Source organism: Rhodococcus sp. NPDC127527, from assembly GCF_042672245.1.
In the GTDB taxonomy this organism is placed as follows: Bacteria; Actinomycetota; Actinomycetes; order Mycobacteriales; family Mycobacteriaceae; genus Rhodococcus_G.
Window position 1 is genome coordinate 251,459 of record NZ_JBHXVP010000005.1, and the last position, 55,800, is coordinate 307,258.

Below are 55,800 nucleotides of genomic sequence, written 5' to 3' on the forward strand. Positions count from 1 at the left end.
TGGTCGCTCCGCAGGCTCCACTCCTGGTTCTGGATCCGAGGGCCGCAGGTCCGTGCGGCAAGATGGTCGCGTGGTTCACGTTATCGACATAGACGATCCGGCCGATCCGAGACTCGACGACTTCCGCGATCTCAACTCCTCGGATCGCCGTCCCGACCTGCCCGACGGCAAGGGGCTGGTGATCGCCGAGGGAGTACTCGTCGCCCAGCGACTGCTCGCCTCACGCTTCGACCCGATCAGCCTGCTCGGGGTGGACCGCAGGCTCGGTGAACTCGCGACAGACCTGGACGGGGTCGACGTGCCGTTCTACCGGACCACCGCCGACGTGATGGCCGAGGTCGTGGGGTTCCACCTCAACCGGGGCGTGCTGGCCGCCGCGCACCGCCCGGCCGAACTCGACCTGGACGCGGTGCTGAAAGGTGCGCGGACGGTCGCGGTGCTCGAGGGCGTCAACGACCACGAGAACATCGGTTCGATGTTCCGCAACGCCGCCGGACTCGGGGTGGACGCAGTGCTCTTCGGCGGCGCCTGCGCCGACCCCCTCTACCGGCGTGCGGTCCGGGTGTCGATGGGGCACGTGCTGCGGGTCCCGTTCGCCCGGGTTCCGGAGTGGCCGCACGGGCTGCAGTCGCTCAGGGACAAGGGTTTTCAGTTGATCTCGTTGACACCGAATCCGTCCGCCGTGACCCTCGCCGAGGCGATGACGGGCGAAAAGGTGGCACTGCTCCTCGGTGCCGAGGGGCCGGGACTGTCCGAATACACGATGCGCAAGACCGATGTGCGGGCGCGGATTCCGATGGCGCCCGGCACCGATTCGCTGAACGTGGCGACGGCAGCGGCGATGGCGTTCTACGAACGGGTCAGGACCGGCGGGTGAACGGTCCCGGCTGGGTCGTGGCGGGATTCTCGGCAGCGGTTGTCGCCGTCGCCGTAATCGCTTGTGGCGCTGCGATGGTGGCCGTGCATCCGCTGCTGTCGATCGTGGTCAACCTGGTGGTCGCGGCCGGCGTCGCCCCGACGCTGTGGCAGTGGCGAGCGGTACCGGTGTGGAGATGGGTCGTGCTGGGCAGCGTGATCGGGATCGCCACGGGCTGGGTGGCACTGCTGTTCGGCGCCGGCTGACGGTCAGTCTGGTCGCGACTCGAGCTCCGCTCCGGTGTCATGGTCGCTACGCAAGCTCCGCTCCGGTGTCATGGTCGCTACGCAAGCTCCGCTCCGGCGAGCCGGCGCAGCCAGCGGCGTAGATTCCCGCCGGGTCTCGGTTGCCGAGCAGGAACCGGAGGTATCTCGCCCTCGGCGTAGACGCTGAATCCGCGGACGTCGATCGTCGACGCGTCGATCTCCCCGTCGCGGACCGGACCCGTGTAGCGGAAGCCCAGCCATTCGGCGTTCGCGGCCTCCGCGAACTCGCAGGGGTTGAACGGCAACGACTGTGGGTCGGGCAGCACCTCGATCGGGTGGTTCATCGGGTGCTCGCCCGCCCAGAACGGGAGCTCCCACACCAGCGGGATGCCGATGTTCTCGTAGATGTGCGCCGGCGTCGCGCTGAACGACCGGCGCAGGACGCCGCGCTCCCAGCAGGCGAAGGCGGCCCACGACGTGTTCGGGTCCGTGCAGACCAGGTACGTCGATTCGGAAGCCAGTGGCCGCGTCCACGATTCGTCGAGCGTGGACGGCTGGTGGACGGCGAGGTTCGCGCCGCACACCACGGTGAGTCCGGGGTAGCTGCCGATGTACACCTCGTGCCTGCCGACCCCGGCGGAGGTGGCGAGGGGGCCGGAAGTCAGTGGTGCGACGATTGTTTCGGGATAGAGCGCACCGACGAGTGCGCGGGCCGCATCGGCGTCGCACTCGGCGTCGTCGCGCAGCACTGCAAGGGGGTCCGGGGCGTCGACGTACCAGATCGTTGATGCTTTGGCCGCCACGGCCCGCACCTCGCTTTCGTTCCCTTTGCAAGCAGGGTACGACGTTCGGGGCGGATTGGGCGTCGGCGCACCGCGGCGTCGTCAGATGGCGGGTACCGGTTCACCGAGGAACTCGTCCAGGAACCGCCAGGTGGTGTTCCTCGCGCCGGGGCCGGCCACCAGCCCGAGGTGGCTGCCCGGCACGGCCTCGTAGCGCACCGACGGCGACGCGGTGAGCAGCGGGACGAGGGCCTCGACCGCGGCGGCGGGTGCGATGACGTCGGTGGTCCCGCCGACCGCGAGCACCGGTACGGCGATCTCGGACAGTTCGACGGTGCGATCGCCGAGTCGGAATCGGCCTGCCCCGAGGGCGTTTCCGAGGATCAGCTGGGTGCACAGCTGGTGGAAGAACCGGGCCGGGTAGCCGGGCATGGCGGCCATGAACCGGTCGATGGACTCCATCCGTGCAAGCGACTCCGTGTCGTGCAGGTTGCGGGCGATGAACCACGGCCGCATCAGCTCGCGCTGAAGTGCCGTCGCGCGGTAGCTGACCTGTACGACAGACGCGGGCAGGCCACCGAGCGCCCAGGTGGCGGCGGTGAGCGGGCGCTCGCTGGTGACGTGGCCGACCACCCGCAGTGGGGCGATCACGGGGATGCGGGCGTAGTCGATCGGCGTTCCGACCGCGGTCACCGAGCGGATCGGGAGGTCGGCGTGCGCCGCCGCGGTGAGCAGCGAGAGAGTCCCGCCGAGGCTCCAGCCCACCAGGTCGACCGGTGCGCCGTCGTGCAGTGCGCTGATTCGGCGGATCGTCTCGGGGAGGATGTCGTCGACCCAGGCCTCGAAGCCCATCCGGCGGTCCGCCGCGGTCATGGTGCCGTAGTCGACGAGGTAGGGCGCGTGGCCCCCGTCCAGTAGATGAGCCGCCAAGCTCTGGCCGGGCCGCAGGTCGAAGCAGGTCGCGGCGACGGCCAGCGGCGGCACCAGCAGAACCGGTCGCGCGTCCTGCCTGCGCTCGACGCCGAAACGGTAGAGATCGCGATGGGGTCCGCTGTGCAGATGCTCGGCGGGGGTGGGGTCGACCGACTCGACGCCGTCGCCGAAGGTCAGCCCCCAGGCGTTGCGGGCCATGGTGTTCAGGCGCGGACGCCAGTCGAAGTCGAGCACGCGTTTTCCCCTTGCGCTTGCGGATACCCCGTTATGTGTTACCGAAGGTTACCGTAAGCCTGGCGTGCTCAGACTCGGCCGCTGCTCCGGACGCCGAGGAGCACGTCGTCCCAGGACGGAAGCGACGGCTTTCCACGCTTGTCCTTACCGCCCTGGTGCTGCGGCGCGACCTTGTGGGGATGCTCGTCGTCCTCGGCGGCGTCCACGTCGGGCTCGAGCAGTGGCAGCTGATCGGGGTCCGGCTCCTCGATCGGCTCCTCGATCGGTTCCTCGGCCGTGACGCCGCCGACCTCGAGGGCGAGCGGGGCGAGGCCGCGCAGTGGGCGGCCGAAGTCGGGGTCGAGCAGGTCCGTCGCCGCCGAGTCGAGGGCCGCGATAGTTCCGCCGTGGGCGTCCGGCTGGTACCGCCAGTGGGCGGCGTTGCCGGTGCGGCCGGCCTGCCACTGAAGCTGGGCGATCCAGTGCCCGTCGTCGTCGCGCCAGGCGTCCCACGTCGCGTCGTCGATGTTGTGTCCGCGGGTGCGGAAGGCGAGCGCGACGATCTCGGCCAGTGTCTCGACGGTCGGGCCGTTCTCCCTGACGGGGTGTCCGCCCTGCGCCATCTCCGCGGCACGTGCGCGTTCCAGCAGCACCGGATGGGCGAAGCGTTCGACCCGCTTGACGGAGACGCCCGCCTCGTCGGCGACCTGCTCGATGGTCGCGCCGGCGCGGATGCGCGCCTGGATGTCGCGTGGACGAAGCTGGCTCTCCGACTCGATCTCGATCTGGCCGAAATGTGCAATGTCGCCGCGGGACGCCGCGCGCAGCTTGTCGTCGGCGGGGATGCGGAACCGCTCGCCGGTCTCGCGGTCGGCGCACACCACGTGCGATCCGCCGGGCTCCAGTCCGATCACGGAAAGTTCTCGCACTCTGACCTCCTCATCGGGTCGATTCGCGATCTTGCCCGTGCCGACTGTAATCGACCCGTGATTGGCGCGCGCTCTGGACACGCCACGTCGGGTGAGCCCGTTCGCTTCGTGGCGCGCTATCCTCTCAGGTTCCGATCCGCCGACCGGGCCTCCGTTCGGCCTCGAACCGCGTTGGCGGGGTTTAACATCGGGCGTGATGGTCGAGAACGTGCCCGAGACAGCGCGGGCCTCCTCGCCCGCACGGCGGGCCTTCGAGGCGTTCGGTGCGCTGCTCGACGGTCCCCTCACCGGACTCGCGCCCTGGATCGTGCTCGGGGTGTTCGAGGGGCCGGGGCGGCTCGTCGTGGTCGCGGGAGTCGCGCTCGCGCTCTCGGTGCTGTTCCTGGTGGTGGACCTGCTGCGCGGCCGTTCCCTCAAGGTCTTGGGCGTTGTCGACGTGGTGTTCTTCGCGGGACTTGTGCTGCTGCACTTCGCACTGGACGAGGCCGGGCAGGACTGGCTCGAGACCTGGCTCGGAGAAATCGCGAACATCACCCTGGTGCTCATCGCGGTGGGATCGATGCTCGCCCGCGTCCCCTTCACGATCCAGTACGCGCGCGAGGAGGTGGAGGAGCAGTACTGGCATACGCCGACCTTCCTGCGGACGAACTACGTGTTGACCGGGGCGTGGGCGCTGGCCTTCCTGGTCGCCGCGGTCGCGGGTTTCTACGGTGACGCGATCCTGGGCGATCCGGACAACCTGTGGACCAGCTGGGTGATTCAGACCGCGGCGCTGTTGTGCGCACTGCAGTTCACCAACTGGTATCCCGATGTGGCGCGTGCGCAGGTGGCCGCGGCGGAAGGTCGTCCCGGCGAACCGGTTCCGTCCCTGAGGGACCTGTTCGCGCCGCTGGCGGTGTGGCTGATCCCGATCGGGATCGTTACCCTGGCTACGGACGGCGGGCCTACCTGGCTCGGGATCGCATTCATCGCGCTGGGCGTGGGAACGAACGCCCTGCTGCATCGGATTCAGGGGGAGGTCGTGACGTGAGCGAGATCGGTGAGGTCGACCGGGTCCATCTGCGCCGTGCGCTCGCACTCGCGGTCGAGACCGGGGACGCGGGGAACCGGCCTTTCGGCGCGGTGGCGGTCGCGTCGGACGGCAGTGTGGTCAGCGAGGGCGCGAACTCGGTGGCGACCTCGGGGGACGTGACCGAGCATGCGGAACTCGACGCGATCACGACGGCCTGTTCGGAGGGCAACGCGTCCCGGCTGATCGGCGGCACCGTCTACGCCAGCGGCGAACCGTGCCCGATGTGCAGCGCGGCAATGGTGTGGGCGGGGGTACGCCGGATCGTGTTCGCCGCCAGGGCTTCGGATTTCGGCGAGATCCTCGGTGGCGGGCCGACGTTCCGGCTCAGCTGCGCTGACGTGGCCCAGTCCACCGAGGAGGAGATCGAGGTGACCGGCCCGGTACTCGGCGACGAGGCGCTCGAGCCGTTCCGGAGGTTCGTTGCGGAGCAGCGCGAGCGGCCCTGACAGAATCGGCGCCATGTCGAATCGAAACAACATCTCGTCCGGCTCCGACTGGGAGTCGAAGATCGGTTACTCGCGGGCCGTGCGCATCGGGCAGCAGGTGTCGGTGTCCGGCACCACTGCCTCCGGATCCGATGGGCCGGTCGGCGGCGACAGCCTGGCCGAGCAGACCCGCGAGGCGCTGCGCCGGATCGTCGCCGCGCTCGGCGAGGCGGGCGCGAAGCCCGAGGACGTCATCCGCACCCGGATGTACCTCACGGACATGAGCCGCTGGGAAGAGGCCGGTCTGGCACACGGCGAGGTCTTCGGCGAGATCCGCCCGGCCACCACCATCCTCGAGGTCAGCAAGCTCATCGACGCCGACCTGCTCATCGAGATCGAGGCCGACGCGATCGTCTCGGAGTAGTCCGCCCACGGTCGTGGAGGATTCCGCCAGTCTCCCGGGTGGATTCCTTCACGACCGGCCGAGCGCGGAGCCAGGCCGAAGGCGCTGAGCCCGTACGCCAGTGGCGCGTCGGCTGCGTTTCACGATGCGGGCACGGTGGTCGGCGGGGATACTCGAGTGGCGGGTGGGGGCAACCACGACGAGAGCGACTGACACCATGGCGACGAGGAACGGCTCGACGGACGGGGACGCGGGGGATTCTCCCGCTCGGTTGATCGACGCGAGAATCAGGGAGCTCGGTGACTGGCGCGGCGAGATGCTGGCGCGGATCCGAAGTCTGGTCAAGCAGGCCGATCCCGAGGCGGTCGAGGAGTGGAAGTGGCGAGGGGTGCCGGTGTGGTACCACGCCGGCATGATCTGCACCGGTGAGACGTACAAGGAGATCGTGAAGGTGACCTTCGCGAAGGGGGCGTCGCTGCCCGACCCTGCGGGCCTGTTCAATTCGAGCCTCGAAGGAAAAACCAGGCGTGCCATCGATTTCCACGAGGACGACACGATCGACGACGAGGCGTTCACGGCGCTCGTTCGCGCTGCCGTCGATCTGAACACGTCCTCGGCGGGTCGGCGGCCACGTTAGGGCATGCCCTAACCGAACCGCATCGCACCGTCCTCGATCTTGCCGTGTCGCAGCGTCACGACGTCGTGCGCGTAGCTCATGCCGAGCTGCCAGGGCGACCTCGAGCCGGCCCGCGGGAACTCGTCGATCGAGCGCGTGACGTAGCCGGCGGCGAAGTCGAGCAGCGGTCGGGTGGTGAGCGTCGGATCGTCGTTGGTCGGCACGCACACGGCGTGCCCCTTGTCGTCCATGTGCGCGAGCAGTCGGCACACGTAGTCCGACACCAGGTCGGCCTTGAGCGTCCACGACGCGTTGGTGTAGCCGATGGTGAACACGAAGTTCGGCACGTCGCTGAGCATCATGCCCTTGTACGCCAACGTGTCCGGCAGCGACACCGTCCTGCCGTCGACGACGAGGTCGATCCCGCCGAAGGCCAGCAGGTTCAACCCGGTCGCGGTGACGATCACGTCCGCCTCGAGTTCCCGGCCGGATTCGAGCGCGAGACCCTTCTCGGTGAAGGTGACGATGCGATCGGTGACGATCGACGCCTCGCCGTGCCGGATCGCCCGGAACAGGTCGCCGTCCGGCACCAGGCACATGCGCTGGTCCCACGGGTTGTACCGCGGCGTGAAGTGGGTGTCGATGTCGTAGCCCGCGGGTAGCGCGCGCTCCTGCGCCCGCCGGAGCACGGCCTTGATCAGCCGCGGCCGCCGCTGGCTGAGCTGGAACGTGACGGTCATGAACGCGACGTTCTTCCAACGGGCGATCGGGTACGACAACCGGTCGCCGAGCAGCCGGCGCAGGCCGTTGGTGATCGGGTCCCTCGACGGCAGCGCCGCGATGTAGGTGGGGGAGCGCTGCAGCATCGTCACGTGCTCGGCCCGCTCGGACATCGCCGGGACGAGCGTCACGGCGGTGGCGCCGCTGCCGACGATGACGACCTTCTTGCCGGTGTAGTCGAGTTCCTCGGGCCAGTGCTGCGGGTGCACGATCGACCCCTCGAAGCGGTCGGTGCCCTCGAAGTTCGGCGTGAACCCCTCGTCGTAGCGGTAGTAGCCGCTGCAGAGGTACAGGAACGTGCACGTCACGGTGACCACCTCGTCGCCGTGGCTCGCCTGCACCGTCCAGCGCGCGTCCGGAGTGGACCATTGGGCACGAATCACCTTGTGGCCGAACCGGATGCGCTGGTCGAGGCCGGCCTCGCGGGCGGTGTCGCGGACGTAGTCCAGGATTGCCGGACCGTCCGCTATGGACTTCTCGTCGGTCCACGGCCGGAACCGGTAGCCGAGGGTCTGCATGTCCGAGTCCGAACGCACACCCGGGTAGCGGAACAGGTCCCAGGTGCCGCCGATGGCGTCGCGGGCCTCGAAGATCGCGAACGAGCGCGCCGGAAAGTTGGCCTGGATCTGGTGCGCGGCGCCGATCCCGGACAGTCCCGCGCCGACGATCAGCACGTCGAGGTGTTCGGGTGCGGTGGTCATCGAATCGTCCTCCCTTCGAGGTCGGCTACGGCGGCGTCGAACTCGACCTCGTCGTGCGCGCAGAAGATCGTGACCTCGTCACCGTTCCCGGCGTGGAGCTCACGCAACCTGTCCTGATTGGCGAGGCGCGCGCCGCGGTCCATCTCCATGACGGTCTGGAAGACGCGGATGCCGGGCGGACTGCTCGGCGGCGTGTGCTTCTCACCGCGGAAGAAGTAGCCGTCGCCCGCGTGCAGGAACCACCCGCCGGACGGGCGGCGGACCGCCACGCCGCAGTGCCCCGCGGTGTGCCCACGCAGCGGGACGAGCAGGACGTCCTCGCCGACCGCCTGCACCGACTCGAATCCGAACCAGTCGTCACCACCGGCCGCATGCTCGACCCACTGCGGGTCGTGCTGCCACTGCCGGACGCTGTAGCGGGTGCGGCCGAGCCGACCATGTCGCCCCCGCGCGGTCGCCAGCTCGTCGCGGTGGACGTGCACGCGAGCCCACGGGAAGTCGGAGATGCCCCCGGCGTGGTCGGCGTCGAGGTGGGTCAGCACGATGTCGCGGACGTCTCGCGGGTCGAGTCCGAGGGCGCGCACCTGCGCGATCGCGGTGTCCGCGGCGCTCATCCGGGCGCCGGTCGCCAGCGCGAAGGTGCGACCGAGCCGACCGGCCGGGTCGGCCACGTCTGCGGTGCCGAACCCGGTGTCGACGAGGACCAGCCCGTCGGGACCCTCCACCAGCAGGCAGTGCGCGACCAGCCGGGACGGCATTAGCCCGGGCACCCGGCCAGCCACCGGACACAGCGTCGCGCAGCTGAGGTGGTGGATTCGGGAGCTCATATCGGCACGCCCCTGTTCCTTCCGACAGAACTGTCTGTGATCGACAGTAGCGCACACAAACCGCTTCGGAGCAGGCGAAACGTCGCAGAAAGTTTTCACTTGACTAGGACTTGGTAAATCTATTAACTAAGCCTGCCCTTAACAAGGGCAGGCTTACCGACTTCGACGAACAGGACTCACCAGTGGCAACCTCCTTCACCGCGCGTCGCCTTGCCGGCGTCGCCACCGTCGCGGGACTCTCGGCGCTCGGACTGCTCGTGAACCCGGCTGTCGGCTCCGCTGCGGTCACCGGCGGCGCGACCGTGGCCGCCGACGCGGGCAAGGGCACCATCACCACCACGATCACCGGCCTGAACACGACCAAGCCGTTCGTCAAGTGCGAGGGCACCGTCTACCGCGGCGACGCCACGGTCCTCGACTCGACCACCAAGGTGGGCCAGAGCTACCTGGTCGTCGGCGAGTCCATGAAGGCCGGCGAGGTGCTGACCGGGGCCTCGGGCACCGGCACCTCGGCCACCTTCGCGGACGGCGAGTACCAGGTCCGGACCAAGTGCAAGGAGGAGGGCGACACCGACTACCAGGATCCGATCGCGTCGGTCCGCGTGACGGTCACCGGCGGCGCGGAGACGGCCGGCGGATCGGCCGACCTCGGCTCCGTCCAGGGCCTGCTCAACGGCGTGCTGGGCATGTTCAGCAGCTGACGGTCGGGTGATCGTCACCCCACGAGAACGACACAGCCCCCGATCTCTCGATCGGGGGCTGTGTCGTTCGAAGGATCCGGCGCCGTCCGGGTCAGAGCTGGCCGACGACCCAGTCGATGCTCTTGGTCAGCGCGGTCACGTCGTCGGGGTCGATCGCCGGGAACATGCCGACGCGCAACTGGTTGCGGCCCAGCTTGCGGTACGGCTCGGTGTCCACGATCCCGTTGGCGCGCAGGATCTTCGCGACCGCGGCCGCGTCGACCTCGTCGTCGAAGTCGATGGTGCCGACGACCTGCGAGCGATGCGCCGGGTCCGCGACGAACGGCGTCGCGTACTCGCTGGCCTCGGCCCACGAGTACAGGCGGTCCGAGGAGTCCTTGGTCCGCGAGGTGGCCCAGTCCAGGCCGCCGTTGCCGTTCATCCACTCGATCTGGTTCGCGAACAGCAGCAGGGTGGCCAGCGCCGGGGTGTTGTAGGTCTGGTCCTTCGAGCTGTTGTCCACCGCGATCGGCAGCGACAGGAAGTCCGGGGTCCAGCGGCCCGAGGTCTTGATCTCCTCGACGCGTGCCAGTGCAGCCGGGCTCATGATCGCGATCCAGAGCCCGCCGTCGGAGGCGAAGCACTTCTGCGGTGCGAAGTAGTACACGTCCGAATCGGCGATGTTGACGGGCAGACCGCCGGCGCCGGAGGTCGCGTCGATCGCGATCAGCGCGTTCTCCGAGCCCGCCGGACGCGAGACGGGGATCGCGACACCGGTGGAGGTCTCGTTGTGCGCCCAGCCGATCAGGTCCACCGACGGGTCGGAGACCGGCGCGGGCGCGCTGCCCGGCTCGGCCGAGACGACGATCGGGTTACCGATGAACGGGTTCGCCTTGGCGACCGAGGCGAACTTCGAGCTGAACTCGCCGTTGGTCAGGTGCAGCGACTTCTCGCGGATCAGTCCGAAGGCGGCGGCATCCCAGAACGCGGTGGTGCCGCCGTTGCCGAGGACCACCTCGTAGCCCTCGGGCAGCGAGAACAGGTCGGCGAGGCCCGAGCGCACGCGGGCGACGACGTCCTTGACCGGCTTCTGGCGGTGGCTGGTGCCGAACACCGAGGCGCCCACCTCCACCAGCGACTGCAGCTGCTCGGGGCGGACCTTCGAGGGTCCGCAACCGAAGCGGCCGTCGACGGGCTTGAGTTCGGCGGGGATGATCGGGGTGCTCATCGCGTCTGTGCGTCCTTCTGTGTTGATGGTGACGAGGCCGGTACGGCCTGCTTGCAGGCCGTACTAGCCGGCGATCTTGTCCCAGCCCGCGACCGAATCGGGGGTGCGGGGGGCGGGGCCGGTGTAGATGGCCGCCGGGCGGACCAGCTTGCCGAGCCGCTTCTGCTCCATGATGTGGGCACACCAGCCGGCGGTGCGGCCACAGGTGAACATCGCGGGCATCATGTGCGCGGGCACCTCGGCGAAGTCGAGGATGACCGCGGCCCAGAACTCGACGTTGGTCTCGATGGCGCGGTCCGGGCGACGCTCGCGCAGCTCGGCGAGGGCGGCCTGCTCGAGCGCGGCGGCCGCCTCGTAGCGCGGCGCGTCCAGACGCTTGGCGGTGGCGCGGAGCACGCGGGCGCGCGGGTCCTCCGCGCGGTACACGCGGTGCCCGAAGCCCATCAGCTTCTCCTTGCGGTCCAGAATGCCCTTGACCAGCGCGCGGGCGTCGCCGGACTTCTCGGTCTCCTCGATCATCGGGAGCACGCGGGCCGGGGCGCCGCCGTGCAGCGGGCCGGACATCGCGCCGATGGCACCGGACAGCGAGGCCGCGACGTCGGCGCCGGTGGAGGCGATGACGCGGGCGGTGAAGGTGGACGCGTTCATGCCGTGCTCGGCGGCGGACACCCAGTAGGCGTCGATGGCCTCGGTGTGTCGCGGGTCCGGGTCACCCTTCCAGCGGGTCATGAAACGTGCTGTGACGGTGTCGCATTCGTCGATGACCTTCTGTGGGACCGCGGGCTGGTAGATGCCGCGGGCCGACTGCGCCACGTAGGACAGCGCCATCACCGAGGCACGGGCCAGCTGGTCGCGGGCGGTCTCGTCGTCGATGTCGAGCAGCGGCTGGTAGCCCCAGATCGGCGCCAGCATGGCCAGGCCGGCCTGCACGTCGACGCGGACGTCTCCGGTGTGGATGGGCAGGGGGAACGGCTCGGCGGGCGGCAGGCCCTGGCCGAACTGGCCGTCGACGAGCAGTGCCCACACGTCACCGAAGGTGACGCCGCGTCCGACCAGGTCTTCGATGTCGACGCCGCGGTAGCGCAGCGCGCCGCCGTCCTTGTCGGGTTCGGCAATGTCGGTGGTGAAGGCAACGACGCCCTCGAGTCCACTGACGAAATCCTCGGGTACTGCCGCGCTCGATGCCATTGCTCGTGGACTCTCCTCATCTTCAGTGCCACCGGTCCGGGCTGCACTGATAAAAGCCAACACACCGTCCTGCGCGGCGAGTGCGAGTTGTGCAGGCACGTGACGCCGCGGTCACCGCAGAACTCTATCCCGTTCCACGCCGCAGGTGAGCAGTGCATACCCGGGGGTAACGTCATCGGCTGTGTCACCCGATCCCGAACGCCCGTCCACCGGCCCCGTCGATCTGGCCGCCATGCGGGTGGCCTACGCGGCTCAGGGTACGAATTCGCCTGCGCAGGAGTCGAATCTGGACGTGGCCGCGGTCGCCGACGGCTGGCTGCCGCTGCTGCAGAAGTGGATGGACCAGGCCCGTACCTCCGGGATCGCCGAACCCAACGCGATGGTGCTGGCCACCGTCGATCCCGACGGACGGCCCGCCTCGCGCACCGTGCTGTGCAAGGGCCTGTCCGAGGACGGGCTGGTCTTCTACACCAACTACGGGTCCGGCAAGGCGCGTGAACTCGACGCCAACCCGCACGCATCGGCGACTTTCTCCTGGATCGCGTTCGCGCACCAGGTGACCGTCCGTGGTGAGGCGAGTCGGGTCCCCGACGACGTGACCGAGGCGTACTGGCGCACCCGCCCGCGTGGCTCACAGCTCGGCGCATGGGCCTCACAGCAGTCACGGCCGATCGACTCCCGCGCTGCCCTCGACGCGCAGCTCGCCGAGGTCACCGCCCGGTTCGCGGGCACGGAGCAGGTGCCGACGCTGCCCGGGTGGGGCGGCTTCCTCATCCGGCCGCGCACCGTCGAGTTCTGGCAGGGCCGGGCGAACCGCATGCACAACCGGGTCCTGGTCACCCGCACCGAGTCCGGTTGGACCGCGGAGCGTCTGCAGCCGTGACCGACACCAGACCCGAGGCGAAGCGCGAGGCGGACGTGAGAAAACGTCGGCTGCTGGCCGACACCACACCCCTGCGCGAACCGCACTACCGACGGCTGTGGATCGCGGGCATCGTCACCGTCATCGGCGCACAGCTCAGTGTGGTCGCGGTGCCGCAGCAGGTCTACGAGATCACCGGCAGTTCCGCCTACGTCGGCCTGACCGGCGTCTTCGGGCTGGTGCCGCTGGTGGTGTTCGGGCTGTGGGGCGGGGCCCTGGCCGACGTCATGGACCGCCGTCGGCTGATCACGATCACCACGGTCGGGCTGATCGTCACGTCGGTGCTGTTCTGGCTGCAGGCCGCCCGCGGCGTCGACAACGTGTGGTTGGTGCTCGGCCTGTTCTCGTTGCAACAGGCCTTCTTCGCGGTCAACCAGCCGACCCGCGCGGCGATCATTCCGCGGCTGATCCCCGGCGACCAACTGCCCGCAGCCAACTCGCTGAACATGACGGTCGTGCAGTTCGGCGCCATCGCCGGACCGCTGCTCGCGGGCGTGCTGATACCGACCATCGGGCTGCCCAGCCTGTACCTGGTGGACGCGATCGCGCTGCTGGCAACGCTGTGGGCGGTGCTCGCCCTCCCGGAGCTGCCGCCCACCGGCCACACCACCCGGGCCGGCTTCGCCGCCGTGCTGGACGGATTCCGGTACCTGTCCAGTCAGAAGGTGCTGCTGGCCTCGTTCGTGGTGGACATCATCGCGATGGTCTTCGGCATGCCGCGGGCACTGTTCCCACAGATCGCCCACGAGACCTTCGGCGACCCCGCGTCCGGTGGTCTCGCCCTCGGTCTGCTGTTCGCCGCGATGTCCGTGGGTGCGGTCATCGGCGGCGTGTTCTCGGGCTGGCTGCCCGGCGTGAGTTACCAGGGGCGTGCGGTGGTCCTGTGCATCGTGGCGTGGGGTCTGGCGATGGTCGGGTTCGGCGTCGCGGTGGGCCTCGCCTCGCCCGACAGCGGTCCCGCCCTGCTGTGGATCGCGCTGGCGTTTCTCGCCTTCGGCGGCGCGGTGGACATGGTCTCCGCCGCGTTCCGCAGCACCATGCTCCAACAGGTCGCGCCCGACGAGATGCGCGGCCGGCTGCAGGGCGTGTTCATCGTGGTGGTCGCGGGCGGACCCCGGATCGGCGACGTGCTGCACGGCGCGACGGCGTACCTCGCGGGTACCGCGGTCGCGGCCGCAGGCGGCGGAATTCTGGTGGTCGTCGGAGTCGTCCTGGCCTGTCTGGCCTTCCCGACGTTCCTGCGATATCGGGTGGGACGAAACTAACCGACCGAATTGGTGGCAGGTTCGCCCCTGTGGTGGACACTGGGGCGCATGCGTGAGCCCGTCTACCCGATTCGATCCGGCGACTACACCGCGGAGGTGGTCGCCCGCGGCGCCGGTCTGCGGGCGCTCGAGCACGGGGGCCGGGCCCTGACCGAGACCTGGGACGCCCACGAGCGACCGCCGCTGTCGGCGGGGTTGGTGTTGGCGCCCTGGCCGAACCGAATTCGCGACGGGTACTTCTACTTCGACGGGGTCGAGCACCAGCTGGCGCTCACCGAACCGGCCCGCGGCAATGCCATCCACGGGCTGGTTCGCCGCGACGACTGGCAGCTGGTCGAGCACGCCCCGCACCGGGTCGAGCAGACGATCCGGGTGGGCCTGCACAAGGGCTGGCCGTACCCGCTGCAGCTGACCGTCACACACGAACTGGGTCCGTCCGGGCTCACGGTCTCCCACACCGCCACCAACATCGGCGCCATGCCGGCACCGTTCGGTCTGGGCGTGCACGCCTACCTGCGGGCCGGGGACACCCCGCTCGACGAGTGCACCCTGCGACTGACCGCGGGTACTCGGCTGCCGCTCGACCCGGATCGCATGCTGCCGATCGGCAACTCGGAGTCCGTCTACGGCACCGAGTACGACTTCACCGCGCCGCGCAGCCTCGCAGGCGTCCGGCTCGACACCCCGTTCAGTTCCATCGTGCCGGACCCCGACGGTCGAGCCCGGCACGAGTTGCGGGCCCCCGACGGTTCCGGTGCGGTGCTCTGGGCCGACCGGCGGTTCGGCTGGCTCCAGGTGTTCACCGCCGACCCCGCCGACGGGCAGGGCTACCCGGGCCGCGGTCGGGCGCTCGCGGTCGAGCCGATGACCTGCCCGCCGGATGCGTTCAATTCCGGCATCGACCAGGTCGTTCTCGGTCCGGCGCAGTCCTGGTCGGGGACCTGGGGAATCGGCGCGCTGTAGCCGCGAACGGACCCTCCCTGGGCATCGGAACGCAACTGGGACTAGGTTCTAGGCGACTGATATTTGCAACTCGCAAAGGTTCGAGTTTGAGAGGGATCCTTCGTGCCCGCTGCCGATGACACCACACCCACGCTCAGCTACCCGGGTGGCGAGCACTCGATGTCGATTGCCAAAGCCACTGAAGGCAACGACGGTATCGAGTTGGGCAAGCTTCTTTCCGCGACGGGGTACACCACCCTCGATCCCGGATTCGTCAACACCGCCTCCACCAAGTCGGCGATCACCTACATCGACGGCGAGCAGGGGATCCTGCGCTACCGGGGCTACCCGATCGAGCAGCTCGCCGAGGGTTCGACGTTCCTCGAGGTGAGCTACCTGCTGATCTACGGGGAGCTGCCCTCGGTGGACGAGCTGGCGGCCTTCACCACCCGCATCCAGCGCCACACGCTGCTGCACGAGGACCTCAAGCGGTTCTTCGACGGCTTCCCGCGTAACGCGCACCCGATGCCGGTGCTCTCCTCCGCGGTCAACGCGCTGTCCGCGTACTACCAGGACTCGCTCGATCCGGACGACCCGGAGCAGGTGGAGCTGTCCACCACCCGGTTGCTCGCGAAGCTGCCGACCATCGCGGCCTACGCGTACAAGAAGTCGGTGGGCCAGCCGTTCCTGTACCCGGACAACTCGCTGTCGCTGGTGGAGAACTTCCTGCGGATGACGTTCGGGTTCCCGGCCGAGCCGTACGCCGTGGACCCCGAGGTCGCCAAGGCCCTCGACATGCTGCTGATCCTGCACGCCGACCACGAGCAGAACTGCTCCACGTCGACCGTGCGGATGGTCGGCTCGTCCGACGCCAACCTGTTCACGTCCGTCTCCGCGGGCATCAACGCGCTCTGGGGCCCGCTGCACGGCGGCGCCAACCAGGCCGTGCTCGAGATGCTCGACGAGATCAAGGCGAGCGGCGGCGACACCAAGGAGTTCGTCCGCAAGGTCAAGAACAAGGAAGACGGCGTGAAGCTCATGGGCTTCGGGCACCGCGTCTACCGCAACTACGACCCCCGCGCGGCCCTGGTCAAGAAGGCGGCGGACACCATCCTCGCCAAGCTCGGCGGCGACGACGAGCTGCTCGACATCGCGAAGGCGCTCGAGGAGGCCGCGCTCACCGACGACTACTTCATCGAGCGCAAGCTGTACCCGAACGTCGACTTCTACACCGGCCTGATCTACCGCGCGATGGGCTTCCCGACGCGGATGTTCACCGTGCTCTTCGCCATGGGCCGCCTCCCCGGCTGGATCGCGCACTGGCGCGAGATGCACGAGGATCCGGCCACCAAGATCGGCCGTCCGCGGCAGATCTACACCGGCTACACCGAACGCAACTACGTCGATCTCGGAAGCAGGTAGGCCGCATGAGCAACGAACAGCCCGTGATCGAGTTCCAGGAGGGCCCCGCGCCCACCGAACTCGTCATCAAGGACATCACTGTCGGCGAGGGCGCCGAGGCCACCCCCGGCGCCAAGGTCGAGGTGCACTACCTCGGCGTCGAGTTCGACAGCGGCGAGGAGTTCGACTCCTCGTGGAGTCGCGGCGAGTCCATCACCTTCCCGCTGGCCGGCCTGATCGCCGGGTGGCAGGAGGGCATCCCCGGGATGAAGGTCGGCGGTCGCCGGCAGCTGACCATCCCGCCGGAGCTCGCGTACGGCCCGGCCGGTGCCGGACACCAGCTGTCGGGCAAGACGCTGGTCTTCGTCATCGACCTGCTCGACGTGGTCGTCCCGCCGGCCGCACCGGTGATCGAGCCGGCGACCGGACCGGCCCCGGCCGAGCTGGTCATCGAGGACATCACCGTCGGTGACGGCGCCGAGGCGCAGCCCGGCGGAGTCGTCGACGTGCACTACCACGGCGTGGAGTACGACACGAACAAGGTGTTCGACTCCTCGTTCCAGCGCGGGGAGTCCGTCAAGTTCCCGCTGCCCCGGTTGATTCCGGGCTGGCAGGAGGGCATCCCGGGCATGAAGGTCGGCGGTCGCCGCAAGCTGACCGTTCCGCCGGAGCTCGCGTACGGTCCCGCCGGCTCGGGCCACCCGCTCGGCGGCAAGACGCTGGTCTTCGTCATCGACCTGCTCGACGTCTAGCAACCAGAACGCACCGAAAGGCCCCGTGTCGCAACGCGATACGGGGCCTTTCGCGGTCCCGGGGGGTCAGGCCCGGTCGGCGAACTCGAGGACCAGCCGGGCGCCGCCGAGCCGGCTCACCTCGAAATGGGCTCGGCCGCCGTGCAGTTGGGCCTGCTGGGCGACCAGGGCCAGACCGAGACCGGAGCCGCCGCGGGCCGCGGACGAGCCTCGGTAGAAGCGCTCGAAGACGTCTTCGCGCTCGGCCTCGGGGATGCCGCGGCCGTCGTCGTCGACGGTGACCAGCACGGTGTCCGCGTCGGCGCGCCGGGCGGCGAGCACCACGGTCGACGCCCCACCATGGCGGACCGCGTTGGCGATGGCGTTGTCGAGCGCCAGCCGGAGCCCGGCGGGCAGACCGCGGATCAGTAGCGAGGGAGCGGACTCCACCCGCACGGTGACGCCGTGGAGTTGACGCATCGCGTCCTGGGCGGCGAGGTCGCACAGTTCCACGAGATCGGTACTGACGTGGTCCTTTTCGCTGGACAGTTCGCCCGACGCGAGTCGCTCGAGCGCGGACAGGGTCGCCTCCACGCGGCCCTGGGTGCGGGCCAGGTCGGCGAGGATCTCGGCGCGCTGAGTGGCGTCGAGTTCGAGGGTGGTGAGCACCTCGATGTCGGTCCGCATCGCGGTCAGCGGGGTGCGCAGCTCGTGCGCGGAGACGGCGGCGAAGTCGCGGGCGGTGTCGAGGGCGGCAGTGGTCCGGGACTGCGCGTCCGCGATCCGGCCGAGCATGAGCTCGATGGCGTCGGCGAGTTCTTCGGCCTCGCGGACACCGGACACCTTCGCGGCTCGAGGTGAGTCACTGCCGATCTGGTTGGTGAGCGCGACGATGGGACGCACCGCGCGGCCGCCGAAGATCCAGCCGAGGCCGGTCGCGGCGGCGACGGCGAGCAGACCGGCGACGATCACCCACTGCCGCTGGTCGGTGGTCACGTCGTTGGCCTCCGATGCCGGGACCGCCAACGAGAGCAGCAGCGTCGACCGCGGGATCGGGGTGGTGTCGACCCGGTAGTCGACGCCGTCCACCCGGACGGTCGCGGCGCCGGGTTCGAGCGGGGGGAGCTGGGTGGGCGTGCTGACGACAAGGGAGTCGCCGGAGTGGATGGTCACCGCGAACGCGCCGGCGTCCCCGAAGGTCGGCAGGAACGAGGTGGCCGACGCGACGTTCGCGATCAGCACGCTCGAGGCGGTGTCGAGCCGACGGTCCAGTTGGCTGAGGTTGTTTCGGGAGATCGCCACGGAGATGAAGACGCCGAGCAGTGCGGCGATGATGGCCGCGCCGAGGGCGGTGGCGGCGGCGACGCGGGCCCGCAGCGAATGGGAGCGCCGACGGCTCACGTTGCGGCCCGGAGCACGAAGCCCACCCCGCGGACGGTGTGCAGGATCCGAGGATGGCCGTGCGCCTCGAGTTTGCGCCGCAGGTACCCGACGAACACGTCGACCACGTTGGTGTCCGCGACGAAGTCGTATCCCCAGACGAGTTCGAGCAGGCGCTCGCGGGTCAGGACCACGCCGGCGTTGCGCACGAGGACCGCAAGTAGCTCGAATTCCCTCTTGGTGAGCTCGATTTCGATCCCGTCGAGGTTGGCGCGCCTGCCGAGCAGGTCCACCGACAGGTCGCCGACTCCGATGCTTCCTGCCGGAGCGGGGGCGCCGGCGGGGGTGGTGCGTCTGCGCATCATGGCGCGGATGCGCGCGACCAGTTCGGCGAGCACGAAGGGCTTGACGAGGTAGTCGTCGGCGCCCGCCTCGAGTCCGGCGACCCGGTCGTCGACCGAGGAGCGGGCGCTGAGGACGCAGATCGGGATGTCGTTGCCCATCGCGCGCAGGGCCGTGACGACGCTGGCGCCGTCGAGGACGGGCATGTTCATGTCGAGCACGACGGCGTCGGGGGAGCGCTCGGAGACCACCGTCAGTGCCTGCGCGCCGTCGGCGGCGGTGAGGACGGTGAAACCGGAAAGGCGCAGGCCGCGCCGCAGGGACGCAAGAACGTCCTGGTCGTCGTCGACGACCAGGACGGTCGCGGTGGCGGGTTCGGTCACCCCGCCATTGTGCCCGGAAGGGCGAGGCCGGAGGTGGAAGCTGTGTCCGTGCAGGTCGTCGCCCGGAGGCGCGGGATGCGAGTATCGACGGGTGTCGTCATCCAGCACGGGCCCCGCGATCGTCTGGTTCCGGCGAGATCTGCGGACCGGTGACCTTCCGACGCTGACCGCGGCGGCCGCAGGCGGGCGCGAGGTGCTCGGGCTCTTCGTGCTCGACGAGGCGCTGCTGGGACCGTCCGGCCCGGCCCGCCGCGACGTCCTCTACCGCGCGCTGGCGGCGCTGGACGACGACCTGGGCGGCAGGTTGTGCGTGGTCAGCGGCGATCCGCGGCTCGTGGTGCCGCAGGTGGCGAGGGATCTGGGTGCCGGCGCGGTGCACGTGAGCGCGGACTTCGGGCCGTACGGGCGGGTGCGCGACGAGGCGGTGGCGCGCGGGGTCGAGCTCGTCCGAACCGGATCGCCCTACGCGGTGTCGCCGGGCCGGGTGACGAAGGCCGACGGCGGGCCGTACCGGGTCTTCACGCCGTACTTCGGGCGCTGGCTCGACCACGGGTGGCGGGCGCCCGCGGACACCTCCGCGCGCACCGTCTCCTGGATGGAGCCGGAGCTGTCCGCCCGGGTGCCGATTCCGCGGCCCGGGTCCGCGAGTCGCGGATCGGCGGGGGAGCGGGCGGCGCTCGACCGGTGGGCAGAGTTCCGTGAGGGTGACCTGGGGGACTACGACGCGGGCCGGGACCGGCCCGATCTCGACGTCACGAGCCGCATGTCGGTGTTCCTCAAGTTCGGGTGCATCCATCCGCGCACGATGCTCGCGGACCTTGCCGGTCGGCAGGGCGCCGGGCCTGCGGCGTTCCGGCGGCAGCTGGCCTGGCGGGACTTCTACGCGGACGTCCTGCACCATCGCCCCGAGAGCGCGCGGCGCAACTACGACCCGCGTTTCGACGCGATGCGCTACGACAGCGGGCCGGCAGCGGAATCGGCGTGGGCGGCCTGGTGTGCAGGCCGGACCGGGTATCCGATCGTCGACGCCGGCATGCGCCAGCTGCTGGCCGAGGGGTGGATGCACAACCGGGTCCGGATGATCGTCGCGTCCTTCCTGGTGAAGGACCTGCATCTGCCGTGGTGGCGTGGGGCGAGGTACTTCATGCGGCAGCTGATCGACGGTGACCTGGCGTCGAACCAGCACGGCTGGCAGTGGACCGCCGGATCGGGAACCGATGCGGCGCCGTACTTTCGGGTGTTCAACCCGATCAGCCAGGGGCAGAAGTTCGACCCCGACGGGGACTACGTGCGCCGCTGGGTGCCGGAACTGCGCGGCATCGCCGGAGCCCGGGTGCACACGTTGGACGACGGTCGTCCCGCCGGTTACCCGGACCCGATCGTGGACCACGCCGTCGAGCGCGGGGAGGCGCTGGCCCGCTACGGCGGGTTGAAACGGGGTTAGGGTCGAGCGATGGGCATCGTGTACTCGAGCGTCGTGGACACGCCCCGAGCCGAGGTTTTCGCCTGGCACAGCAGGCCGGGCGCCTTCACCCGCCTGTCACCGCCGTGGCAGCCGCTGCGGCTCGTCTCCGAAGCGGATTCGCTGGCCACAGGCCGGGCGGTGCTCGCCCTGCCCGGCGGGCTCCGGTGGGTCGCCCGGCACGACGGCGCCGCCTTCGACCCGCCCCACCGCTTCGTCGACGAGCTCGCGGCCGGCGGGCTGGCGTCCCTGCCGGTCCGAGCCACGTTGTCCTGGAGGCACATTCACGACTTCACCGAGGTGACCGCGGGGTCGACCCGGGTGACGGATCGGGTGCAGACGCCGGTGCCGGAGGTCCTGCTGCGGCCGACCTTCGCCTACCGGCATCGCCAGCTCGCCGGCGACCTGGCCGAGCACCGCTGGGCGGGCGAGCGGGGTGTCGCGCCGGCCGTGGTGGCGGTCAGCGGCGCGTCGGGTCTCGTCGGCTCGGCGTTGACCGCGTTCCTGAGCACGGGTGGGCACCGCGTGATCCGGCTGGTCCGCCGCGCGCCGCGAACCCTGGACGAGCGCCGATGGGATCCCGCCGACCCGGCCCCGGACCTGTTGGCCGGCGTCGACGCGGTCGTGCACCTGGCGGGGGAGTCGATCGCCGGCCGGTTCACCGAGGCGCACATGCGGGCGATCCGCGACAGTCGCGTCGGACCGACCCGAGCGCTGGCGGAGCTCGCCGGCCGCACGGACGGCGGCCCGCGGACCCTCGTGTCCGCCTCGGCTGTCGGGTACTACGGGTTCGATCGCGGTGACGATCTGCTGTCCGAGGACAGCTCGCGCGGCGAGGGGTTCCTCGCCGACGTGGTGGCCGACTGGGAGGCGGCCACCGATCCGGCGGAGACAGCCGGGATCCGGGTCGTCCGGGTCCGCACCGGCGTCGTGCAGTCCGCGCGCGGCGGGACCCTCGCGCTGCTCCGCCTGCTGTTCGCGGCGGGCCTGGGCGGGCGGCTCGGGGACGGCCGTCAGTGGTTGTCGTGGATCGGGCTCGACGATCTGGTCGGCGTGTACCACCGTGCCCTGTTCGACGAGTCGCTCCACGGGCCGGTCAACGCCGTGGCCCCCGCCGCGGTCCGCAACGCCGACTACACCCGCACCCTCGCGCGGGTCCTGCACCGTCCCGCGGTCCTTCCGGTCCCGGGGTTCGGGCCGCGCCTGATCCTCGGCGAGCGGGGAGCCCGCGAGCTGGCGGAGGCCGATCAGCGGGTCGTCCCGACCCGGCTCGCGCTCGCCGGGTACCGGTTCCGGCATCCCGACGTCGAGTCGGTGCTGCGCCATCAGCTCGGCCGCACGAACGACCCCCGCTGAGCCGGCGGGCTCGGTACGACCGGTACCGAGCCCGCGGGCGGTCAGTAGTTGTGGCAGGTGTCGGCGACGGTGGCGATCCTGGCGTTGATCTTGTCCGCGTTCGGGCCGGTGCGTGCCTGCTCGAGACGCTGCGCCAGCTTCGGGTGCTTGGCGGTGAAGTCGTCGACGGCCTGCTGACGCTGGTCGGCCGGCTTGGCGAGCAGTGCGGTCAGCTTCGCCTCGAGCTTCGGGTGCTTGTCGAGACGCTGGGCGAGCTTGGGGGCGTTGGCCTGGAGGGCGGCGTCGACCTGAGCGAAGCTGCAGCTGGTCTGCAGCAACGGCTGGGCCGGCGAGACCGCGTCGGCGGAGGCCGGCCCGGGCAGCAGGAGGGCGCCGGCCGACGCGAGACCGGCGACGAGAAGTGCGCCGCGGACAGAACGGGAGGTGGGGGTTCTCATGGGCGGAAAGCTACGACCGCAACCTGGCAACCACTCGAGTCCGCCCTGTGGAAGTTCTGAGCGTTCTGCACAGGCGTCAGGAGTTCGGCCCGCCGAGCAGCCGGGCGAGCGCGTCGAGCACCGCCGGATCCTCGATGGTCGAGGGCACCGTGTAGTCCTCGTGGTCGGCGATCTGGCGCATCGTCTTGCGCAGGATCTTCCCCGAGCGGGTCTTCGGCAGCGCCTGCACGACCGTCACGTCGCGGAAAGTGGCGACCGCACCGATCTGGTCGCGCACCATCGTCACCAGTTCGGTGCGCAGCACCTCGTGGTCGATGTCGGCACCAGCCTTGAGGACCACGTAGCCGCTGGGACGCTGGCCCTTGAGGTCGTCCTTGATGCCGACGACCGCGCACTCGGCCACGGCCGCGTGCTGCGCGACCACGGCCTCCATCGACCCGGTCGAGAGGCGGTGTCCGGCAACGTTGATCACGTCGTCGCTGCGGCCGAGCACGAAGACGTAGCCGTCGGAGTCGATGTATCCGGAGTCGCCCGTCAGGTAGTAACCGGGGAAGGTCGCCAGGTAGGACTTGGCATAGCGGTCCTCGTCGCGCCACAGCCCGGCGAGCGTGCCGGGCGGCAACGGGAGGGCGATCACGATGTTGCCCTCGGCGCCTGCCTCGACCGGGTTCCCCTCGCCATCCACCACCTGCACGCGGTATCCGGGGACCGAGACGGTGGGGGAGCCTGCCTTGATCGGCATCGGGTCGAGCCCGCGCAGGTTCGCGCAGATCGCCCACCCGGTCTCGGTCTGCCACCAGTGGTCGACCACGGGAATGCCGAGCTCACGTGTCGCCCACTCGTAGGTGTCCGGGTCGAGTCGCTCACCGGCGGCGAACAGCGTGGTCATCGAGGAGATGTCGTAGCGGGCGAGCTCCTTCGCGTCCGGGTCCTCCTTGCGGATGGCACGGATCGCGGTCGGCGCGGTGAACAGGGCCCGCACCTTGTGCTCGGCGATCACCCGCCAGAACGCGCCTGCGTCGGGGGTGCCGACGGGCTTGCCCTCGTACATCACCGTCGTCGCGCCGACGAGCAGCGGCGCGTACACGATGTAGGAGTGTCCGACCACCCAGCCGACGTCGGAGGCGGTCCACATGACCTGGCCGGGGCCGATGTCGTAGATGTTGCGCATCGACCAGGCCATCGCCACCGCGTGCCCGCCGTTGTCGCGGACCACGCCCTTGGGCTTACCGGTGGTGCCGGAGGTGTAGAGGATGTAGAGCGGGTCGGTCGCCGCGACCGGTACGCAGTCGGCGGGTTCGGCATCGGCAGCGGCGGCATCCCAGTCCAGCCAGCCCTCGAAATCCGTTGCTGCTCCGGGGATCTCGTCGCGGTTCTTCACGATGACGGTGGCCGGCGGGGTGTCGGTCAGCCCCAGTGCGCGCTCGACCAGCGGCAGGTACTCGATGGTGCGTCCCGGCTCGAGCCCACCGGACGCGGTGACCAACGCCTTCGGTTGCGCGTCGTCGATACGGGCCGCGAGTTCCGCGGCGGCGAACCCGCCGAACACCACCGAGTGGATTGCGCCGATCCGCGCGCAGGCGAGCATCGCGATGGCGGCCTCGGGGATCATCGGCATGTAGACGACCACTCGGTCGCCCGCGGAGATGCCCTGCGCGGCGAGGACGCCCGCGAACGTCGACACCTCGCGCAGCAGTTCGGCGTAGCTGTAGGTGCGGGTGGTGCCGAGCATGGCGGAGTCGTAGATCAGCGCGGCCTGCTCGCCGCGGCCGGCCGCCACGTGCCGGTCGAGGGCGTTGAAGCAGGTGTTCATCCGAGCGTCGGGGAACCAGCGGTACATCGGGGCCGCGGAGTCGTCGAGGGCGCGGGTCGGTGCGTCGACCCAGTCGATGGCGTCGGCGGCCTGCAACCAGAATCGTTCGGGCTGTTCGACGCTATCGCGGAAGGCCTCGGCGTATGCGCCCGTGGCCCGCTCGGCTGCACTCATCGGCTGCTGTCCTCTCCCGGTACTCGTGCGTCTGTGACGCGCACTACACCCTAGGCGAACCTGCGGACTGTGCAGTGCGAAGGTGCGGGCGGCGCCGGTGTGCGGTGCCCAACCGTCGGTGAACGGTCGGCGGCGGTGACGGCCGCGACTACCGGCCCAGTCCGTCGAGGTCGGTGACGCCGTAGACGTTGTTGCCGCTCTCGGTCTCCGCGTCGATCAGCGGGCCCAACCACGGCAGTTCGACGGGGCCCGCGGTCCGGGCGCCGGTGACGAGGTCGTACTGCGCGAAGGTCGGCGGCCGCTGTGCGTGGTCGAGCGTGCTGACGGTGGCGCCGTGCACCGTTGCGGCGGACTTCTCGCCCGAGCCGGGGATCGACCACTCCCGTGCCACGGACGGCCAGCCCGTCACCGGGGTGGACAGCACGTCGCCCGTCAGCGTGATCCAGTACAGCCGGTCGCCGACGATGGTGAGCGAACCTCCGCGGGTGGTCGGCGAGTGGCCCGACATCTCCAGGGGGCTGGCGGTCCGGGATCCGTCGACGAGGTTCGTGCGGACCAGTGTCATTTCCGGTTCGCCACCGTCGGCTGGACCGGGCGATCGGTGGAGGGAGAGCATCGACCGGCCGTCGGCGGTGCAGACGGCCGTGGACGAAGCGGCGGAGAATTCGGGGTCCTGCCGCCACACCCCACGCTCGACGGGCTCGCCGCCGGGCCCGACCTCGAACAGGCGGGACGTATACAGCCCGTCGTCGGCCGGCACGGCTTCGATCGCGATCGCGATCGCGATCGCGACCGCACGCTCGCCGCACTGCGCAGCCGCCTCGACGCGGCCGGGGACGGTGCCCGAGCGGGCCCGCCCGTCTGCGGCAACCGTGACGAACGTGCTGTCGCGCCGGCTGAACCAGACCGTCGCCGCTCCCGACGCCGGGTCGTTCGCGGCCGCCTCGACCCAGGACTCGTCGATGCCGAACTCGGCGCGTGATGTCGCAGTCAGTGTCGTCACCGCGCGGGCGGACACGGTCACGAGGTTGCGGGACGACGCCAGGGTCCGACTGCCGGTGATGTCGTGGCCCTCGATCCTGCCGACCACGTCCCCGTCCGCGTCGAAAAGGAAGACAAGCGATCGGTTTTCGTTGAACAGGTCGCTCGCCTCGAGGGCCAACGGCCCCAGTGACACCGCGCCGACGGCGTTCTCGGGCAGCGCGTGGAGGGCGGCGCCGGGATAGTCCCGGGCACCGCACGAGATCACGACCGACACCATCGCGGCCAGTCCCGCGGCCCGAACTGCTTTGCCGATGCGTGTCATGTCCGACGAACCATAGCGGTCTCGTCGGTGTGGTCGAGCGACGTCACACGCCGATCGGCGATGTCACACCGGTTTTGGGCGTGGAGTGAGGGTGTGACGACGTCAACGGGTGTGTGACGGCTGGGTGTGCGACGGCCGGTTGCACCGTCGTACGGTGGAGCCATGACGCTGCTCGCCGAGGACCTGCTCTTGCTCCTGCTCGACGACGAGACCGGAAAGCCGGTGGTGGACGGCGCGGCGCTGCCGCGGGTCCTGGCCGGTGCGGTGCTGCTCGACCTGGCCCTCGACGGAGTGGTCGAGCCGGCCGACGGTACCGGTGACGTCAAGAAGGGCCGACTGGTGCTGCGTAACCGCACCGCGCCGCTGGACCCGATCCTCGCCCACGCCGCCGCGCAGCTGCGCGGGTCGAAGCCGATGAAGCCGGAGCGGGCGATCGAGAAGCTGGGTAGGAACCTCAAGGAGGCTGTGCTCGGCCGGGTCGTCGAGCGCGGCTGGGTGCACGAGTCCAAGGGCAAGCTGCTCGGCATCTTCCCCACCAAGACCTGGCCGTCGGTGGACGAGTCGCACGAGCGGGTGGTGCGCGAGCGACTGTGGTCGGCGCTCGCCGACGGCGCGAGCCCGGCGCCGCGGACGGCCGCGTTGATCTCGCTCCTGTCGGCGGTGGACGCCGCGCACAAGGTCTTCCCCGATGCCGATCGCAAGGCGATTCGTAAGCGGGCCAAGGCGATCGCCGCGGACGAATGGGCGGGCGCCGCGGTGCGCAAGGCGGTCGAGGCGGTGAACGCGGCGGTCGTCGCCGCGGTGATCGTGCCGGCCGTCGCGGCGGGAGGCAGCTAGCCGATCGGTTGCCCGGTCCTCGGTGGGGCCGAAACGGCGGGGTCTGGGCAGGCCCCGCCGTTTCGGGCCGTCAGCTGTCGACCCGTGCCCGCGCCGCCGCTGCGGCGTCGTGCCGGCCGAGGGCCTCGAGGGCGTCCCCCTCCATCAGCGCCACCCGCGTCGCGAGCGGGGGAACCTCGGACACCCGCGGCGCCGCGTCGGTGAGGACGGCGACGGCTTCCTCGTGGCGCCCTGTCGCCAGCAGTGCCCCAGCGACGACGATCAGGGCGCTGCCGGAGCCGACGACGTCCTCGGCGGCAGCGTAGGCGTCGGACGCGGCTAGCCCGGTCCGCACCGCCTCGTCGTGCCGGCCCAGTTCGGCCAGTGCCCGGGCGGTCGAGTCCTCGATGTCCGCGCGAGTCCACGGGTCGGGATGCTCGCCCGCGGCGCGCAGATCCTCGAGCCCGTCCTCGTCGCCGAACTCGATCCGGGCCCGTCCCCGCGCGTGCAGGACGTCGGCGAGCACATCGGGACGGTCGGTGAGCTGCCGGGCGTCCCCGACCGCCTCGTCGAGGACCTCGACGGCGTCCTCGTCGCCGAACCGCATCATCATCAGCCCGAGCTCCCTGCCGATCTGCGTGGCGAGCTCATAGTTTTCGCCCGCTTGGGCGAGCTCCTGGCCCTCGGTCCACGCCAACACCGCGTCACCCGGCTCGCCGGTGTCGCGCTGCGCGTGGCCGAGCCACAGCAGGGTCAGGGCGCGATCCGCGGCTTCCGCGTCCCGCGCCTCCTCGGTCCGGGCGACCGCCGTGAGCTCGTCCACGGCCTCGTCCGGGTGCCCGGACCGGACGAGCACGACGCCGAGCCGGTAGCGGTAGACGACGGACTCCTCGCCGGCCAGTTCCGCTTCCCGCGCGGCCAGTCGCAGTCGGCCGGCCGCCTCGTCCAGCCGGCCGAGGTCGTCGCAGATCTGGGCGCTGAGTGCGGCCAGCGCGGCGGTCACGGACCGCGCGGCGTGAGCAGCCGACAGGTCGAGGGCACCGTCGGCGGCGGTCAGCGCCTCCTCGAATCGGCCGCAGCCGGCGAGCAACTGGGCAAGCAACCGCAGCAGCACGGTGCGGTGGCCGGGTGTCGTCGCGGCGACCAGTTCGGACTCCACCCAGGTCAGTGCCGCATCCAAGCCCTCGTCGTCCAGCATCGTGTCGACCCGCTCGTCCACCCGGGCCACTGCCATGTCGTCGACGAACGCCGCGGCCGCGACCGGGTCCGCCGCGACGGGCGACGCCGGCAGCGGATGTGCGGCACCGATCGGTAGGTCCCAGTGCTGTTCCGCGAGAACCCTTGCGGCAGCTACCTTGTCGCTGCGGAATGCGGTCTCGTTGCGGTCGTCGAAGCGGGCCGCGAGCTCCTCCGCGGCACGCCAGCAAGTCTGCGCCAGCTCGTCGACCGTCCACGGGCCTGCGTGTGCGCCGAGGAAGCGGTGCAATGGTGCGGCGTCGGCCCCGCGGACGTGTTCGTGGCCGAGCCCGGCCCGGCCGGCCGCCGCGCAGGTCACCGCGAAGGCAGTGAGGGCGTCGAGGTGTGCGGTCGCGTTGAGGGTATCGTGCGCCAGCCAGCCGATGTGCCGCTCGAGCACCTCGAGGGCACGCTGATGGTTGCCCGTGACGGACAGGAAGATCAGGTGCAGTCCGATCATGTCGAGGTTCGTGGCGTTGCCGCGGGCGAGCCGGTAACCCCGCGTGTGCATCCGTTCGGCGTCGTCGAGTCGACCGGTCCGCAGCAGCGGGACCAGGGCGTGGGCCATCGCCCGTTCCGGCTCCTCGGCGCATCCGTGGTCGTTGTCGAGCATCTCCTGCACGAGACCGATCCCCGCCTCCAGTTCCCCGGTGGCGAATCGGAACCGGGCTTCCTCGGATCGCACGCACGCCTCGCAGTGGCTGTACTCGTCCCGCGGGGTCCGCCCGAGCTCGTCGAGGTGTCGGGCGGCCTCCTCGATCCGGCCTTCCTCGAACGCCTGCCAGAACCGGGTCTGCACCACCCCGGACTGTCCGACGCCGGCCTGGCGGTATGCGGTCTCCATCTGCTCGATCGACTCGGCGATCGTCGTGCGCGGGAACATCGGGTTCGAGGCGAGCGCGTCGGCGACCCACTTGTGGAACCACAGCAGGTCGTGGTCGTCGATCTGGGCGGGGAAGGTGGCCGGGTCGGCGGCGTTGCGGCCCACGCACCAGGCGAACGAGGTGAGCAGCGCGTCCGTGTCCCCGGTCAGGCAGGCGGACTGGATCAGTCGCATCCGCACGGCGTAGGCGGCGGCCTCGTCGCCGGTCTCCTCGGCGAGGGTGATCGCGCGTTCGATCAGGTCGCGTTCGGCGGGTCCGTACGATGTCACGTCGATCTCGTCGATCAGATCGGCGACGGTGGTCTCACTCGGCATGGTCGTCCTTGTCGGTGGTGGTGGAGCGGTGTGGTGTGTGATCGGTGGTCACGGCGGCGTCGAGGCCGACGGACAGGTGCACGATGTCGGTCATGGCGTCGGTGAGGGCCGTGCGGTCGGCGGCCCGCAGCGGCCGGTGTCCGGCGAGCAGCGCCTGGACGTAGAGGATCCGCACCGCGCGCGAGAGCACGGCCTCGTCGTCGAGGGTGGCGAGGGTGCGCACCAAGCGATTTCGCCAGTTGAGGGCGAGCCTGCCGGTGGTGTCGCCGTCGGCCGCCGCGGCCTCGTCCACGCGTCCGAGGATGTCGGCCCACATCCCCCCGGCCTCGCTCGCCTGCTCGCGACGCAGGCTGCGGAGCACCGCCTCGTCGGCGACGTACATCGCGGGGACGCTGTCCGGCGCGAAGGCGCGCACGGCGGTCGCGCAGTCGAGGTCGGCCAGTGCCGCGTCGGCGCGCTCCTGCAGCCGCCGGGAGACAGCCCGGTCGGCCAGAGGCGGCATGTCGAGGTGGTCGATCTCGTCTGCGACGGTGACGATCTCGACCTCGGCGCCGGGCACGAACTCCGGCAGTCTCGCGGCGATGTCCGCGTCGTAGACGTAGCCGCCGTTGACGATCGGGGCACCGGGGCGGGCGATGCCGGCCAGCTGCCGGAACTCGTCGACGCTCCGGGTGTACCGCACGATGCCGCGCCGGGCGGAGTCGCCGAAGGTCGTCGGGCCCTCGGTGGTCTCGATCGGCAGGTGGGGAACGATGAACCGGGCCAGCTCGTCGTCGTGGAGGACGAGCGCCCGCAGGGCCAGGTGGTGGACCGAGAGGAACGCGGCGAGCCGGCGCGGCGCCTCCGCGGCGAGTCCGATGACCCAACGGCGGACCGCGGCGCCCAGTTCGGCCCGGGTGGACTCGAGTGCGTCGTCCTCGATCAGGGATTCGCGGGAGGCCGTCGGGTGCAGGCCGGTGGTGTCGACGACGGACCGCACGAAGAACGCCCAGTCCGGCAGGAGGTCGTCCATCCGCTCGGAGAGCAGCATCCCGCCGAGGTAGACGCGGCTCGACTGCCGCTGGCCGGGCGACAGCGCGAACGGCAGCACGAACGCGGTGCCCCGGGTGCCGGTCGACGGCACGTGCACCGGAAAGGTCGCGAAGGGTTCGGCACCGACGATCTCCCGGCCCAGCTCGCGCAACTCAGTCGAGGGGACGGCCGTGCGCTCGAGGAAGGGCGCCGGCCGGGTCACCGTCTCACCGGCAACGGTGACGCGCACCGGAAGGTGACGGCCGAACCGGTCGGCCAGATCGCGCGCGCCGGCGGTCGAGACGAGGCTGGTGGCGTCGTGACGGGGAACCAGCTCGACCCTGGTGCCGACCGGCAGGTCGTCGGCGAGCTCGGTCACCGTGAAGGTGCCGTCAGCGCGCCCCACCCATTCGACGGCGGGCGAGCCGGTGGCCGACCGGGACCGGACCCGGATCTCGTCACTCACCATGAAGCAGCTGAGCAGGCCGATCCCGAACTGGCCGAGGCGGTCGGTGCGGGGCAGATCGAGGACGTCCCGCTTGGAACTGCGGCCGACCGTCGCAAGCAACTCGCCGACCTCGGCGGTGGTCAGCCCGACGCCGTCGTCCTCGACCGCGAACACCGTGCCGGCGGCGTCGGCGGGAAGGACCCGGATGGTGCCGTCGTGGCCCGGCTCCGACTCGCGGCGGGCCGCGATCGCGTCGCACCCGTTCTGCAGCAGCTCACGGATGAAGACCTGCGGCCCGGTGTAGATGCTCGCACTGAGCAACTCGATGATCCCGCCGAGGTGTACCTGGAATGGACGGCTGCCGCCGTCGGCTGTAGTAGACATTGGTCGCCGAGCATAGCGGTCGATTCCGACATTTCGATCACGTCGGTTGCGGGTGCGTGGACCTGCGCGGAGTGGGGTAAGCAGCTGACCGCAGCCAAGTCCACACCCGCCCAGTCCAAACCCCGCCAGGCCAGCGACCGCCCCGAACCGCGGCCCTTGTGCGAGGGGTCGTGGTCCGGGGCGGCGCTGTTCGAGTATTCGGTTGTCAGCTCGCTATGGGCGGCTGTCTTCGATTGTGTGCCGGGACGGGTCTTCGCTCGAAGTCGATCCAGGCAGGCGGTATGAACCACGGATGGTTGTCGTCGCCGATGAACACGCTCCAGTCGCCCTTGTGAATCAGCCGGTGATGGAAACGGCAGAGCAGCAACAGATTCGAGAGTTTCGTCTCGCCGCCGTTCGACCAGTGCTGAATATGGTGGCCGTCGGTCCAGGCCGCGGGGCGGCCGCAGCCGGGGAAGGCGCATCCGCAGTCTCGGGCGTCGAGGGCGCGGCGCAGTCGGCGAGGGATGGTGCGGGTCGTTCGTCCGACGTCGAGGGGGTTGCCCTCGGCGTCCATCACGATCGGCGTGATCGACGCGTCGCAGGAGATGAGTGCGGCGAGGCGGTCGCTGATCGGGCCGAGCCAAGGCATCCAGGCTGGGCCGCGGCGGAAGAATGACTGCCGACCGGCGTCGGCAGGGTTGGTGGTCGCCTCGCTGTCGTTGCCACTGCTGGTGTTTCGGGTGGCTCGGGCGAGGTTGTCGAGTCCGACGAACACGGTCACGTGGGGTCGTTCGCCGCCTTCGCCGGGAGCGGCGGCGGTGTCGAGGTAGTGGCGGACGATGTCACCGAAGGCGTCGGCCCGTCGTTGCGGTGCGGAGCGTGGATCGGGTTGCGGGTCACCACTGGTGGTGTTTCGCCCCGGTTGCGGCCTGGACAGGGCCGACAGGGCGGTCATCAACTGTTCGCCGGTCGTCTTGTCGAAGTGTCCCTTGATGCGAACCCGTCCGCCGGCGGTGGGGGAGGCGAAGAGTTCGTTGAGTTGGTCGTTTTCGTCGTCGGGCGGCGGCCCGTCGTCCTCGGGGGTGATCATCGTCTTCAGTGCTGCGGTGCGCACTGTGGTGTCGTTGGCATTGTCGGTGGCGGCGGTCGCGAGCAGGTACTCGGTGCACTGCTTCGCGCATTCGGCGGCGGGGTCCTCGTAGACGCCGCCGAGGCATTCGGGTGCGATTCCTGCTGTGAGGTCGGGGATCTGATCGAGCAACCCGGTGATGGTGCGGACCTGCTCGATGTCGAGGACGCCGTCGGCGAACGCGCCCGCGACCTCCGGTCGGCGGGTGAGGCTCTGCCCGGCGGTGACGATCCGCTTCGCTTGCGCGGGGGTGAGTTTCGCGGACCCGGACAACCATTCCTGAGTGGAGGTCGCACCGACAGCCCGGGTGGCGCCCCGCTCGTGTATCTCGTGGACCAACCGCACGCGCAGCGCGTCGAGCTGCCGCAACCGTGCCGACAGTTCCGGCACCAACGACAGCAAGGTGGACTCGTCGAGCCGCCACGCCTCTACGTTGCGGGGTGTGGTGAGCATCTCGATGATGTCCATGATGCAAATATACTAGAACAAATGTTCGAATACAATGGCTATTTCATTGCTGCGCAACAATCTTCGCTTGTGCGTGCGGTCCTCGACTGGCAAGTGGTGCCCTCTCGCGGCTACCTACATGCGGCCGCCGACGCCGCCTGTGGGGGCGATCAGCTCGATGGCGGCAAGATCTTCGGGAGTCAGGTCGAGTTCGACGGAGGCGACGTTCTGGTCGACACGTTGCGGGTTGCGGGATCCCGGGATCGGGACGATGTAGTCCCTGCGGGTCAGCAGCCAGGCCAGTGACAGCTGCGCAAGGGTGGCATCCTTGCTGTCGGCGAGCACGGCCAACTCGTCGACGACGGCGACGTTGGCGTCGAAGTTCTCCGGCGCCCACCACGGGACGTGCTGACGGAAGTCGTTGGCGTCGTAGTGTTCGCGGGAAGCCACCGCGCCGCTGAGGAAGCCCCGGGCCAGCGGCGAGTAGGCGACGAAGCCGATCCCGAGTTCTTCCAGGACAGGAAACAGGGTCTCGACGTCGCGCGCGAAGATCGAGTACTCGGACTGCAGCACCGAGATCGGGTGTACCGCGTGTGCGGCACGGATGGTGGCCTCGTCCGCCTCGGACAGTCCCAGGTACTTGACCTTCCCTGCTTCGACGAACTCCTTCATCGTGCCGATCACGTCTTCGATCGGGACGTTCGGGTCGGGGCGGTGCTGGTAGAGCACGTCGATCGTGTCGACGCGGAGGTTTCGAAGGCTGGCCTCGACGACCTGGCGGATGTGCTCGGGGCGTGAGTCGGATCCGAAGGAGCGGGTGAGACCGAACTTCGTGGCGATGACGACTTCGTCACGGATCGGTGCCAGCGCCTGACCGAGCAGCTTCTCGCCTTCGCCCCAGCCGTACATCTCGGCGGTGTCGAACATCGTCACGCCGAGCTCGTGCGCCTTTCGGATCGCGGCGATCGACTCGGTGTCGTCGGTGGGGCCGTAACCCGCGGCGGTGCCCATCGCCCCGTAGCCGAGAGCGGCGGCGTTCAGGCCCTGCCGGCCGAGATTGCGAGTGTCCATGATGACGCCCTTCGGTCTGTCATAGTAGGTCAAGAGTGTCAGTCTATGACACCATCGGCACTGTACGCTCCCCTTGTGGGAAGTTCATCGGCACCGGGTCTGCGCGACATCACTCGTGAGGCCGTGCGCGCACGGATCGCCGAGGTCGCGATCGACCTTTTCGCCCAGCAGGGTTTCGATGCGGTCACCGTCGAGCAGATCGCCGCCGAGGTGGGCATCTCGGCCCGCAGCTTCCATCGCTACTTCCCGGCCAAGGAAGACACCGTCATCGGCGACCTCGTTCCCTGGGGCGAGTTCGTTCGCGACGCCTTCGCCGCGCGGCCGGCTGATGAACCGGTCTGGGATTCTCTGCGGGTGTCCTTCGAAGCCCTGCTGGCTCAACCGAATAGGGACGAACAACGAAGCAAGAGGACCATGCGTGTCTTGACGAGTGCAGCGTCTCTACGCGCACGCAACCTCGAAAAGCATCTGCTGTGGGCAAGTCTGCTCACCCCGCTCGTGCAGGAGCGACTCGCCGGTGATCGCGCGGTACTGCGAGCACAGACTCTGGTGCAGGCGTCGCTGGTCTGCTTCGACGTTGCGCTGACCACCTGGGCCGAGCCTGACGAGACCATGGACGCGGTGGAACTCCTTCGTCAATCTTTCGCCACGCTCGAGCCGAGGAATCCGGTGTAGGGCCGACTGCAACACTCCGTGATCAGAAGACGCGATTCTCGTGAGTCGATGACCGACGCTCCCCTCAGGCGGGTGCCGGGACCGCCGCACCCTCGGTTCGAATGGCGATACTCAGCGCGGCGAGCAGGAGCAGTGAGACGGCGAAACCGAGGAGGGCGCCGAACTCCTCCTGCGCGAACAGGAACACCTGTGTCAGCAGGAGCCCGATCACGACGGAGGCCCGCAGCAGTCGCAGCGCCAGCAGGTAGTGACGACGCACGAGGCACCACACCCCGACCACCACGAGGGCGCCGGTGACCGTGCTCGACAGCTGCACCATCGCATCGGAGACGTCCTCGGCCTCCGTGTCACCCGGGGCGTCGGTGACCACCGCGACGATCACCGACACCAGGGACACCACCGCCTGCAGCACGAACAGCGCGAGGACCGTTCGGCGAACTGCCCGGTGTCCGAGCACCGCCGCAGTCCGCCGTGTGAGGGTGTCGGCGGCGCGGGTGACCCTCGACTCCACGCCGCCGGTCGGCGGCGGCTGCGAGCGCAGTCCGCCCCGGATCGACTCCGCCAGCCCGGCCAGGGCAGGGTCCTGGACCTCGTCGAGGGCACGCAGCGCGGACTTGTAGCGGACGTCGTCGAGCTGTTCGAGGGTGAGGTCGGTCAGGGCCCGCGCGCCGATCGCGAGACGGCGCCGGTCCGACATCGCCCGCCGGAGCACCACTTCCCGCACCACGAGGTAGAACAGCACGAAGACCACGTACATGATCGCGACGGCAGGCTGGAAGAAGTAGTCGACGTCGGCGGTGACGAACTTGCCGACCTCGTCGATGAACAGGCCGAATCCGATGCCGCCGGCGAGGGCGGCGCCCGTCCGCACCCGGCTGCCGTCGCCGATCAGCACCGCGACGATCGCGGCGGCCATCAGCAGACCGCCCCACAGCACGTGCGCGATGTGCAGCCCGCCGCTCCCGCCGATCTGTGGGTAGCCGGTGGCCGCGAGGAACACCCGGGTGATCAGCACGGTGGTCACCGCCGCGACCAGGAACAGCTCGAACCGGTTCAGCGCGGCGCGGTCGTAGCCCGCGGCAGCGGGTGCGGTGTTCACGGTCGCGGTGCTCATCCGGGCAACCCGAGGTTGCGGTACCGGGCGATCCGGTCCGCGTACCGCTGCTCGGCGGTCGTGCCGACCAGGGCGGCCAGCTCGCGGGCGATGGCCTCGCCGACCCGCTTGGAGAACGCGATCGGTTCGTCAGCGGCATCGGGCAGTTCCGGGATGATTGCGTCGACCACGCCGTCGCGCAGCAGGTCGAGGGATCGGATGCCTTGGGCCGCAGCCATTCGTGGGGCGTGCGTGGTGTCGCGGTGCACGATCGCGCTGGCGCCCTCCGGTGGCAGCGGAGCCAGCCAGCCGTTCTGCGCGCAGAGCACCCGGTCCGCGGGCAGCAGGGCCAGCGCACCGCCTCCGGTGCCCTGGCCGAGCAGCACGGAGACGGTCGCGGTGTCGAGGGTGACCAGGTCGGCGAGGCAGCGGGCGATCTCCGGGGCGAGCCCGCGTTCCTCGGCCTCCTTCGACAACGAGGCGCCGAGGGTGTCGATGACGAGCACCAGCGGGATGCCCAGTTCCTGCGCGAGTTTCATCGCGCGCCGCGCCTCGCGCAGCGCCCCGGGACCCATCGTGTGCTGGGCGGACTGGCCGCTGCGATCCTGCCCGAACAGCACACAGGGTGCGCCGCGGAAACGGGCCAGGGAGACCAGCACGGTCTTGTCCGCCTCACCCTGGCCGGTGCCGCTGAGCGGAACCTGTTCCGTGGCGGCATATCTCAGCAGCTGGCGGATGCCGGGCCGGTCGGTGCGCCTGGACAGCATCACCGACTGCCAGGCGGGTACGTCCGGGATCTCGGCCGGTTCGGGGTGCTCGTCCACCCACTCGTCGGTCTCGCCGGTCAACACTCGCAGTGCGCGATGAACCAGGTGCCGCAACCACTTCGGTTCCACGACGCCGTCGATGACGCCGTTGGCGTACAGGTTCTCGGCGGTCTGCACACCGTCCGGGAACTTCTCGCCGTACAGCGCCTGGTAGACGCGCGGACCGAGGAAGCCGATCAGCGCGCCGGGCTGCGCGACGGTCACGTGCCCGAGCGACCCCCAGGACGCGAACACCCCGCCCGTGGTCGGGTTGCGCAGGTACACCAGGTAGGGCAGGCGAGCGGCCTTGTGCACGGTGATCGCCGCCGCGATCTTCACCATCTGGACGAAGGCGACGGTGCCCTCCTGCATGCGGGTGCCGCCCGAGGTCGGCGAGGCCAGCAGCGGCAGGCCCTCGGCGGTGGCGCGCTCGACCGCGCTCACGATCCGTTCCGCGGCGGCCACGCCGATGGACCCGGCCAGGAAACCGAACTCGCAGGCGATCACCGCGACCCGGCGCCCGCGCACGGTGCCCTCGCCGGTGATCACCGACTCGTCCAGGCCGGTCTTCGCCTCCGCGGCGTCGAGATCCGCGCGATACGCCGGGCCCGCATCCACCGGGATCGGCGGCCGGTCCCAGGAGGCGTAGCTGTCGGTGTCCAGCACCAGGCCGAGGATCTCGTGGGCAGACAGTCGCGCGGTCATGCGCCTGACCATAACCCTCGGCGTCGGCGGCTACGACCGTCCGAAGGCTTCCTTCCAGGACACCGTCTTGCCCACCCGCAGGATCGAGCGCTGGTAGATCTTCGCCGCGACCACCGAGAGGGCGATGGTGACGGCCAGCATGATCGCGATGGTGCCCAGGATCTGCCCCGGCCCGGTGACGCCGGCCGCGATCCGCAGCGGCATCAGCACCGCCGAGAACGGCGGGATCCAGCTGAGGACGTTGCTCAGCGTGCCGTCCGGGTTGCTCACCGCGGAGAACGCGGTGAAGAACATCGCCATGATCAGCAGGGTCAGCGGCATCGCGGTGGAGTTGACGTCCTCCTGCCGCGACACCATCGAACCGGCCGCCGCGTAGAGCACGGCGAAGAACGCGAACCCGAGGACGAACCAGCCGAGGGTGCTCGCGACGGTGCCCAGCGCGGCGCCGGTGACGGTGAGCACCCCGGTCGCGAGGCCGGTGCCGACGCCGGCGACGCCGTAGGCGGTGAGCTGCAGCAGTCCGACCGCCCCGATGCCGATGATCTTGCCCCACAACAGCTGCAGCGGTCGCAGGGTGGAGAGCAGGAGTTCCACCACCCGGCTGGACTTCTCCTCGACGACCCCCATCGCCACGTACATGCCGAACGCGAGGATCTGCATGTACAGCACCACCACCGCGGCGATGGACAGTGCAATGCGCTGTCCGCGTTCGGGATCCGGTGGGTTGATCGCGTCGACGGTGACCACGGCGGTGGCGGTGCCGGCGCGGAGCGCGGCGGTGTCCACGCCTTGCGCGGCCAACGTCGACTGCTGCGCCTGGCCGGCGACCGCCGCATCGAGGACGGTGCGCAGCCCGGTGTCGATCTCGGAGTCGGTGACGGCGGTCGCGGAACCGTCGGGGTGCGGGATCAGGGCGACGTCGAGGTCGCCGGACTCGACGCGGCTGCGGGCGGTCGCCTCGTCGGGCACGGCGGACACCTCGACGAGCGTGCCGGTCTGCTCACCAACCGTGACCAACAGCGCTGACAGTGACTGGTCGCCGACGAGTCCGACGGTGTCGCGGTTCTCCTCGTCGCCGCCGGCGAAGAGCGAGTACGCGACGATGCCGCCGACGATCGCGACCAGCACGATCACGTTGCTGATCAGGAAGCTCTTCTTCCGAACCTGGGTAAGGAATTCGCGCCGGACGACGAGCGAGATGGCGCGGGCGTTGCTCAACGCGGTGGGGGCGCTCACGCGGTCACGACCTCTCGGAACAGTTCGGTCAGGGTGGGTCTGCGAAGGGAGAACTCGTGCACCGGACCGGTTCTCAGTGCCGCGGCGAGAACCTGCTGGTCGTCGGTCGCGGCGTCGATCTCGAGCACGGTGCGTCCGTCCCGGCGATCGATCGTGCGCACGCCGACCAGGCGGTCCGCCCAGTCGGCCGGGGCGGAGGGTGCGTGCACCACGAGTTGTCGCGGCCCGGCGCCACGCAGTTCGGCCACGGTGCCGACCGCCCGCATGTGCCCGCGAGAGATGATGCCGACGCGGTGGCACAGGCGCTGCACCAGGTCGAGTTGGTGACTGGAGAAGATCACCGGGACGCCGGTGTCCGCCTTCTCGGCGAGGACTTCGCTCATCACGTCCACGGCCACCGGGTCGAGTCCGGAGAAGGGCTCGTCGAGGACGAGCACGGCCGGGTCGTGCACGAGCGCGGCGGCCAGCTGCACGCGTTGCTGGTTGCCGAGGCTGAGCGAGTCCACGGTGTCGCCGAGTCGCTCGGCGATGCCCAGCCGCTCCGTCCACCGGTCCACCGCGGTCCGGGCGTCGGCACGGGAAAGTCCGTGCAGCTCCGCCAGGTACGACAACTGCGTGCCGACCTTCATCTTCGGATAGAGCCCGCGTTCCTCGGGCATGTAGCCGATCGTGCGACGGACGTCGAGGTCGATCGGACGGCCGCCGAGCCGGACCTCGCCGGTGTCCGCGGCGAGCACGCCGAGCACGATGCGCATGGTAGTGGTCTTGCCGGCGCCGTTGGAGCCGACGAAGCCGAAGATCTCGCCGGGTTGCACGTCGAAGCTGAGGTCGTCGAGTGCGACGACGTCGCCGTACCGCTTGGAGACTCGTTCCAGGGCAAGGGTGTTCGCGGTCACGCCGCCTCCTGCAGGTAGTCGTCGGTGTAGGGATCGGGGCGGGTCCAGGCGAGGATCATGGTCGGGGAGCAGCCGCCGATCATCAGGGTTGTCAGGGTGAGCAGGCCGCCGGCGTAGGCCATCCGGGTGTCGCCGCCATCGGTGACGACGCTGCCGACGAGGAGGTAGGACACCGGGATCATCGCGAGGAACTGGGTGATGGTCAGGCCCGCGGACCGGGCGGCGTTCTGCTGCTGCACCTCCCACTCGTCCAGGGTGGTGGTCGGCGCGTCGCCGAGCCGGCCGGACACGATCTGCAGCGACGTCCAGATCGGGAAGAACAGCAGGCAGGCCGGCAGCCAGAGGAGCGGCGCCCGGTCGAAGAACTGACACAGCACCCCGACCGTCACCATGAACGCGAAGGTCGCGCCGAGGGCCAGTACCAGGGCGCGGCGGCGACACTGGGTGCGCCAGGACGGCATCATCCGCCCCCACTTCTCGGAGTCCGCGAGGAATCGTCGGGTCCGGCGGGCCTGGTAGCGCTCGATGATGGTCGGCTCAGCCATGATCGTCGCCCTCCTGTCGTGGTTCGCGGCGGTAGTACTCGGTGGACAGCGGGGTGAACGCGGTACGCGCGAACACGGCCTCGACCGGCAGGGCGAACACCTCGCAGATCCGCAGGGCGAGGTCGAGGCTGGGGTAGTGGTCGCCACGTTCGAGGGCACCGACGGTCTGCGGGTTCACCTCGATCAGTTCCGCCAGTCTCGCCCGGCTCAGCGAGCGTTCGGCGCGCAACACCGCGATGCGGTTGTAGATGGGCCGCGACTCGCCCCGCCGTACCGGACTCATGCACCAGAGTGTTGTGAAAACACAACACTTCGTCAAGTTGTCCAGACGGGTGATATGTCTCGTTCGGGGCCGTGTCGGTGCATACGACGCTGCGTAGTAGCGTCTGGTCATGCCTGTCGTGCCGGGGGAGCAGCTCGCTCGTCGAGTGCGCTGCACGTCCGTCGGTGCGGTGACCGTCGCCGTGGCCGTCGCCGCGCACGGAATCGCCGGTGGCGGACTGCCCACCAGCTCGGCACTGCTGTTGCTCGTCGGTGTCGCAGCGGTCCTGTCCAGCGCGACGGCCGCGATCCCGGTGCTGCGGCGCGGCGCGGCGCCGCTGGTCCCTGTTCTCGGGGCCGGGCAGGTCGGGGCGCACCTGTGCCTGTCGGTCGTTGGCGGACACCACCACGTCCCGTCGCCGGCGGGTGCCTCCGGACAGTTGATGATCGGTACCCACCTCGTCGCCATCGCGATCTGCGCCGCCCTCATCGTCGCGGCCGAGCGGATCGGCCCGCGGGTCGACGCCGCCCTGCGTGCCGTCGCCGCCGCCCTGCTCGCGCGGATCCCCGCGGTCGAGTTGCCGCGCACCTGGTTGCCCGTCGCCGACCGTCATCCGGTGCTCGCGTCGGTGGGGCGCGGCACCGAGCCGCGTCGCGGCCCACCCGTCCTCGTCTGATCGACACCTCACCTCACCTCATCCCGCGGGCACAGGCGTTCCCGCGGCCGACGCGGCTGCGCCCGTGCGCTCCGCCGTGCACGCACGCACTCGGCTGCACCCGCACACCACCAGACGAAGGAACTGTCCCCATGATCGAGACCACCCGATTCCGCCTCGCGTCCGCCTGCCTGGCCGCGGCAACCGCCCTCGCGCTCGCCGGCTGCTCGAGCGGAGGCGACGACACCCCGCAGGCACAGGCCATCACCTTCACCGACTCCTGGGTGAAGGCGGCAGACAGCGGGATGACCGCCGCATTCGGCACCCTGGCCAACGGATCCGGATCGGATGCGACCCTCACCGAGGTGAGCAGTCCGGTCTCCCCGCGTGTCGAGCTCCACGAGATGGCCTCGGACGGGAGCGGCGCCATGAAGATGCGGCAGAAGGACGGCGGCTTCACGATCCCCGCGAAGGGCTCGCACACGCTCGCCCCCGGCGCGGATCACATCATGTTCTTCGAGCTTCCCGACCCGGTCCGGGCGGGCGCCGACGTCCCGCTGACGATGCGTTTCTCCGACGGCAGCACGGTCGAGTTCACCGCACAGGTCCGTGATTTCGCGGGAGCCAAGGAGGAGTACTCGGAGTCGCACGGTGGCTGAGCTGAGCCGGCGGCGGCTGCTCGGCGCGGGCGCCGTCGCCGCCGGCGGTGCCGCGCTCGGTTGGGGTGCGGGCGCGGTCACGGGCCGAACGGTGGCCGCCGCGGCGCCGGGCACCGAGACCTTCCACGGTGCTCACCAGGCGGGGATCGCGACCGCGCCGCAGGCGCACACCACCTTCGTGGCGTTGGACCTGCGGCCGGGCACCGACCGGGCCGCGCTGGTGCGGCTGTTGCGGGTGTGGACCGACGACGCCGCGCGGCTGACCGCCGGTCGCGCGGTGCTCGCCGACACCGAACCGGAACTCGCGACGGCCCCCGCCCGGCTCACCGTCACGGTCGGGTTCGGCCCGGGGCTGCTGCGTGCCGCCGGGCTCGACGGCAGGGCGCCGGCCTGGCTGAAGCCGTTGCCGCCGTTCGCGATCGACAGGCTCGAGGAGCGTTGGAGCGATGGCGACCTGCTGCTGCAGGTCGGCGCCGACGACCCGGTTGCCCTCGCCCACGCGCTGCGGGTGCTGCTCAAGGGGGCGAGGGCGAGCGCGACCGTGCGGTGGACCCAGCGTGGTTTCCGGCGGGCCCGGGGTACCGAACCCGAGGGGACCACGATGCGCAACCTGATGGGACAGGTGGACGGCACGGTCAATCCGGCAGCGGGCTCCGCGGACTTCGACGCACTCGTGTGGAACGACGGCGCCGAGCGGCAGTGGCTGGCCGGGGGCACCTCGGTGGTGATCCGGCGGATCCGGATGGACCTGGACGCATGGGACGAACTGGACCTCCCGGGACGGGAAATCGTCATGGGGCGCCGGCTTTCCGACGGGGCGCCGCTGACCGGGTCGGCCGAACACGACGAGCCGGACTTCGCCGCCACCGGACCCGGCGGGCTGACGGTGATCTCGGAGTTCTCGCACATCGCCAGGTCCAGGTCGGCGGATCCGCGGCAACGGTTCCACCGGCGCGCGTACAACTACGACGAGGCGCCGTCCGGTGCGGAGATCTCCGACTCGGGGCTGATCTTCGTCGCCTACCAGGCTGACGTCGAGAGGCAGTTCACCCCCGTGCAGCAGCGGCTCTCGGACTCGGACATGTTCAACCGCTGGACGATTCCGATCGGGTCCGCGGTGTTCGCGATTCCGCCCGGGTGCCGCGAGGGGGAGTACCTGGGGCAGGCGCTGCTCAGTCCTCCCTGAGGCTGCCCGACTCCATCCGCCACCGCCGGGTGCTGCGCATCGTGTCCAGCATCCGGCGGTCGTGGGTGACCAGCAGCAAGGTGCCCTCGTACTCGTCCATGGCTCGTTCGAGTTGCTCGATGGCGGGCAGGTCCAGGTGGTTGGTCGGCTCGTCGAGCACCAGTAGATTCACCCCGCGTGCCTGCAGCAGAGCCAGTGCCGCCCTTGTCCTTTCGCCGGGTGACAGCGAGTTCGCCGGCCGCAGCACGTGCGCACCGCGCAGGCCGAACTTCGCGAGCAGGGTGCGCACGTCGGCGTCCGGCCAGTCCGGAACCTGCGCGCCGAACGCCGCCGCCAACGCCTCGGCGCCCTCGAAGAGTCCACGAGCCTGGTCCACCTCGCCGACCGCGACGCCCGCCCCGAGCGTCGCGGTGCCCTCGTCGGGTGTCAGTTTGCCGAGCAGCACCCGCAGCAGCGTGGTCTTTCCCGACCCGTTCGGACCGGTGACGAGAATTCTGTCGCCCCAGTCGATCTGGGTGGTGACGGGGCCGAGCCGGAAGGTTTCACGTTGAACCACCGCGCCGCCGAGCGTGGCGACCACGCTGCCGCTGCGCGGGGCATCGGCGATCTGCATGCGCAGTTCCCACTCTTTGCGCGGCTCCTCGACCACCTCGAGCCGCTCGATCCGCCGCTGTGTCTGCCGGGCCTTCGCGGCCTGCTTCTCGGTGGACTCGGCGCGCGCCTTGCGTCCCATCTTGTCGGAGTCGGCGTTCTTCGCCTTGCGGCGCGCGTTGCGGACGCCGTGCTCGAGCCAGTTGCGTTGCATCTGCGCGCGATCCTCGAGACCCGACTTGGTGTCGGCGTACTCCTCGTAGCGGTCCCGCGCGTGCTGGCGGGCGATGGCGCGCTCGGCGAGGTACGAGTCGTAACTGCCGTCGTAGACCGAAATCTGCTGCTGCGCCAAGTCGAGTTCGACGATCCCGGTCACCGTGCGCGCCAGGAACTCTCGGTCGTGGCTGACCACCACGATGCCGGCGCGTGCCTCCGCGACGAAGCGCTCGAGCCGCTCGAGCCCGTCGAGGTCCAGGTCGTTGGTCGGCTCGTCGAGCAGCAGCACGTCGTAGCGCGAGAGCAGCAGCGAGGCCAGCCCCGCGCGCGCCGCCTGGCCGCCGGAGAGCGCGGTCATCTCGGCGGTCAGCCCGACGTCGAGGCCCAGGTCGGCGAGGACCTTCTCCGCCCGCTCGGTCAGGTCCGCGCCGCCGAGCGCCAGCCAGCGTTCGAGGGCGTGCGAGTAGCGGTCGTCCCCGCCCTCCTCGCCCAGCGACTCGGCCGCGGCGTTCATCTCCGCCTCCGCCTCGGTGACGCCGGTGCGCCTACCGAGGAACCCCTCGACGGTCTCGCCGGGCAGGCGTTCGGGTTCCTGGGTGAGGTGGCCGACCGTCGCGTGCGGTGGGCTGAGCGTGACCGAGCCCTCGGTGTCGGCGGTGCTGTGACCCGACAGGATCGACAGCAGCGTGGACTTGCCCGCGCCGTTCACCCCGACCAGGCCGACGACGTCGCCCGGGGCGACGACCAGGTCGAGGTCGGAGAAGAGGAGGCGCTCGCCGCGGGATGCGGACAGCCCGTCGGCGTGCAGGGTGGCGGTCATGGCTCGATTCTCTCAGGCGCCCAGATCTCGCGGCCGCCCGGAACAAGACTGCGTCGGGATCGGTTGTCCTGTTGCATGACCTCTGTGAGCCCAGTACCGACCGTGTCCCTCAGTGACGGCAACCGCATTCCCCAGCTCGGATTCGGGGTGTGGCAGGTGCCGGACGACGAGAGCTACACCGCGGTGACCAGCGCACTGAGCATCGGTTACCGGAGCATCGACACCGCCGCCATCTACGGCAACGAGGCGGGCACCGGCCGGGCGATCGCGGATTCGGGTATCGCCCGCGACGAGTTGTTCGTCACCACCAAGCTCTGGAACGGTACCGCGCAGCCGTGGACGCGCGACGCGGTCTTCTTCGAGTTCGAGGCCTCGCTGAACCGGCTCGGCCTGGACTACCTCGACCTGTACCTGATCCACTGGCCGCGGGCCATGCGTGAGGACTACATCGCCATTTGGCGGGCGTTCGCCGAGCTGAAGGCCGACGGTCGGGTGCGGTCCATCGGCGTCTCGAACTTCCATCGGCCGCAGCTGACCCGGATCATCGAGGAGACCGGGGTGTCGCCGGTGATCAACCAGGTCGAGGTGCACCCCGACTTCGCCCAGCCCGAGCTGCGGGCCTTCCACGCCGAGCAGGGCATCGTCACCGAGGCCTGGTCGCCGCTGGGGCAGGGCAGGGGACTGCTCGACGACCCAGTCCTCGGACGCATCGCCGAGAAGCACCAGCGCTCCACCGCGCAGGTCGTGCTGCGCTGGCACCTGCAGCTCGGCAACGTGGTGATCCCGAAGTCCGTGACGCCGTACCGGATTCGTCAGAACTTCACGGTCTTCGACTTCGAACTCGACGCCGACGACCTCGCCGCGATCGCGGGGCTGGACGTGGGCAACCGGCTCGGCCCTGACCCCGACGAATTCGACCTGGGTTAGTCGCCCGACTCCTCGCTGCGCCCGTCGACGGGTGGTCGCGCCGGCACCAGGCCGGCCACCCGGGCGGCGAGGCACACCAGCGCCGTGGTGAGCAGGGCCGCGCCGATCGTGTCGGTGACGAAGTGGTAGCCGTTGGTCACCAGGCCGAGCATGCCCAGCGCGCATACCGCCGCCGCGACCGTCACCGCCCACCACCGGGCCCCGACCACCAGCAGCGCCATTCCGGCCACGACCACCACCATCGTGGTGTGGCCGCTCGGGTACTCCAGGTAGGGGCCGTTGCGGCGGTCGAACAGCCGCTTGAGCACCTGGGTGATCGCCAGGACCAGCCACGGGCACAGTGCGACGACCGCCGCGAGCCGCCACTGCCTGCGCCACAGCGCGAGCGCCAGCGCGGCCGCCAGGACCGGTCCCAGCAGCCACCAGTCGGTGAACGCCAGCAGCCACCGCGGCCGGGACCCGGTCAGGTCGGTCGCGCCGTCGAGGAACGCCGCGTCGAGCGGGGTGGAGCCGCGGCCGACGGCGAGCCCGAGCACCACCATGGCGAGCACGCCGACCGGCGGCCACCAGCGGAGCGCGTTCCGGGCATTCATCGGATCGAAACTAGCGCTGAACCTCGCTCCACGCGGAGACTGGGGCGGTGAGCGCTCCCGCAGAAGTGACCGTGTACTGGCGACCGGGCTGTCCGTTCTGCATGAGGTTGCGGGCCACGCTGCGACTGCGCGGCCTGCATCCGCGTGAGATCGACATCTGGAAGGACCCGGATGCGGCGGCGTTCGTGCGGTCCGTCGCGGACGGGAACGAGACGGTCCCGACCGTCGTCATCGACGGCGTCGCACACGTCAACCCACCGCCACGGACGGTCGTGGACGCGCTGCGTCGCGGCTGAACCGACGCGCTGCGTCGCGGACGACTCGGGGCCGCGGCCGCGCGGGCTAGGGTTTGTCCATCATGCGAGCCCCAGCTGCAGGTCCGCCCGACGTCGTGACGTCGGCCGGAGCGCCGGGCTCGGGCCCCGACCCGTGGTGGCGACCGACCGGCACCCGCGTGCTGCAGCTCGCGGTCGCACTGATCGCGATCCAGTTGGTGGTGCGCGGCGTCGTCGCGGCGCGGGGCTACTTCTACTGGGACGACCTGATCCTGACCGGTCGCTCCGCGGCGCTGCCGCTGCTGTCGCCGGAGTTCCTCCTCTACGACCACGACGGGCACTTCATGCCCGCGGCGTTCCTCGCGGCGGGGATCGCGACCAGGCTCGCGCCGTACCAGTGGGCGGTGCCCGCGCTGATGCTGGTGCTGCTGCAGGCGCTCGCCTCGCTGGCCGTGCTGCGCCTGTCGGCGGTCCTGCTCGGCCGCCGACCCGTCCTGCTGGTCCCGCTGGGCCTGTACCTTTTCTCGCCGCTGACGCTGCCGTCGTTCGCGTGGTGGGCGGCAGGGTTGAACGCGCTGCCGTTGCAGGCCGGGCTGGCCTGGGTGGCGGCGGACGCGGTGGCACTGTGTCGCACCGGCAGGCGTCGCTACGCGGTGAGCGGGACGGCGGTGTTCGCCGGGTCGCTGCTGTTCTTCGAGAAGTCCGTCCTCGTCCCGTTCGTGGCCCTCGTGGTGGTCGTGTTGCTGCGCCGGGTCGACGGCCGGCGACGCCCGGTGCGCGGAGCGCTGGTCCGCGGCGCCGCGCTGTGGGTTCCGGCCGCGGTGGTGCTCGCCGCCTGGGCTGTGGTGTACCGGTTCGCGGTCGGACCGACGGTCGCCGTGCACGACTCGGAGATGACGGCCGAGCTGCTGACCAACACGACCACGAGGGGTCTGCTCCCGGCCATGCTCGGCGGCCCGTGGGTGTGGGACCGGTGGCCGCCGAGCCCGCCGTGGGCGGATCCGCCGACGGTTCTGGTCGTGGGTGGGGTGGCGACGGCGGCCGTGGTCGTGGTCGGCAGCGTGGTGTGGAAGCGCCGCGTCGGGTGGGTGTGGCCCGCGGTGGCCGCCTACGTGCTGACGTCCGAGGCGGCGATGGTGATCGCCAGGTCGGGCCCGGGCACCACCTACGAACTCGGCCAGACGCTGCGCTATCTGGCGGACAGCGCCGTCGTGATCGCGATCGCGGTGGCGCTGGTCCTGCGTGCCCCCGTTCGCGACCGCTGGGCGGTACGCGCCCGTCCACCCGACGGATTGCGTCGCGCCGTCGCGGGCGGACTCGCATTGTCGTTCGTCGCGAGTTGCCTGTGGTCGACGGCGACCTTCGGCAGGAGTTGGGAGGACAATCCGACGGTCGAGTATCTGGCCGCGGTGCGGTCCTCGCTCGCCGCGCACCGCGACGTCCCGCTGCTCGACCAGCCCGTCTCGATCTGGGTGCTGCTGCCGGTCGCGCACCCGCACAACCAGGCCGGCCGAGTTTTCGCGCCGCTGCGGGACCGGCCCGCCTTCGCGGAGTCGACGCCTGAACTCCGGATGATCGACGACGCCGGCGCGGTCGTCGACGCGGAGGTGACGTGGACCCGTGCGCTCGCTGCCGGACCGGTGCCCGGCTGCGGCCACCGGGTCACCGCCGAGCGGTCGGAACTGCCGCTGGACGGGCCGATGTCGAACTGGGAGTGGACGGTGCGGCTGAACTACCTCGCGAGCGAGGACGGCCGGATCGACGTGGCCATGCAGGACGGTGATCCGGTCACCGTGCCGGTCCGGCTTGGCCCCAACAGCGTGTTCGTTCGCCTCGTGGGCGGCGGTGACCGGCTGATCGTGCGCGCCCTCGACCCGGGGCTGACGCTCTGCGTCGGGGTCGGGCCGGTCGGTGTGGTGGTGCCCCGGCCCTGAGACGAGCCGGGCGATCCGCGCACGGGGATTGCACAATTCGCGCACGGTGACCGGCCCGGCCGTCGTCGCCCGGCGGGCGCGGTGCGCGAGTGCGAGAATCGAGTGCATGACGCGGGGTACTGCGCATGCGCACTGACCACCGACGTCGGAATCAGAAGCGGACGCCCCCGATCGCGCCGAAGTCGATCACGCAGCCGAAGCCGACGCCTCCGACGCCGGACCGCGTGCCGGGCGCGCTGTTCGCGGCCGGGCGGTACCGGCTGCTCGACTGCTGTGCCGCCACCTCTGACACCGATTTCTGGCACGCCCGCGACCTGACCACGGGACAGGAGGTGGCGCTGACCGTGATCGACTTCCGCAGTGGCGGGCCCGACGTCGCGGCCGCCGTCGCGGAGTGCTTCGCGGGGACCGTCTGGCTCGGCCGGGTGAGGTCCGAGGCCCTGGCGCCGATCCTGGACATGACGACCGTGCAGTCGTGCGCGGTCGTGGTGTCCGAGTGGTTGCCGAGTCGCTCACTCGCGGAGGTCGCTGCGAGTGGACCGAGCGTCGCCGGAGCCGCGGCCGCACTCCTGCCCCTGGCACGCGGGGTGGAAGGGGCGCATCGGCGTCCCGAACGGGTTGTCTCCCTGGACGATCCGAACCGGATTCGAATCAGCATGGACGGGGTGGCCTACCTGGCGTTTTCGGGTCGGCGTCCGGGGGCGACACCGGCGGAGGACGTTCGGGTCCTCGCCGCCGCGTACGACGAGCTCACCGCCGGGGCGGCATCGTGTGGGACGTCCAGTGCGGGTCTCGTCGTCCGCACCCTCGAATACGTCGTCGCGCGGGCCGCGGCGGAGGCCGAGGCCGCCGCGGCACGGGCCGAGGAGCGCCGCAGCGAGTCGGTGTCCGTCTCGGACGAGGGTCGCTCCGTGGTGGATGTCCGGGTGTTCGTGGCGATCTCGGTGCTGGTCTTGATATTCCTCGGGGCGCTCGGCTGGTTCGTGGGGACCTCTCTGGTATGAGCCGACGGCGATCTGCGCACACGGATTCGACGAATCGCGCACGGCGGCCCCGCGACTTCGAATCTCGCGCGGCACTCGGTGAATTCGAGTGCGAGAATCGCTGCCATGACGTGGGTTGTCGCGCATACGGATTCGATTCCTTCGCTGTGGGCGGGCGAGATCACCCGCCTGCAGTGGGCGGGGGCATCCAGCGGCGGAATGGTTTTCGCCCGTCCGCCCGACCGGAAGTCGGTGGAGTGGCTGTTCACCCCCGCCGTTGCCGGAAACCGCACGTCGACGCAGGTTGGCGGGTTCGAGATCTCCTTCTCGCCGATGATGTCCGTGCTGGCCGCGGCATTCGCCGCCGGACCGGACTGCCTCGATGCGGTCGTCGCTGCGCATCGTGCGGCCGTCGACCGTGCACTCGTCATGTGGGAACGACATGCGACGGTGGTTCGACTCGACGTGGGGACCGGAGTGGAGTGGTGTCCCGCAGTCGGTCTCGCCGCGCTCGCCGACTCCGAGATCTCGAGTGAGCGGCGTACGGTCCACACCCGTGTGTACGTGCCGGCCAAGGCGCCTGCCCTGCACGACGCGCTGTGGCGTCCGCTGGTGCCCGAGCGGTTCCTCGACTGGCAGCAGTACGGCTGGGACGAGTACCACCACACCCTCGCCGCCGGACTGAACTCCACGCTCGGCTGGGAATTCGAGCACCGAGACTCCACTCGCACGCCGTGGGGCGCCCCGGCGCTCGAGCTGGCCGGGGTGCCGGAGCAGAGGATCGGCGCGCGGATTCGGCCGGCACTGCGTGCACTCGCCGACGGCCCGGCCGTGGGGTCGGTCGCGCCCGCCCACTGAATCCGGACACGGGACCGCAAACTGGTTCGGGTGGGGCGTCTGCGGCCGAGACACGACGTTCCGCGCGCTCCGGCTTCCCTCGCTCGGGCTGAGTTATTGTCGAGCGACACTCTTGTTGGGGAAGGCAGGGGCGATTGCACGCAGGTTCGAGTGACGCGCGTTTGACGCAGCGCTTCCGGGGTGGAATCAGCATGGCGGGGCCGGAAGGAATCGAAGTGTTCTCGGGCGCCTGCCGATTCAGCGCCGATGAACCGGCGAGGTTCAGCGCCTCGATGGTGTCCACGGATTTCGGGGAGGTCCGGGTCAACCGGATGCGGTCGACGGCGGTCACCGGCACCCGGACCGGCAGCATGCTGGGCGATGCCATGGGTGACTACGTCGCGCTCGGCTGCGTTCGCGCGGGATCCATTGGTCTCGAGCAGGATCGGTCGACGGTGCAGGCACACGCGGGCGACGTCGTCTACGTGGACTTCGGGCGGTGTTTCGAGATCGACCTGTCGAACCACAGCGACCTGGCGTTCGTCTACCTGCCGCGCACGCTGCTGGCCGCGAAGTCGCTCGACCCGCGAATCCTCGATGGCGCGGTCGTGTCCGGCTCGCCCCTCGGCATCGCGTTGGCGGGGCTGCTCGAGCCGTTGACCGAGCACGAGCCGACCTCGGACATCGAGACGTCGCTGATCGAACATGCGGTCGTCGATCTTGCGCTGGCGGTGATCCGCCAACCTGCGGATCGCGAACCCGATCCGCAGGACATGACCATGGGCAACCGTGCTCGTGTGCACCGATTCATCGAGAAGAACTTCGCGGACCCCGCGCTGAACGTCGATCGCGTGGCGGCGGGCATCAACGTGAGCACCCGCTACCTGCACAAGCTGATGGAGGGCGAGGATCTCACCGTCTACGGCATGATCCGCGGCACGCGGGTCCGATACGGAGTGGAGTTGCTCGCCGACCCCGACCACGCCGGCCTGTCGATCGGTCAGATAGCCCGCCGAAGCGGATTCGCCGGGCTCAGCCAGTTCGGCCGCGCGGTCCGCGAAGTCACCGGCTGGACGCCACGAGAGATCCGACGTGGGTGCTTGGCTCGGGTGTGACCTGATCAGCGGGAATCGCGGCTCAGATGTTCGATCAGCTCCGCCGCTGCGGCCCGACCGCCCCGGTTCGCGCCGATCGTGCTCGCCGAGGGCCCGTACCCGAGCAGGTGCACCCGCCGGTCCGCGGCCACCCTCGTCGCGAGGCGGCTGTCCATGGTGATTCCGCCGCCGGGACCGCGCAGCCTCAGCGGAGCGAGATGGTCCAGGGCGCTGCGGAATCCGGTGCACCACAGGATCACGTCGGCGTGGTGGAAGCCCCCGTCTGCCCAGCGCACCCCGTCGGCGGTGATCTCGTCGAACATCGGCAAGCGGCGCAGCGCGCCGCGTTCACGCGCCGCCCGCAACGCCGGGGTCAGCGGTAGCCCGGTCACCGAGACCACCGATCCGGGCGGCAGCCCGCGCCGCACCCGGTCCTCGACGATCGCCACCGACGCCCGACCCTCCTCCGCGGTGTAGGGGGTGTCCCGGAACTGCGGTTCGCGACGGGTGACCCACGTGGTCGAGGTGACTCGGGAGATCTCGTCGAGCAGCTGCACCGCGGAGATGCCGCCGCCGACCACCACGACGTGCCGGCCCACGAACTCCCCGGCCGAGGTGTAGTCGCGGGTGTGCAGTTGCCGGCCGTGGAACAGCTCGGCGCCGCGATAACGCGGGACGAAGGGGTGTTCCCAGGTTCCGGTGGCGTTGACGATGCCGCGCACGATCAGCGCCCCGTCGCCCGTCTCGACGGTCAGCGGGCCTTCGGGATCACCGTGGTCGCACACCACCCGCACGTGCTCAGGTCGACGAACCGGCAGTTCGAAACGACGTTCGTACTCGGCGAAGTACCGCGGCACCGCGTCGGCGGCGTGCACCTGCGCGGCGGTGGTGTCGTCGAGCACGTCGCCGAAGGGCATCCCGGGTAGGTCGTGGACGCGGTTGACGGTGCTCAAAGTCAAAGAGGGCCAGCGGAACTGCCAGGCCCCGCCCGGATTCGGGGCGTGATCGAGGACGACGAACCCGATCCCGGCTTCGCGGCCGAGGCGGCGCAGGTAGTACCCGGCCGACAGTCCGGCCTGGCCGGCACCGATGACCGCGATGTCCACGTGCGTTTCCATGTTGGCAACCTCCCGGGTGTGAACGGTACGGTCACACCATGATCGGGACCAGCCGTGACGGTGACGTGGTGACCATCGAACTGCAGCGCGAGGACCGCCGCAACGCGCTCGACACCGAGCAGTGTGTGCTGCTGCGCGACGCGATCGACGAGTCCGTCGCCGCCGACGCGCGCGCGATCGTGCTCACCGGCCGCGGATCCGCCTTCTGCGCCGGCGCCGACCTCTCCGGCGACGTGTACGCCGACGGCTTCACCGACACCCTGCTCGAAATGCTGCACGCCGTCGACTCGGCCCCCGTGCCGGTGATCGCCGCCGTCAACGGACCGGCGATCGGTGCGGGCACGCAGCTCGCGATCGCCGCGGACCTGCGGGTGGTCGCGCCCGAGGCCTGTTTCGCGGTCCCGGCCGCCAAGCTCGGCATCTCGGTGGACTCGTGGACCGTCAAGCGACTGGTCTCGCTGGCGGGCGGCGGACCGGCGCGCACCGTCCTGTTGGGGGCGGAACAGCTCAGCTCCGCGGAGGCGCTCGGGTGCGGGCTGGCCAACAAGATCGGCGACCTCGCCCTCGCTCAGGACTGGGCCAAGCGCATCGCGGCGCTCGCGCCGCTGTCACTGCGGCACCTCAAGCTCGTGTTCAACGACGACGGCACCCAGGACGCCCCGCCGCCCGAGCAGCTCGACGCCCTGCACGCGGCCTGGAGAAGCGACGACATGCTCGAGGCGAGGGTGGCCCGACAGGAGAAGCGCACCCCGAAGTTCAGGGGGCACTGAGATGGGCGTGCGGGTCGCACTGTCGGCCGCGGTGGCGGTGGTGGGCGCGGCGGCGCTGGCCGGGGCCGGCCGGGGCGTGCTGGCCCAGATCGGCGCCTCGACCGCCGCGATCGCACCGCACGCGGAGGGTTCGGCGCGGTATCGCGGCAGGCGCTTCCACAACACCGAGCCCAGCAGCCAGGTGGTGCGTGGGTCCGAGTCGAGCCTGCTGTCCTCGATCCTGACCCGCGGGAGTCTCGGCCGCCCCCGGCGACCGATTCCGCTCGCGACGCCGCTGGCCCCCGTCGAGGCGGCCGAACTGGCACTGACCTGGTACGGCCATTCCAGCGTGCTCGTCGAGATCGACGGGTTCCGGGTGCTCGCAGACCCGGTGTGGAGCCGACGAGTGTCGCCGTCGCGGCTGATCGGTCCGGCCCGGCTGCACCCGACTCCCGTCGCCGTCGCGGACCTGCCGCCGGTGGACGCCGTCGTCATCTCGCACGATCACTACGACCACCTGGACAAGGCCACCGTCGAGGCGCTGGTGCGCACGCAGCGCGCCCCGTTCGTGGTCCCCACCGGGATCGGCGCCCACCTGCGGCACTGGCGGGTGCCGGAGGAGCGGATCGTCGAGCTGGACTGGGACGAGCAGGTCACACTCGGCGGGCTGTCACTGACCTGCACCGAGGCCCGGCACTTCTCGGGCCGGGGACTGCTGCGCAACACCACCCTGTGGGCGTCGTGGGTGATGCGCGGGCCTGCGCACACCGTGTTCTTCGGCGGGGACACCGGCTACTCTCCGCGATTCGCCGAGATCGGCGAGCGGCACGGCCCGTTCGATCTGACGCTGCTGCCGGTCGGCGCCTACGACGAGCACTGGCCGGACGTGCACATGAACCCTGAGGAAGCGGTGCGCATGCACGCCGACCTGTCGGCGGGCGACCACACCGCCGGGGTGCTGGTGCCGGTGCACTGGGCCACCTTCAACCTGGCCTTTCACCCGTGGGCGGAGCCGGTGACCCGGCTGCTCGAGGCCGCCGGGAAGTCGGGCACCCGGGTTCGCGTCCCGATGCCCGGCCAGCGGATCGACGTGCTGCGCCCGGACGCCCAGCGGCGGTGGTGGCTCGGACTGGCATAACCTGGCGGGCATGGCCAACGAGGAGAATCCAGCCGAACCCGGCGCTGTTGCCACCATCCCCGTGACCGACGTGGACCTGCGGGTCGGGCTGACCGCGCAGCAGGTCGCGCAGCGCAAGGCGGACGGCAAGACCAACGACGTGCCGGGCCGGGCGAGCCGCTCCGTCACGGACATCGTCCGGGCCAACGTGTTCACCCGGATCAACGCGATCCTCGGGGTGCTGCTGGTCATCGTGCTCTCCACCGGATCGGTGATCGACGGCATGTTCGGTCTGCTGATCATCGCGAACAGTGCGATCGGCATCATCCAGGAGGTCCGCGCCAAGCAGACCCTCGACAAGCTGGCGATCGTCAGTGCCGCCAAGCCCCAGGTTCGGCGAGACGGCACGGCCGTCGCCGTCGCCCCGAGTGAGGTGGTCCTCGACGAGGTCATCGAACTCGGCGCGGGCGATCAGATCGTGGTCGACGGCACCGTCGTCGAGGGCGAGGCGCTCGAGGTCGACGAGTCGCTGCTCACCGGCGAGGCCGACCCGGTGCACAAAGTTCCTGGCGCGCAGGTGCTTTCGGGCAGCTTCGTGGTCGCGGGCGGTGGCGCCTACCAGGCGACGAAGGTCGGCAAGGACGCCTACGCGGCCAAGCTCGCCGAGGAGGCGAGCAAGTTCACCCTGGTGCACTCGGAGCTCCGCAGCGGCGTCGACAAGATCCTCAAGTTCATCACGTACCTGATGATCCCGGCGGGACTGCTCATCATCTACAACCAGCTGTTCATCAGCGAGCAGAACCTCGGCTCGGCGCTCAACGGCATGGTCGCCGCGCTGGTCCCGATGGTGCCCGAGGGACTGGTGCTGATGACGTCGCTCGCGTTCGCCGTCGGCGTGATCCGGCTCGGCCGGCGGCAGTGCCTGGTGCAGGAACTGCCGGCGATCGAGGGCCTGGCCCGCGTCGACGTGGTGTGCGCGGACAAGACCGGCACCCTCACCGAGAACGGTATGCGCTTGTCGGAGCTGCGGGTGCTCGGTGGCGACGAGGCCGAGATCCGTGACGCGCTGGCCGCGCTGGCGGGCGACGACCCCCGTCCGAATGCCAGCGTGCTGGCCATCGCGGAGTCGATCGACCACGAACCCGGCTGGGCTTCCACCGCCGTCGCCCCGTTCACCTCGGCCAAGAAGTGGAGCGGAATCTCCTACGGAGACAAGGGCAACTGGGTGCTCGGCGCCCCCGACGTGCTGCTCGACCCGCAGTCCGAGGCGGCCCGCACCGCCGAGGACCTCGGCGCCAAGGGGCTGCGGGTGCTGCTGCTGGGCGGCAGCGACCGGTCGGTCGACGACGCGAGCGCGCCGGGGCAGGTCACACCCCGGGCGCTGGTCGTGCTCGAGCAGCGCGTGCGCCCCGACGCCCGCGAGACGCTCGAGTACTTCGCCGAGCAGAAGGTTTCGGTCAAGGTCATCTCCGGCGACAACGCCGTCTCGGTCGGCGCGGTCGCCAGCTCGCTCGGCCTTCCGGGCGGCGATCGTGCGGTCGACGCGCGCGAACTGCCCGACGACCGAGACGCACTGGCCGACGTGCTGGACGAGTCCACCACCTTCGGCCGGGTCCGGCCCGACCAGAAGCGCGAGATGGTCGGCGCGCTGCAGTCCCGAGGGCACACCGTCGCGATGACCGGCGACGGCGTCAACGACGTGCTCGCCCTCAAGGACGCGGACATCGGGGTGTCGATGGGTTCGGGCAGCCCCGCGACCCGGGCGGTCGCGCAGATTGTGCTGCTGGACAACAAGTTCGCCACCCTGCCGTACGTGGTCGGTGAGGGTCGCCGGGTGATCGGCAACATCGAGCGGGTCTCGAATCTGTTCCTCACCAAGACCGTCTACTCGGTGCTGCTGGCGTTGCTGATCGGCCTGTCCGGGGTGGCGTCGCAGATCTTCCACTTCGACCCGATGCCGTATCCGTTCCTCCCTCGGCACGTCACGATCGCCGCCTGGTTCACGATCGGAATCCCGGCGTTCATCCTGTCGCTGGCCCCGAACAACGAGCGGGCGCGCACCGGTTTCGTGCCGCGCGTGATGCGTTTCGCGATCCCCTCGGGCCTGGTCATCGGCATCGCGACCTTCGTCGCCTACGCGCTGGTGTATTCCGGTCCGGACGCGACCGAGACGCAGACGATCCAGGCGAGCACCACAGCCCTCATCACGCTGATCATGATCGCGCTCTGGGTGCTCGCGATCGTGGCCCGCCCGTACGTGTGGTGGAAGATCGTGCTGATCGTGGGTTCCGCG

At 70.4% G+C, this 55,800-nt stretch carries 53 protein-coding genes and 1 pseudogene (1 of these 54 running past the window's edge); 29 read left to right on the forward strand and 25 right to left on the reverse strand.

Translation table 11 applies throughout. From position 1 onward, the window contains the following. Window positions 1-70: 70 nt before the first annotated feature. Entirely contained in the window at window positions 71-877 is an 807-nt protein-coding gene (locus tag ACFVH2_RS11615; RefSeq protein WP_378424580.1) for a TrmH family RNA methyltransferase, read from the forward strand. 17 nt (window positions 878-894) lie between these two features. Then, complete coding sequence (locus ACFVH2_RS11620) at window positions 895-1,122, forward strand: DUF2537 domain-containing protein (protein WP_378424719.1); 228 nt, start codon at window positions 895-897, stop codon at window positions 1,120-1,122. 77 nt (window positions 1,123-1,199) lie between these two features. Here ACFVH2_RS11620 and ACFVH2_RS11625 read toward each other — a convergent pair whose 3' ends face one another. The 3 genes from ACFVH2_RS11625 to sepH all read right to left on the reverse strand — a co-directional run bounded on the left by ACFVH2_RS11625 (window position 1,200) and on the right by sepH (window position 3,979). Continuing rightward, window positions 1,200-1,925: a DUF6928 family protein gene (locus ACFVH2_RS11625; protein WP_378424582.1), complete on the reverse strand. Its 726-nt coding sequence runs from the start codon at window positions 1,923-1,925 to the stop codon at window positions 1,200-1,202. A gap of 81 nt (window positions 1,926-2,006) precedes the next feature. After that, complete coding sequence (locus ACFVH2_RS11630) at window positions 2,007-3,071, reverse strand: alpha/beta fold hydrolase (protein ID WP_378424584.1); 1,065 nt, start codon at window positions 3,069-3,071, stop codon at window positions 2,007-2,009. 68 nt (window positions 3,072-3,139) lie between these two features. Then, a complete protein-coding gene (gene sepH / locus ACFVH2_RS11635) occupies window positions 3,140-3,979 on the reverse strand; it encodes a septation protein SepH (RefSeq protein WP_378424586.1) in 840 nt (279 codons plus the stop codon). Between the two features lie 196 nt (window positions 3,980-4,175). Between sepH and ACFVH2_RS11640 the strand changes: the two genes are divergently transcribed. The 4 genes from ACFVH2_RS11640 (at window position 4,176) to ACFVH2_RS11655 (ending at window position 6,516) form a co-directional block, all read left to right on the forward strand. Next, window positions 4,176-5,009 carry a hypothetical protein gene (locus ACFVH2_RS11640; RefSeq protein ID WP_378424588.1) on the forward strand — a complete coding sequence of 278 codons (834 nt, stop codon included), beginning with the start codon at window positions 4,176-4,178 and terminating at the stop codon, window positions 5,007-5,009. Continuing rightward, entirely contained in the window at window positions 5,006-5,497 is a 492-nt protein-coding gene (locus ACFVH2_RS11645) for a nucleoside deaminase (protein ID WP_378424590.1), read from the forward strand. Before ACFVH2_RS11640 ends, ACFVH2_RS11645 begins: the two co-directional genes overlap by 4 nt. Window positions 5,498-5,510: 13 nt before the next feature. Continuing rightward, window positions 5,511-5,900 carry a RidA family protein gene (locus ACFVH2_RS11650; RefSeq protein ID WP_378424592.1) on the forward strand — a complete coding sequence of 130 codons (390 nt, stop codon included), beginning with the start codon at window positions 5,511-5,513 and terminating at the stop codon, window positions 5,898-5,900. A 196-nt stretch (window positions 5,901-6,096) separates the two neighbouring features. Then, window positions 6,097-6,516, forward strand: a complete 420-nt coding sequence (locus tag ACFVH2_RS11655; protein ID WP_378424593.1) for a DUF1801 domain-containing protein — start codon at window positions 6,097-6,099, stop codon at window positions 6,514-6,516. 8 nt (window positions 6,517-6,524) lie between these two features. Here the strand turns inward: ACFVH2_RS11655 and ACFVH2_RS11660 are convergent, their stop codons facing one another. Together ACFVH2_RS11660 and ACFVH2_RS11665 are read right to left on the reverse strand one after the other, a co-directional pair. After that, window positions 6,525-7,976 carry a flavin-containing monooxygenase gene (locus tag ACFVH2_RS11660; protein ID WP_378424595.1) on the reverse strand — a complete coding sequence of 484 codons (1,452 nt, stop codon included), beginning with the start codon at window positions 7,974-7,976 and terminating at the stop codon, window positions 6,525-6,527. Continuing rightward, window positions 7,973-8,758: an MBL fold metallo-hydrolase gene (locus tag ACFVH2_RS11665; RefSeq protein WP_378424597.1), complete on the reverse strand. Its 786-nt coding sequence runs from the start codon at window positions 8,756-8,758 to the stop codon at window positions 7,973-7,975. The genes ACFVH2_RS11660 and ACFVH2_RS11665 overlap by 4 nt, the downstream gene beginning before the upstream one ends. Before the next feature lie 227 nt (window positions 8,759-8,985). On the opposite strand from ACFVH2_RS11665, the gene ACFVH2_RS11670 reads away from it, so the two are divergent. Next, window positions 8,986-9,504, forward strand: coding sequence for a hypothetical protein (locus tag ACFVH2_RS11670; protein ID WP_378424599.1), 519 nt, complete (start codon window positions 8,986-8,988; stop codon window positions 9,502-9,504). 91 nt (window positions 9,505-9,595) lie between these two features. Here ACFVH2_RS11670 and serC read toward each other — a convergent pair whose 3' ends face one another. Together serC and ACFVH2_RS11680 are read right to left on the reverse strand one after the other, a co-directional pair. Further along, entirely contained in the window at window positions 9,596-10,711 is a 1,116-nt protein-coding gene (gene serC / locus ACFVH2_RS11675; RefSeq protein WP_378424601.1) for a phosphoserine transaminase, read from the reverse strand. A gap of 63 nt (window positions 10,712-10,774) precedes the next feature. Continuing rightward, window positions 10,775-11,899: a citrate synthase 2 gene (locus tag ACFVH2_RS11680; RefSeq protein WP_378424603.1), complete on the reverse strand. Its 1,125-nt coding sequence runs from the start codon at window positions 11,897-11,899 to the stop codon at window positions 10,775-10,777. Between the two features lie 232 nt (window positions 11,900-12,131). On the opposite strand from ACFVH2_RS11680, the gene pdxH reads away from it, so the two are divergent. The 6 genes and pseudogenes from pdxH (at window position 12,132) to ACFVH2_RS11710 (ending at window position 17,181) form a co-directional block, all read left to right on the forward strand. Then, window positions 12,132-12,782, forward strand: coding sequence for a pyridoxamine 5'-phosphate oxidase (gene pdxH, locus ACFVH2_RS11685; RefSeq protein ID WP_378424721.1), 651 nt, complete (start codon window positions 12,132-12,134; stop codon window positions 12,780-12,782). After that, on the forward strand, window positions 12,779-14,086 hold the full coding sequence (locus tag ACFVH2_RS11690; RefSeq protein ID WP_378424605.1) for an MFS transporter: 1,308 nt from the start codon (window positions 12,779-12,781) through the stop codon (window positions 14,084-14,086). The genes pdxH and ACFVH2_RS11690 overlap by 4 nt, the downstream gene beginning before the upstream one ends. A gap of 48 nt (window positions 14,087-14,134) precedes the next feature. After that, entirely contained in the window at window positions 14,135-15,049 is a 915-nt protein-coding gene (locus tag ACFVH2_RS11695) for an aldose 1-epimerase family protein (protein WP_378424607.1), read from the forward strand. Window positions 15,050-15,151: 102 nt separating this feature from the next. Further along, entirely contained in the window at window positions 15,152-16,450 is a 1,299-nt protein-coding gene (locus tag ACFVH2_RS11700; RefSeq protein WP_378424609.1) for a citrate synthase, read from the forward strand. Between the two features lie 5 nt (window positions 16,451-16,455). Further along, window positions 16,456-16,809: pseudogene (locus ACFVH2_RS11705) on the forward strand (FKBP-type peptidyl-prolyl cis-trans isomerase); the annotation flags it as partial. 3 nt (window positions 16,810-16,812) lie between these two features. After that, window positions 16,813-17,181: an FKBP-type peptidyl-prolyl cis-trans isomerase gene (locus ACFVH2_RS11710; protein ID WP_378424723.1), complete on the forward strand. Its 369-nt coding sequence runs from the start codon at window positions 16,813-16,815 to the stop codon at window positions 17,179-17,181. A gap of 66 nt (window positions 17,182-17,247) precedes the next feature. Here the strand turns inward: ACFVH2_RS11710 and ACFVH2_RS11715 are convergent, their stop codons facing one another. Together ACFVH2_RS11715 and ACFVH2_RS11720 are read right to left on the reverse strand one after the other, a co-directional pair. Further along, window positions 17,248-18,561, reverse strand: coding sequence for a sensor histidine kinase (locus tag ACFVH2_RS11715; RefSeq protein WP_378424610.1), 1,314 nt, complete (start codon window positions 18,559-18,561; stop codon window positions 17,248-17,250). Next, complete coding sequence (locus ACFVH2_RS11720; protein ID WP_378424613.1) at window positions 18,558-19,265, reverse strand: response regulator transcription factor; 708 nt, start codon at window positions 19,263-19,265, stop codon at window positions 18,558-18,560. Before ACFVH2_RS11720 ends, ACFVH2_RS11715 begins: the two co-directional genes overlap by 4 nt. 91 nt (window positions 19,266-19,356) lie before the next feature. Here ACFVH2_RS11720 and ACFVH2_RS11725 point away from each other — a divergent pair, with 91 nt between their 5' ends. Both ACFVH2_RS11725 and ACFVH2_RS11730 read left to right on the forward strand, forming a co-directional pair. Continuing rightward, window positions 19,357-20,709 carry a cryptochrome/photolyase family protein gene (locus tag ACFVH2_RS11725; protein WP_378424615.1) on the forward strand — a complete coding sequence of 451 codons (1,353 nt, stop codon included), beginning with the start codon at window positions 19,357-19,359 and terminating at the stop codon, window positions 20,707-20,709. A 9-nt stretch (window positions 20,710-20,718) separates the two neighbouring features. Next, entirely contained in the window at window positions 20,719-22,083 is a 1,365-nt protein-coding gene (locus ACFVH2_RS11730; protein WP_378424616.1) for a TIGR01777 family oxidoreductase, read from the forward strand. Between the two features lie 41 nt (window positions 22,084-22,124). On the opposite strand, the gene ACFVH2_RS11735 is transcribed toward ACFVH2_RS11730, so the two are convergent. From ACFVH2_RS11735 to ACFVH2_RS11745, 3 genes are all read right to left on the reverse strand, one after another. Beyond that, the gene (locus ACFVH2_RS11735; protein ID WP_378424618.1) at window positions 22,125-22,520 is read right to left on the reverse strand and encodes a hemophore-related protein; all 396 of its coding nucleotides are present in this window, start codon (window positions 22,518-22,520) and stop codon (window positions 22,125-22,127) included. Between the two features lie 76 nt (window positions 22,521-22,596). Continuing rightward, window positions 22,597-24,507: a propionyl-CoA synthetase gene (locus ACFVH2_RS11740; RefSeq protein WP_378424620.1), complete on the reverse strand. Its 1,911-nt coding sequence runs from the start codon at window positions 24,505-24,507 to the stop codon at window positions 22,597-22,599. A gap of 148 nt (window positions 24,508-24,655) precedes the next feature. Then, window positions 24,656-25,813 (reverse strand): hypothetical protein, encoded by a 1,158-nt coding sequence (locus tag ACFVH2_RS11745; protein WP_378424622.1) that lies wholly within the window; start codon window positions 25,811-25,813, stop codon window positions 24,656-24,658. A gap of 162 nt (window positions 25,814-25,975) precedes the next feature. Between ACFVH2_RS11745 and ACFVH2_RS11750 the strand changes: the two genes are divergently transcribed. Next, the gene (locus ACFVH2_RS11750) at window positions 25,976-26,650 is read left to right on the forward strand and encodes a GPP34 family phosphoprotein (RefSeq protein ID WP_378424624.1); all 675 of its coding nucleotides are present in this window, start codon (window positions 25,976-25,978) and stop codon (window positions 26,648-26,650) included. Between the two features lie 70 nt (window positions 26,651-26,720). Here ACFVH2_RS11750 and ACFVH2_RS11755 read toward each other — a convergent pair whose 3' ends face one another. The 4 genes from ACFVH2_RS11755 to ACFVH2_RS11770 form a co-directional block, all read right to left on the reverse strand. Further along, window positions 26,721-29,063, reverse strand: coding sequence for a hypothetical protein (locus tag ACFVH2_RS11755; RefSeq protein ID WP_378424626.1), 2,343 nt, complete (start codon window positions 29,061-29,063; stop codon window positions 26,721-26,723). Further along, complete coding sequence (locus ACFVH2_RS11760) at window positions 29,053-30,906, reverse strand: HSP90 family protein (RefSeq protein WP_378424628.1); 1,854 nt, start codon at window positions 30,904-30,906, stop codon at window positions 29,053-29,055. Before ACFVH2_RS11760 ends, ACFVH2_RS11755 begins: the two co-directional genes overlap by 11 nt. A 205-nt stretch (window positions 30,907-31,111) precedes the next feature. After that, complete coding sequence (locus ACFVH2_RS11765) at window positions 31,112-32,485, reverse strand: DUF222 domain-containing protein (protein WP_378424630.1); 1,374 nt, start codon at window positions 32,483-32,485, stop codon at window positions 31,112-31,114. Between the two features lie 114 nt (window positions 32,486-32,599). Further along, window positions 32,600-33,535: an aldo/keto reductase gene (locus ACFVH2_RS11770; protein ID WP_378424632.1), complete on the reverse strand. Its 936-nt coding sequence runs from the start codon at window positions 33,533-33,535 to the stop codon at window positions 32,600-32,602. Between the two features lie 75 nt (window positions 33,536-33,610). On the opposite strand from ACFVH2_RS11770, the gene ACFVH2_RS11775 reads away from it, so the two are divergent. Next, window positions 33,611-34,210 (forward strand): TetR family transcriptional regulator, encoded by a 600-nt coding sequence (locus ACFVH2_RS11775; RefSeq protein ID WP_378424634.1) that lies wholly within the window; start codon window positions 33,611-33,613, stop codon window positions 34,208-34,210. Between the two features lie 64 nt (window positions 34,211-34,274). Here ACFVH2_RS11775 and ACFVH2_RS11780 read toward each other — a convergent pair whose 3' ends face one another. Genes ACFVH2_RS11780 through ACFVH2_RS11805 form a run of 6 tightly spaced genes read right to left on the reverse strand, consistent with a single transcriptional unit; the run spans window position 34,275 to window position 39,774 of the window. Then, window positions 34,275-35,324 (reverse strand): hypothetical protein, encoded by a 1,050-nt coding sequence (locus tag ACFVH2_RS11780; RefSeq protein WP_378424636.1) that lies wholly within the window; start codon window positions 35,322-35,324, stop codon window positions 34,275-34,277. Beyond that, entirely contained in the window at window positions 35,321-36,814 is a 1,494-nt protein-coding gene (locus tag ACFVH2_RS11785) for a carboxyl transferase domain-containing protein (protein WP_378424638.1), read from the reverse strand. The genes ACFVH2_RS11780 and ACFVH2_RS11785 overlap by 4 nt, the downstream gene beginning before the upstream one ends. A 30-nt stretch (window positions 36,815-36,844) precedes the next feature. After that, a complete protein-coding gene (locus tag ACFVH2_RS11790; protein ID WP_378424640.1) occupies window positions 36,845-38,050 on the reverse strand; it encodes an ABC transporter permease in 1,206 nt (401 codons plus the stop codon). Continuing rightward, window positions 38,047-38,946 carry an ABC transporter ATP-binding protein gene (locus tag ACFVH2_RS11795; protein ID WP_378424642.1) on the reverse strand — a complete coding sequence of 300 codons (900 nt, stop codon included), beginning with the start codon at window positions 38,944-38,946 and terminating at the stop codon, window positions 38,047-38,049. Before ACFVH2_RS11795 ends, ACFVH2_RS11790 begins: the two co-directional genes overlap by 4 nt. Beyond that, the gene (locus tag ACFVH2_RS11800) at window positions 38,943-39,491 is read right to left on the reverse strand and encodes a hypothetical protein (protein WP_378424643.1); all 549 of its coding nucleotides are present in this window, start codon (window positions 39,489-39,491) and stop codon (window positions 38,943-38,945) included. Before ACFVH2_RS11800 ends, ACFVH2_RS11795 begins: the two co-directional genes overlap by 4 nt. Further along, a complete protein-coding gene (locus ACFVH2_RS11805; RefSeq protein WP_378424645.1) occupies window positions 39,484-39,774 on the reverse strand; it encodes a helix-turn-helix transcriptional regulator in 291 nt (96 codons plus the stop codon). The genes ACFVH2_RS11800 and ACFVH2_RS11805 overlap by 8 nt, the downstream gene beginning before the upstream one ends. A gap of 109 nt (window positions 39,775-39,883) precedes the next feature. On the opposite strand from ACFVH2_RS11805, the gene ACFVH2_RS11810 reads away from it, so the two are divergent. The 3 genes from ACFVH2_RS11810 to ACFVH2_RS11820 all read left to right on the forward strand — a co-directional run bounded on the left by ACFVH2_RS11810 (window position 39,884) and on the right by ACFVH2_RS11820 (window position 42,253). Next, window positions 39,884-40,429, forward strand: coding sequence for a hypothetical protein (locus ACFVH2_RS11810; protein WP_378424647.1), 546 nt, complete (start codon window positions 39,884-39,886; stop codon window positions 40,427-40,429). 131 nt (window positions 40,430-40,560) lie between these two features. Then, the gene (locus ACFVH2_RS11815) at window positions 40,561-41,067 is read left to right on the forward strand and encodes a copper chaperone PCu(A)C (protein ID WP_378424649.1); all 507 of its coding nucleotides are present in this window, start codon (window positions 40,561-40,563) and stop codon (window positions 41,065-41,067) included. Then, a complete protein-coding gene (locus ACFVH2_RS11820; protein ID WP_378424650.1) occupies window positions 41,060-42,253 on the forward strand; it encodes a Dyp-type peroxidase in 1,194 nt (397 codons plus the stop codon). Before ACFVH2_RS11815 ends, ACFVH2_RS11820 begins: the two co-directional genes overlap by 8 nt. On the opposite strand, the gene ACFVH2_RS11825 is transcribed toward ACFVH2_RS11820, so the two are convergent. Beyond that, complete coding sequence (locus ACFVH2_RS11825) at window positions 42,240-43,880, reverse strand: ABC-F family ATP-binding cassette domain-containing protein (RefSeq protein ID WP_378424651.1); 1,641 nt, start codon at window positions 43,878-43,880, stop codon at window positions 42,240-42,242. The two genes, ACFVH2_RS11820 and ACFVH2_RS11825, sit on opposite strands and share 14 nt — an antisense overlap. A 75-nt stretch (window positions 43,881-43,955) precedes the next feature. On the opposite strand from ACFVH2_RS11825, the gene ACFVH2_RS11830 reads away from it, so the two are divergent. Then, window positions 43,956-44,807, forward strand: a complete 852-nt coding sequence (locus tag ACFVH2_RS11830; RefSeq protein WP_378424653.1) for an aldo/keto reductase — start codon at window positions 43,956-43,958, stop codon at window positions 44,805-44,807. On the opposite strand, the gene ACFVH2_RS11835 is transcribed toward ACFVH2_RS11830, so the two are convergent. After that, window positions 44,804-45,400: a phosphatase PAP2 family protein gene (locus tag ACFVH2_RS11835; protein ID WP_378424655.1), complete on the reverse strand. Its 597-nt coding sequence runs from the start codon at window positions 45,398-45,400 to the stop codon at window positions 44,804-44,806. The two genes, ACFVH2_RS11830 and ACFVH2_RS11835, sit on opposite strands and share 4 nt — an antisense overlap. A gap of 47 nt (window positions 45,401-45,447) precedes the next feature. Here ACFVH2_RS11835 and ACFVH2_RS11840 point away from each other — a divergent pair, with 47 nt between their 5' ends. From ACFVH2_RS11840 to ACFVH2_RS11860, 5 genes are all read left to right on the forward strand, one after another. After that, on the forward strand, window positions 45,448-45,696 hold the full coding sequence (locus ACFVH2_RS11840; protein WP_378424657.1) for a glutaredoxin domain-containing protein: 249 nt from the start codon (window positions 45,448-45,450) through the stop codon (window positions 45,694-45,696). Window positions 45,697-45,758: 62 nt separating this feature from the next. After that, on the forward strand, window positions 45,759-47,609 hold the full coding sequence (locus ACFVH2_RS11845) for a hypothetical protein (protein WP_378424659.1): 1,851 nt from the start codon (window positions 45,759-45,761) through the stop codon (window positions 47,607-47,609). Between the two features lie 125 nt (window positions 47,610-47,734). After that, window positions 47,735-48,613, forward strand: a complete 879-nt coding sequence (locus ACFVH2_RS11850; RefSeq protein WP_378424661.1) for a hypothetical protein — start codon at window positions 47,735-47,737, stop codon at window positions 48,611-48,613. A 105-nt stretch (window positions 48,614-48,718) separates the two neighbouring features. After that, window positions 48,719-49,450, forward strand: coding sequence for a relaxase domain-containing protein (locus ACFVH2_RS11855; RefSeq protein ID WP_378424663.1), 732 nt, complete (start codon window positions 48,719-48,721; stop codon window positions 49,448-49,450). Between the two features lie 191 nt (window positions 49,451-49,641). Then, window positions 49,642-50,544 carry a helix-turn-helix domain-containing protein gene (locus ACFVH2_RS11860; RefSeq protein WP_378424665.1) on the forward strand — a complete coding sequence of 301 codons (903 nt, stop codon included), beginning with the start codon at window positions 49,642-49,644 and terminating at the stop codon, window positions 50,542-50,544. A gap of 5 nt (window positions 50,545-50,549) precedes the next feature. Here ACFVH2_RS11860 and ACFVH2_RS11865 read toward each other — a convergent pair whose 3' ends face one another. Beyond that, window positions 50,550-51,641, reverse strand: coding sequence for an NAD(P)-binding domain-containing protein (locus ACFVH2_RS11865; protein ID WP_378424666.1), 1,092 nt, complete (start codon window positions 51,639-51,641; stop codon window positions 50,550-50,552). 38 nt (window positions 51,642-51,679) lie between these two features. Between ACFVH2_RS11865 and ACFVH2_RS11870 the strand changes: the two genes are divergently transcribed. The 3 genes in view from ACFVH2_RS11870 to ACFVH2_RS11880 are tightly spaced (at most 10 nt apart) and all read left to right on the forward strand, a layout consistent with a single transcriptional unit that may run on beyond the window. Next, the gene (locus tag ACFVH2_RS11870; protein ID WP_378424668.1) at window positions 51,680-52,411 is read left to right on the forward strand and encodes an enoyl-CoA hydratase; all 732 of its coding nucleotides are present in this window, start codon (window positions 51,680-51,682) and stop codon (window positions 52,409-52,411) included. A 1-nt stretch (window position 52,412) separates the two neighbouring features. Next, a complete protein-coding gene (locus ACFVH2_RS11875; RefSeq protein ID WP_378424670.1) occupies window positions 52,413-53,528 on the forward strand; it encodes an MBL fold metallo-hydrolase in 1,116 nt (371 codons plus the stop codon). Window positions 53,529-53,538: 10 nt separating this feature from the next. Beyond that, window positions 53,539-55,800, forward strand: partial view of a cation-translocating P-type ATPase gene (locus ACFVH2_RS11880; RefSeq protein ID WP_378424672.1) — the 5' portion only. 201 nt of this gene lie beyond the right edge of the window; 2,262 of the gene's 2,463 nt are visible here — the first part of the coding sequence; it begins with the start codon at window positions 53,539-53,541; its stop codon lies beyond the right edge, outside the window.

Bases quoted from the DNA above. Each gene is read 5' to 3' on its own strand.
- ACFVH2_RS11640 (WP_378424588.1), top strand. From the start codon at position 4,176: ATGGTCGAGAACGTGCCCGAGACAGCGCGGGCCTCCTCGCCCGCACGG.
- ACFVH2_RS11650 (WP_378424592.1), top strand. From the start codon at position 5,511: ATGTCGAATCGAAACAACATCTCGTCCGGCTCCGACTGGGAGTCGAAG.
- ACFVH2_RS11655 (WP_378424593.1), top strand. From the start codon at position 6,097: ATGGCGACGAGGAACGGCTCGACGGACGGGGACGCGGGGGATTCTCCC.
- ACFVH2_RS11660 (WP_378424595.1), bottom strand. From the start codon at position 7,976: ATGACCACCGCACCCGAACACCTCGACGTGCTGATCGTCGGCGCGGGA.
- serC (WP_378424601.1), bottom strand. From the start codon at position 10,711: ATGAGCACCCCGATCATCCCCGCCGAACTCAAGCCCGTCGACGGCCGC.
- ACFVH2_RS11680 (WP_378424603.1), bottom strand. From the start codon at position 11,899: ATGGCATCGAGCGCGGCAGTACCCGAGGATTTCGTCAGTGGACTCGAG.
- pdxH (WP_378424721.1), top strand. From the start codon at position 12,132: ATGCGGGTGGCCTACGCGGCTCAGGGTACGAATTCGCCTGCGCAGGAG.
- ACFVH2_RS11695 (WP_378424607.1), top strand. From the start codon at position 14,135: ATGCGTGAGCCCGTCTACCCGATTCGATCCGGCGACTACACCGCGGAG.
- ACFVH2_RS11730 (WP_378424616.1), top strand. From the start codon at position 20,719: ATGGGCATCGTGTACTCGAGCGTCGTGGACACGCCCCGAGCCGAGGTT.
- ACFVH2_RS11735 (WP_378424618.1), bottom strand. From the start codon at position 22,520: ATGAGAACCCCCACCTCCCGTTCTGTCCGCGGCGCACTTCTCGTCGCC.
- ACFVH2_RS11740 (WP_378424620.1), bottom strand. From the start codon at position 24,507: ATGAGTGCAGCCGAGCGGGCCACGGGCGCATACGCCGAGGCCTTCCGC.
- ACFVH2_RS11745 (WP_378424622.1), bottom strand. From the start codon at position 25,813: ATGACACGCATCGGCAAAGCAGTTCGGGCCGCGGGACTGGCCGCGATG.
- ACFVH2_RS11750 (WP_378424624.1), top strand. From the start codon at position 25,976: ATGACGCTGCTCGCCGAGGACCTGCTCTTGCTCCTGCTCGACGACGAG.
- ACFVH2_RS11755 (WP_378424626.1), bottom strand. From the start codon at position 29,063: ATGCCGAGTGAGACCACCGTCGCCGATCTGATCGACGAGATCGACGTG.
- ACFVH2_RS11760 (WP_378424628.1), bottom strand. From the start codon at position 30,906: ATGTCTACTACAGCCGACGGCGGCAGCCGTCCATTCCAGGTACACCTC.
- ACFVH2_RS11765 (WP_378424630.1), bottom strand. From the start codon at position 32,485: ATGGACATCATCGAGATGCTCACCACACCCCGCAACGTAGAGGCGTGG.
- ACFVH2_RS11770 (WP_378424632.1), bottom strand. From the start codon at position 33,535: ATGGACACTCGCAATCTCGGCCGGCAGGGCCTGAACGCCGCCGCTCTC.
- ACFVH2_RS11780 (WP_378424636.1), bottom strand. From the start codon at position 35,324: ATGAGCACCGCGACCGTGAACACCGCACCCGCTGCCGCGGGCTACGAC.
- ACFVH2_RS11785 (WP_378424638.1), bottom strand. From the start codon at position 36,814: ATGACCGCGCGACTGTCTGCCCACGAGATCCTCGGCCTGGTGCTGGAC.
- ACFVH2_RS11800 (WP_378424643.1), bottom strand. From the start codon at position 39,491: ATGGCTGAGCCGACCATCATCGAGCGCTACCAGGCCCGCCGGACCCGA.
- ACFVH2_RS11805 (WP_378424645.1), bottom strand. From the start codon at position 39,774: ATGAGTCCGGTACGGCGGGGCGAGTCGCGGCCCATCTACAACCGCATC.
- ACFVH2_RS11810 (WP_378424647.1), top strand. From the start codon at position 39,884: ATGCCTGTCGTGCCGGGGGAGCAGCTCGCTCGTCGAGTGCGCTGCACG.
- ACFVH2_RS11815 (WP_378424649.1), top strand. From the start codon at position 40,561: ATGATCGAGACCACCCGATTCCGCCTCGCGTCCGCCTGCCTGGCCGCG.
- ACFVH2_RS11825 (WP_378424651.1), bottom strand. From the start codon at position 43,880: ATGACCGCCACCCTGCACGCCGACGGGCTGTCCGCATCCCGCGGCGAG.
- ACFVH2_RS11830 (WP_378424653.1), top strand. From the start codon at position 43,956: ATGACCTCTGTGAGCCCAGTACCGACCGTGTCCCTCAGTGACGGCAAC.
- ACFVH2_RS11835 (WP_378424655.1), bottom strand. From the start codon at position 45,400: ATGAATGCCCGGAACGCGCTCCGCTGGTGGCCGCCGGTCGGCGTGCTC.
- ACFVH2_RS11845 (WP_378424659.1), top strand. From the start codon at position 45,759: ATGCGAGCCCCAGCTGCAGGTCCGCCCGACGTCGTGACGTCGGCCGGA.
- ACFVH2_RS11850 (WP_378424661.1), top strand. From the start codon at position 47,735: ATGCGCACTGACCACCGACGTCGGAATCAGAAGCGGACGCCCCCGATC.
- ACFVH2_RS11855 (WP_378424663.1), top strand. From the start codon at position 48,719: ATGACGTGGGTTGTCGCGCATACGGATTCGATTCCTTCGCTGTGGGCG.
- ACFVH2_RS11860 (WP_378424665.1), top strand. From the start codon at position 49,642: ATGGCGGGGCCGGAAGGAATCGAAGTGTTCTCGGGCGCCTGCCGATTC.
- ACFVH2_RS11865 (WP_378424666.1), bottom strand. From the start codon at position 51,641: ATGGAAACGCACGTGGACATCGCGGTCATCGGTGCCGGCCAGGCCGGA.
- ACFVH2_RS11870 (WP_378424668.1), top strand. From the start codon at position 51,680: ATGATCGGGACCAGCCGTGACGGTGACGTGGTGACCATCGAACTGCAG.
- ACFVH2_RS11875 (WP_378424670.1), top strand. From the start codon at position 52,413: ATGGGCGTGCGGGTCGCACTGTCGGCCGCGGTGGCGGTGGTGGGCGCG.